This is a genomic window from Haloferax prahovense DSM 18310 (genome assembly GCF_000336815.1).
Classification (GTDB): domain Archaea; phylum Halobacteriota; class Halobacteria; order Halobacteriales; family Haloferacaceae; genus Haloferax; species Haloferax prahovense.
In genome coordinates this window covers 1-57,671 of record NZ_AOLG01000031.1, presented here as the reverse complement: position 1 = coordinate 57,671, position 57,671 = coordinate 1, and the positions used below count along the sequence as shown (strand labels likewise).

Here is a 57,671-nt window from a genome sequence, read left to right as displayed (position 1 = left end):
GCGTCGAGACGAACAGTAACGGAGCGTTCATCTTACACAATCGCTTGGCCACGCTGATGAGTTGGAGACGGTCAAACGGTCTGTGTCGAGTGGTGAGATGAGCCACTAACGGTCGGTCGGTGTCAAGTGAGGCAACGAACCCATCTACATCGAACTCGGATTCGTCGTGCTCTACGACCCACTCGGCGAAATGCTCGTTGAGCGTCTCCGCGCTGACGTACTCGCTCGCGTGTGTTGCGAGCGCCCGCGAGCTACTGACTGTGTTACAGATAGCGAGTGTTGGTGACTCAATCCCCTCCATCACCGTCGCTGCGGCGTTCTCCGGCGAGAGCGGAGAATCAGTAGTTGTGGAATCTGCCGAGGGATGAATAGTATACCGGACCCGTGGATGCGAGTCGATGAACGACATGGGCGATGACGTGGAGAACGCCGAATCGTCGGCCTCCACAAGTGTGAACGGGTCGAGCGTATGCTCGAACAGTTCAAACAGTTTCGGTTGCGTCGCGGTCATCGAGATGACGTGGACATTGTAGCGGTCGGTGAGTACTCGACAGAGCCGACTGACGAGATTCATCCACTCGGGAGGGAGTGCTTGTGGCTCGTCGAGGATGACCACCGCGTTTCGCAACGAGGGAAGTTTGAGTCCCTGTGACTTCCGCGGCCCAGCGAGACTCTCGAAGAGTTGGACGAACGTGGTCAGCGTGAATTGCTGTCGCCACGAATCCCGAATGAGCATCCGGTCGCGCTCGGCGAGTGCGTCCGTCTCAAACGATTCCTCGTCGGGCGACACATCTGCGAGGTAGTGATGCACTGCGAGGTCCAGTGCCCCGGCGTCGGGGAACACTGACGCAAGTTCATCGGCCGTCTGGTCGATAATCGAAGTGAAGGGGAGAGCATACACAACACGGGACGGTTGCCCTGTGCGAGTTGCCTTCCGGTCGGCCAACGTCAGACCGACCTGTGTACTCGTGAGTGTTTTCCCGAAGCCCGTCGGAAGTGTGATGTTCGCCACTTGTGTTTTGGCGTCAAGGAATGACCCGACTCTCCTGAGGGCAATCTCCCGCGCCGTATCACGTATCTCGTTTAGCTCGGCCTCACGAGCGTCTGTTGCGGCGTCGAAGCCCCTAATGTGCCTCTGGACGGCGTCCGGATTGAGGGTCCCACAGGACAGGTCTTCCAAGTCGATGTGCGCCGCCGACGTTGTGTCGGCGAGCGTCAGCGTCGTCCATGTGTCGACGAGGTGAGCGTAGAAGTCACCCTCGTTGTCGTTCACATAGGAAACGACGTGTGACGCATGTTTCGCGAGTTTCGGTAACTCTTCTCGCGCGTTGATTTGCTCCTTGCACTCCGCCCATGAACCCTCACCGGCCGTCGCTCTATTGATGAGTGATTCTGCGACCGCACGAGCGTCTGGGTTCGAGTCGATGTTATCGAGTTTCCGGTCGATGGCGTCGTAGGTCTCGGCGTTGCCACCATGGGGGTCACCGAACTGTTGGGCGAACCCACCAGCCCCACCCTGCATATCGGGAAGCGCACCGTGGTGTTTCAGGACAGCGACCGTCCCCGCCAGCTGGTCGTCAAGGTCAGCATCAAGAGCCGACAGTGCGTAGTTCACGACCGCGCCTCCGATGTGGGAGTGATGCGTTTTGTTCCCGGGAGGAATCTCGTCGCGGATGTACTGCTGGAACCACGTCGTCAGCTTACCGATGTCGTGCAGTCCGGCAATAGCCACGACAAGCGAGTCGTCGAGCGTACCTAAATCCCTCATTCGTCGCTCTACATCTCGAAGATGGGTCTGAAGTGGTGTCGCCGGGCGGAGTCTCCCGTCCGAGAGTTCCTCCGGCGGATGCGACCACAGAGCCGGGTTGATGCCGACCTCACCCATCAGTAGAACGCCACCGTTCGGCCCCCTACGTCGAACCCGCACGCCTCGGTCGCGACCAGTTGCTCGTCGGTGCTGAAGCCGACCGAGACCGTACCGTTCAGGCGGCGTCCGTTCGCCGTACGGGTCATATTGTAGGGATGCTTCTCGACGGTGAAGGGCCCCGACGCAACAGGGTTGACCACGGACAGCGGGAGCGCGGACTCGACTTCTGGCGCGTCGTCGGTGACTGGGTCAATGGGCAACTCTCCGTTATACTCCACACTCGCGAGGCACTCCGCCGTGCCGAGATACGGTGTAAAGACGCTTGTCCCGTTCGAGAGATGTTCAACGAGTTCCTCACGGAAGGAAGAGGCCCGGTCATCGGTGCGGTCGAAGACAACGTCGATGGTGTACGTCGGTCGGCGCACCATGTGGATAACCGGCCGCTGGCGACTCCCGTAAATGGCGTTTGCATTCGGGAGGCCGCCGACGGCCTCCGTGAGTGCCTTCGCCGCCGGGTCATCCGTTCCCGAGAGGGTGAGTTCCTTCTCGTCGCTACTATTCCGCGTCCCGAGATACAGTCGGGACATCGTGTGTGTCCCTTCGTACTCGTCGAGAGTCACCGACACACGCGTTCTGTCGGGGTGAAACACGTCGTAGTACGTGTCTCGACCGCGACCGACGATAGCCGCGAGGAACCCCGCAACTGTCGTTCGCGGGAACATCGTGTAGGTCCGATAGAGCGTCCCCTCGATGTTCCGAAAGTGTGCCCACCGTCCCGAGACGGTCAACGACACCGCTTCGTCGTCGGGGAGCTCACGCGCGGGTAAATCGGTCATGTGATGTGGCCTCGCATAGTGGTCTGGTTCAGTTGTTCAACTCCCGCTCCTCGTATGGGTCCACAACGCGCACACGGTTGTCGCCGAGTTCAGCCTGGAGGCGGTCAGTCAGCGACCCGCCTCCCTCGTAGGTGAGGTACGGACTCTCAACGAGATAGACCGCCTCGATGTGCGATTCGTGAGCAGCGAGTTGCTCGACAAGTCCATCGACGTTGAGCGTTGCATCGGTGATGTCACTGAATGTCGGGTAGGCGTCCTCATCAGCGAGTTCGACACCGAGGTCGAGGTCACCGAGGTGGAACGAGTCAGTACTGTACTCTACGCGCAGGTACAGTCGGGGCTCCTGTCCCACCTTACTCCGGGTGAGCGTCTGGTTCTTCCACGCCCGCCAGACGACCGAGTCTAGGCGCTTGACGTCGCGCTCGCTCAACCCCGTATTCTTGGCTGCGTTCTCGTTGACAACGGCGGTGAACGAGTACACCCCGAAGCGCACGCGGTGGTCATCAGCAAACGTCCCTTGCTCGTTCTCCGTTGAGGAGGAGAGCGTGACTGCCAACTGGTTGGACTCGTCGTTGAGTGCGACCGGGTGGAGCGACTCCCCGTGACCGAACTGGATTGGGCCGATGTACTGGCGCGGGAGACTGGCGCGAATCGCATCGACGGCATCGGACTCCTCATCGGTGAGTTCGGCGTCGTCGTCATTCGCATCCCCTTTGATAGTGACCGTCGCTCCAAAGAGGCGCGTGTCCGTCGACCGTTCGAGGAATCGCTTGGCGATGGTTTCGCTGTCGGCATCAGCAATCTTCTCGGGGTCCATGTCCATGAGCCGAAGGTAGAGTTCCTCACGTGTTGAAACACCCTCGGGGATGAATCGGGGGCTTTCCAGCAGGACGCCAAAACCGTCTTCGGTGAGTTGGTCTCGGACGTACCGCTTGAACCGCGAGTCAGTGACGATACCGATGTCGTTGTCGTCTCGCCGGGGGCGGTCGTCACGGCGTGGGTCGCCGTTCGGGTTCGCATTACGGGCGTCCGTCAACATGAAAATTTCCGAGCGGTTGGAGATGGGTGCGTCGTCAGTGGATGTGTTGCTCATTGTGTTGTAGTGTGTGGTGTGTTAGTCGTCGCCCTGTTCTCTCGCCGCCTCGGAGTCGTCGTCCACGAACGTGTCGGAGGCACCGTAGGTCATCCCAAGCGCGTAATGGTACCGTAGGTCCGAACGGTCGATTCCCCAATCGGTGGGTGCGGACTGTTGGCCGGCGTCCATCAGACGCTCGGGGTATCGACTGTTCATGATACCTTTCCCGTCGCTCTCAGTCTCCGAGTAGACGTTATTGAGTTCCATGACGTCCGCCGCCACGTCGGCGAAACTCCGTTCAGTGAGCGAGGCGACCGGATGCCGACGCATCAGTGTGTTCGATGTACCGTTGCTTCGTTGGAATGCCGACAGGCGACCAACGAGGCCACCCAGGAGGAACGCCGACTGGCGCTCTTCGTCATCCCTTATGGCGGGGTGCGATTCGATGAACGAGTTGAGTCGAGTCTCTCTGTCTGTCATGGTGTAGTCGTAGTCGTGGTTGCGTGGGGCGTACCCGTCGAGGCCGTCGACGGCGGCGACCGCACACGCCTGCAAGTACTGTGTCGCGGCGATTCGGGGAGTGGCGTCCCATCCCTCCTCGAACGCCGTTCGTTGGTAGTCGATGCACTTCTGCGCGAATTGGTCGAACAGTTCGGTCGCACCGATGTCGTCCCCCTCGAACAGTCGGAATGAGAAGTCGAGGTGTGGGAAGTACGTCATCGAGGCGGCATCCGTTCCGGCATCCTTGTCAGGGCGGGTGACTGTCGGTGCGAAGTACCGCTGACGGGCGAGAACGGACAGAACCAAGGGGCCGGTCGTAGCGTAGACCCACCCGGGTTTGTTATCGTCCGCTTCCCAGAACTGTCGATAACGGGCGAAGGGTCCCTGTTCGTCTGCGAACACCCACCCGGCAACCTCTTTCACATGTGCCTCGGACAGTTCTCGCCCGCGCGTCTTGACGATGCGCGGTGCCTCGAACTGTGGGAGGCGGACGGAACTCTGTTCGAAGGTGAGCAGATAGGCATACAGCGACAGATCCTCTTTGTCGGTTACATGAGGGACGAGGTCTACCTCTGTCAGGTCGTCACTGTCGCGGACAGCGTCTAACACAACGTACAAATCTCGAACAGCGTCGACGTCCAACGAGTGGGGATACGGCAACAGATAGAGGTGCTGACCAAGTCCCAACTCGGTTCTGAACTGGTCAAGGATGCCCTGTGCTCCGGAGAGCGAATTGGCCGCATCTCGCGAGAGTGGGCGCGTCCGATGTGCCGACCCTGGGTCCATGTCGTCGAAGAGACCCCACTGCTTGCCGGCCGATGTTGCCATCGGTGTTCCAGAACCACCGTAGACTTCCTGCTCTTCATCAAGGACGAGACAAACTCCCTCACCGTAGGCGTCCATCCCCTTCGTCGCCGACTTGCCTTCTTTGAGTTTTACCGAGCGGTTCCGCGCCATCGCCTCGTTCATCGCTGGTACTTCACCTGGATAGCGGAACGTGTCGTCGCCCCCAGTCCGGATTGCAAGGGTAACGAACATCCCCGCATCGCCGATGATACCGTTACCGGCCTTCGATATCTCTTCATCGGTGGGTTCCTCACCCTCTATCGAGTCTTCGTCAAGTCCGAACAATTCCCATGTGGCCTCGCGGAGTGCCTCGGCCGCCACCTCATCGTCACCGAGGTCACCGAGAGGTCCGAGTACCCCTGCGTACACATCCTCCTCACGCGCTGCAACCGTGCCGTCTTTGTCCGTCCACTTGACCAGCTGGTCGACCAGTGCATCAGTAATCTTCAGCGCGCTCCCTGACTTCTGGAACGTGGCTGAATAGACTGTTGTATGACTTGTTTTTTGGAACGTCGAGTAGCCGAGGCGATACACGTCGTCTGCAGAAAATCGTTCGGCCACGACTGGTTCATCGTCTAACCGGGCCTCGCCGTTTTCGATGACGATGCGAGCAGCGAGCACGTTCGGATTCCCGGCGTGGTCGCCGTCGGCGTCACTCTGCGTGAACACTTCCGTCTTCGCACCGGGTGTCATGTACGGGACGTACGAACGGTCAATCCCCTCAACAGTAGCGGTGCGCGCCAACGTATCGAGCGTCGTGTAGAGGTACGCAATGTCGAACAGTGAGGCCGGTGGCCTGTTGGGCAGTGCAGCCTCAATATCCTCGTCGGAGACGGATGCGAGGTCGGTTTGTGCTTGCCCAATTTCATCAAGCGAGAGGTTCATACTGCTGACCCCTCGCGTTCGATGATGTTGAGGAAGCCAAGTCCGTACCCGTTACGTCCGCCGAGTCCGGTATCAAGTGCGAGGTTCAGGTGTCGCCGGTGGTTGTCGTCGCGCACCTCGTAACTGAACTCCCACTTACTCAGGACGACCGTGAGCGTCGTCCCCGTCGTCACCGTCAACGGGATGGAGAACGTCTTTGTGCAGTTCCATTCGTCGAACAGTGGCGCGGCCACCTCGGCTGGCCCCGGCAGGTAGTCTGGGTGGAACTGATCGTGATCAAGTTGGAGTTGATCCTCGACGTATTTCTGGAACGGCTCTGGTGAGTACTCCGGTCGCCAGTATGTCTCATACTCACCTGTTTCCTCATCTTCGTACTGTGGGGGAAGAACAGCGTAGACGCCGGTTTCTGTTCGCATCTTTCCCGTCGATCCTGGTTCACCGACATCGGGATACAGGTCCTGCATCCCAGTGACTCGATACGGGGTTTCCCCCACATTGAGTTCGTTTGCGTCCAACCACTCTGCAGCGATTGTCGCTAATAGGTCGTCGCGAGGCGAAGAAACCAAAATGTGGCGCTCGTCGCCAGCATTCATCTCCCCCCAGGGGAATGGATTCGAGTAACACAGTCCCGTCCGATCTTCACTATCGTGAAGTGCGATGTGAGAACTGCCCTCAAGTGCGTTCCATATCGCCCCTCGGAGCTTATGGTGATACGCCGTGTCGTAGGCAGCATCTGCTCGTGGCTCAACGTCAAATAGGACCCTCATGTCATTTTGCTACCTCCTTTGCCATGCGCTCCCATCAACGAAGTTAGTAACTATAACTCTAGGGGTATGTTCATACGTAATACATGATGGTGTGAACTGTGACAACAACTATGCACAAGCACACGAACCTATCAATAGCCCCTGGCTGCTCACAGTTTCAGGCGCACCCCATCGGATTGAAATGTTGACGGGAGTGCCCAGGGGAGATCTTACGATGATGAGCCGTAGGCAGAGCAGCCAATTTCTAATCCCAATCCTCAATACCTAACAATTCTGTTCGTCGGTGTCGACCGTAACCTTACATTTATACAACATTATCTCAATCATGGATTGTGTGTAGTTACCATGACACAAAACAATAGAGACGGAGACATACATGATGCCGCTGAGCGGGTGACTGGGGTGATGATGCAGTACTACGAGATGTGCACCCGAGAACTCTGGTTCGTTGCCCACGATATTGATATTGACCGTGGAAATCGGCATGTCATGCGAGGGACGCGTGTCGATAAAACATCCTATGCAGAGAATAGCGAATCCATTCTAATTGATGGGACTATCGCGCCGGACCTGCTCGATGATGGCCGTATCGTAGAGGTGAAACCATCTTCGGACTCGTCAGGTGGGCGGCTTCAACTGTTGTACTACCTCTGGTACTTCAAACACAAGCTTGGGATTGAAACGACAGGAGTTCTGGCTGCCCCACGCGAGCGCACCCGGGAGACTGTCGAACTCACCCCTGATGCTGAGAAGCAAGTGGAAACAGCACTCCATGGCATCCGGGAGATTATCACCCAAGACTCCCCTCCAGCGTTCGAAGAGAAGCCGTACTGTGGGTCGTGCGCATACCGTGACTTTTGCCAGATTTGACCATGGACGAGAACTACCACCTATTCAGCGACGGCACACTCTCTCGTGAACAGAACACTCTCCGATTCGATACAGAGGACAATTCAACCTATCTGCCGGTTGAGACTGTCGACGCACTCTATTGCTACGGTCAAGTCCGGTACAACACGCGGCTATTGGGACTTCTGAACGACCATGACGTGGAACTCCATGTCTTCGGATGGAACGAGCAGTATGTCGGTTCACACATCCCCCGACGGTCACACATCTCCGGCCAGACCATTGTGAAGCAGGTGGAGACATACCTTGATGAAGACCGTCGATTGTCTGTTGCTCGTGAAATGGTTGCAGGTAGCATTCACAATATGCGGAAGAATCTCGTGTATTATCGCTCACGTCGAGACGGGGACCTCCTCGACCATGCAATCACAGAACTCGACGAGACCACAGCGAGGTTGAGCGAAGCCCAGGGCATTGATTCACTGATGGGTTTCGAGGCGACTGCACGGAAAGCGTACTATTCTACGTTTGACGATATTCTCACCGGCCTGCACTTTCGGACACGAACGTATCGCCCACCAGAATCAGACTCGAACGCGCTCATCTCCTTTACGAACTCGCTCGTGTACGCGAATGTTGTCTCCGCGATTAGACGAACAGCACTCGAACCGTCGGTCAGTTTCCTCCACGAACCAGGTGACCGTCGGTACTCCCTGTCACTGGACATTGCTGACGTGTTCAAGCCGCTCTTAGCCGACCGACTCGTATTTCGTCTCGTCAATCGGTCCCAAATCACCCCGGATGACTTCCGTGAGGACGTGAACGGACATCTTCTGACTGAACACGGACGGAAAACGGTTGTAACAGCATTTGAGGAACAGCTTGAGGAAACTATCAAACACCGATCGCTGAATCGCCATGTCAGCTACAAATACCTCCTTCAATTGGAAGCGTACAAACTCAAAAAACACGTACTGGCAGGAGAGCCATACGAATCATTCCGGCGGTGGTGGTGAGTGGTACACTTAATCGTAATATACGATGCTAAAGCAGAGCGAACCCGTCACTATCGTACGTATCTCCGACGACACCTCACTCATCTCCAACAGTCTGTCTTTGAGGGAGACGTCACAGCGGGAACTGCGGACGAGATTAGAGAAACGATGGACGGGTTAGTGTCTGAGTCGGCGTACGATGCGGCCGTTGTTTACGAAGTGTCGTCTCAATCCTACCTCAAGCGCGAAGCTTACGGTGACGATCCAGCAGATGATAAGCACATTCTGTGACTTGTTCAGTCGACCCCCCGGGGTTTGACGGTTATCGAGAGTCGACTGATGGTTGAACTCGCAGTCGGTGGATATATGGCCCATACCCTGGATATTCTGGTGGGTTCGAGACGCACCCTCGTGGGATTGAAAGTAAATGCCAACCAAAGACCAACTGGAAGAACGAATCGTTCGAGACGCACCCTCGTGGGATTGAAAGCACCTATCCAGAGAATCACGGCGTCTCTAGGTGACGAGTTCGAGACGCACCCTCGTGGGATTGAAAGGACCTCTCGACAATCCCCCCGGGAACCTACGCCTGGTTCGAGACGCACCCTCGTGGGATTGAAAGAACTGATGGAGGTAGCCCGTTGCTTGGGGCTCGACAGGTTCGAGACGCACCCTCGTGGGATTGAAAGGACCTGGGCAGGAGACTGGTCGGAGCCGATTGGCCGTTCGAGACGCACCCTCGTGGGATTGAAAGTCGCGAAGGTCTCGAAGGGCTGACTTCGGAACCGCAGTTCGAGACGCACCCTCGTGGGATTGAAAGATCGTCGACGACGGTTCGGACACAGAGACCATATCCGTTCGAGACGCACCCTCGTGGGATTGAAAGCCGATGGTCCTGCTGACCGGGAGGACGAACCGCCCGTTCGAGACGCACCCTCGTGGGATTGAAAGATAAAACTCGGTCAGACCGACTTCGACGGCAACCAAGTTCGAGACGCACCCTCGTGGGATTGAAAGGAGTGTTGGTGATGAGTAGTTCAGTATCTCTCCACCGGTTCGAGACGCACCCTCGTGGGATTGAAAGAACATCGTTGCCGGGCTCGTCCTCCTCGGACTCGCAGTTCGAGACGCACCCTCGTGGGATTGAAAGCACCCGAACAGAGGGGGGTCTGCGCGTGAGCCTCGCGTTCGAGACGCACCCTCGTGGGATTGAAAGCTAGCGCGATGTGAGTCAGCCCCCGCCCGCCCCGTGTTCGAGACGCACCCTCGTGGGATTGAAAGTTGTCCACAGTATTACTGGCATCGTCCTCGGTCCAGTTCGAGACGCACCCTCGTGGGATTGAAAGCGATAATCCCCGCCATCGTCGCGATAAGAATTAACAGTTCGAGACGCACCCTCGTGGGATTGAAAGAACGGTTCGGCCCTTCGGAGGTATCCTAACAATGGGAGTTCGAGACGCACCCTCGTGGGATTGAAAGCGGAGTTAAACATCACGGCGGATAGGTTCAATTTCGGTTCGAGACGCACCCTCGTGGGATTGAAAGTGCCCTCCGACTTTTTTTCATACCAATCTCAGACAGGTTCGAGACGCACCCTCGTGGGATTGAAAGCACGGTACTGGTCGAAGATAGTACGCTAATAACGCTGTTCGAGACGCACCCTCGTGGGATTGAAAGTTGCTGCCGGTGGGAATCGGTGCTGTCAATGGGGACCGTTCGAGACGCACCCTCGTGGGATTGAAAGATTCTGCCGCAGACTACTTGAAATGGTGAATGACAGTTCGAGACGCACCCTCGTGGGATTGAAAGCCAACCATCCACGTGGTAGCCGAAGTCGCGTACAACGTTCGAGACGCACCCTCGTGGGATTGAAAGATGATTCACCTTCGATGTATCTGCAAAGCTGAATCGCGTTCGAGACGCACCCTCGTGGGATTGAAAGGGTCGGCGAATCGAACCGACCATAGAACGGGTGGGAGTTCGAGACGCACCCTCGTGGGATTGAAAGTGCCCGTGGTGTCGTTCAGCTTGTCGTCGCTCTCACGGTTCGAGACGCACCCTCGTGGGATTGAAAGAAAACTACCCCTCACCCGATACGTGTTGCCCCGAGAAGTTCGAGACGCACCCTCGTGGGATTGAAAGAACGACCCGTCGTCTGTCGACGTTCTCGAGTCGTTCGTTCGAGACGCACCCTCGTGGGATTGAAAGCCACGACAGAGTTGGTTCTACGATTTTCTGAGGCTGTTCGAGACGCACCCTCGTGGGATTGAAAGTACCGGATGATGATGGCTCGTCACGAGACATCGCGCTCGTTCGAGACGCACCCTCGTGGGATTGAAAGGACTGCGTCCTCGTTGTCGGCGTTGATGTCGTACTCGTTCGAGACGCACCCTCGTGGGATTGAAAGTTCGAGAGCCCCGAGTCGGGAGTCGTGACATCGACCGTTCGAGACGCACCCTCGTGGGATTGAAANGACGCACCCTCGTGGGATTGAAAGTTCGAGAGCCCCGAGTCGGGAGTCGTGACATCGACCGTTCGAGACGCACCCTCGTGGGATTGAAAGCTCGATGCCGGGAGACCGCTCGCGAGTTAGAGGGGTTCGAGACGCACCCTCGTGGGATTGAAAGCCCCCGTTAGCAACCGCGAAATCAAGCAGTTGACTTAGTTCGAGACGCACCCTCGTGGGATTGAAAGGAGGAGTTCGCCGACAACGTCGCCGCCAAAGAGGGGTTCGAGACGCACCCTCGTGGGATTGAAAGTGGTCGGCCGCTGTCTCGGAGCCGTCGCTGACGAGGTTCGAGACGCACCCTCGTGGGATTGAAAGTGACAGAGTAGAAAGTATTAGAAAATGTCAGGGACTGTTCGAGACGCACCCTCGTGGGATTGAAAGAAGGCGTACGCCGCCGCGAACGACTACGACATCTCGTTCGAGACGCACCCTCGTGGGATTGAAAGAAGACGGCGCGCCAGCACCTGAACCAGCTCGTCCTCCAGTTCGAGACGCACCCTCGTGGGATTGAAAGGACGCGGCCGGTGCCCCGACGACCGAGTCGGAACTCGTTCGAGACGCACCCTCGTGGGATTGAAAGCATTCACGGCGGAAGGCGATGAGACCGCCCCAACGGTTCGAGACGCACCCTCGTGGGATTGAAAGCCCGAGTGAGTGTAGCGGACCATCTCGACGACGTGTTCGAGACGCACCCTCGTGGGATTGAAAGCTCACAAGTCGATCAACATCGTCATCGGGACGCGTGTTCGAGACGCACCCTCGTGGGATTGAAAGTGAAACGTCGCCCGCGGTGAGCGCCGAGAGGATATCCAGTTCGAGACGCACCCTCGTGGGATTGAAAGTCAATCCCCCACCGGTTCCCGTAGTTGCGAACCATCGTTCGAGACGCACCCTCGTGGGATTGAAAGACAGACGACCACGGGCGTGGGATTCGATGGCGAGAGTTCGAGACGCACCCTCGTGGGATTGAAAGCTAATCTCGTCGAGGGCGTCCTGAAACGCTTGGCTGTTCGAGACGCACCCTCGTGGGATTGAAAGTTCGAGAGCCCCGAGTCGGGAGTCGTGACATCGACCGTTCGAGACGCACCCTCGTGGGANGACGCACCCTCGTGGGATTGAAAGTTCGAGAGCCCCGAGTCGGGAGTCGTGACATCGACCGTTCGAGACGCACCCTCGTGGGATTGAAAGGACCTCCCGGCAGACATCGACCTCGGCGGGGCGACCGTTCGAGACGCACCCTCGTGGGATTGAAAGTTAGTCATGCTTCGGTCTCCACGAAGCCCGGTCGGGGTTCGAGACGCACCCTCGTGGGATTGAAAGATCCGACACCATACGACGTTTTCACTTTCATGTCCAGTTCGAGACGCACCCTCGTGGGATTGAAAGGCAGAGTCGAGGGCACTCACTGGGCCCGTGACGGTTCGAGACGCACCCTCGTGGGATTGAAAGGAACTCGAAACAGGTGACATCGTCCGCGAGGGCGCGTTCGAGACGCACCCTCGTGGGATTGAAAGCCCCGTTCGTAGACCTTCTGACAAACGTCGTCGAACGTTCGAGACGCACCCTCGTGGGATTGAAAGCACACATTTCACACATCGTGACTTACCAATGACTTGCGTTCGAGACGCACCCTCGTGGGATTGAAAGTTGCACCGTTTGGCCGACGATGCCCGGCGTGTCCGGTGTTCGAGACGCACCCTCGTGGGATTGAAAGGCGCTCGCCTCGACAAGCAGTACCGTGAGCAGCAGGGTTCGAGACGCACCCTCGTGGGATTGAAAGTTCCTGTTTCTCAGGACCGCGCAGTATCTGGCAGTCGTTCGAGACGCACCCTCGTGGGATTGAAAGACCTCGCCGCTGTCGTCGAGCGGGCCAACCGGTCGTTCGAGACGCACCCTCGTGGGATTGAAAGGACTACGGCGGCGGCCAGCACGCCATCACGCTCAAGTTCGAGACGCACCCTCGTGGGATTGAAAGCTCTCACGGAGGTTGGCCTATGAGTTTCTTTGAAAGCGTTCGAGACGCACCCTCGTGGGATTGAAAGTACCGATCACACACTGTATGGCTGGTGGACGTTTGTTCGAGACGCACCCTCGTGGGATTGAAAGATTTCGACGCCTCCGGCGTGTCTACGAGGACCGTCGTTCGAGACGCACCCTCGTGGGATTGAAAGACCTATCGGCGGCGGCTCTGCGTCGTCGCTGGATGTTCGAGACGCACCCTCGTGGGATTGAAAGATACGAGAACCCGAGACGAGACGCGAAGTTGCCGTGTTCGAGACGCACCCTCGTGGGATTGAAAGGCGGGTATGCAAGTGGCCTAAGCGAGGCGCAAGCCGGTTCGAGACGCACCCTCGTGGGATTGAAAGGCCAAAGCGACTCGATCGCGAGCTACATCGCCTACCCGTTCGAGACGCACCCTCGTGGGATTGAAAGGAAGAAGTCGCCGAGTACCGCGGCATCACCGACACCGTTCGAGACGCACCCTCGTGGGATTGAAAGGACGAACACGGCCTATCCCCGTTCTTCGCCGCCGAGTTCGAGACGCACCCTCGTGGGATTGAAAGTACGAAGGGGCGTACACACTCTCAGCCGTAGTGAAGGTTCGAGACGCACTTCCAGCCGGACCGTAGACGGGTTGAAGCGAATGAGTGAAAACGACACGGTTCAAGTGAGAGAGCTTCCAGCAGGACCGTAGACGGGTCGAAGCTGGGTTCTTGTCAAAGGCCGTGGTCTTGCCCAACCATCTTGCTTCGTACTTGGCCTTCGCCTTGTCGTCGCTATTACCAACTACGAACGAGGAGACTAGGAAGTACGATCACCACAGTGTGAGCAGAGTGGGTTGCACGTTCATTGCGATGACTGCGACTCAGCCGGGAAGTACGATCACCACAGTGTGAGCAGAGTTCTATGACACCTCTAATTCAACCCATGAATCACCAACAACTGCTGGTGCTTCCGAGAATTACCCACAGTCGAAGTAGGACGAGATCACCGGCCTGAAAGATACCCCCTTTGCCTGTAGAATAGCCTCGGGTTGATCGTCAAAAACCACACCCTCACATTTCCACCTAAGCGAGGCTATCAAGGCAATCTACTCGTTTGTACTGTAAACGTGAGGTTTCAATCAGCCTTCCCAGAATGCACGCTGCCTGGCTTCAATCTCGACAAGAGCCATTGAGAGGACATCGCGCCAATCGCTGGGATGCGGTGAATCATCTCCAGGTGTCGGTGCATCTGGACCGGGATGGATGTGGTCGCGAGCGTTGTGCTCCGACGGGTGCCGGTCCCATCGATGATCGAACGTCCCCTCAACGTGATCCTCGTGGTAATGGAGCGAGAAGTCGCCGTTCTCGAACCAGACAATCTCTACTCGAGCATTTTGAACACTCGGGGGGTAAAACCGCGTATCGTACACACAGACCAGCCGCTCAGGGGCGAATTCAGGTCGGTCGACTATCTGCGTGAACCGCTCGTCGGTAGCAAATCTATCTCGAATGACGTCCAAGCGGTCGAAATCAACTGGGGCACCTGAAACTGAATGGGACCCACTACTCTCATCCCACCCTGTCATACCGCCGTTCGCTGATCAGCAGCGTCACCCGACTCGGTTGCTAATGCCCGCTCAAGCAGATCAACCCGGTGGCGAGCGGTCTTCCACGCAGAAACGGCCTCCCAAACATCCTCTATCGATTGATCAGTAGTTGATGCGTGCTTTGAGAGAGAGACCGCTTCCGGCGACGCGACATCGAACTCCTCGGCCAACTCCTCTGCCCGTGCTGCTTCGTCTTTCAAGAAGTCAAGGAGCTCCGCCGTTGAGTATTCATCTTGGAGCGCTTGGACCCGTCGCCAGTTCAAGTATGATTGGTTGCGTACATACGTGGCCGGCGACTCGGTAACCTGCTTCACGATACCCATCTGTTCGAACCACTCAAGGTACTCTCTCGCGGCGTCGACGCCGTGGCCTGCGAGGTCAGCAACTTCGCTGGCGGTCGCTGGTTTGCTGAGCCCAAGCACAGCGTCAAAGAAGTCGTCTCGCGTCCGCTCTCCACGGACAAGTTCCTCTGGCGAGGTCAGGACGTCGAAATCTGGCGCTTTAGTTCGCTCCTCGGCATTGGCCTGTAGTTCAGAGCGCGGTTCTTCCATACTCACACCACGTGATTAACAGGAATAAAGCTTGCTAGCACGGATTATTCCGTCTACATGATTCGAGAGGCTGTATTAACCAACAGGCCGGCTAGATACGCCCAGTTGTTGGTTAACATAGTTGTCGATGTCTCATATCTGGTGTAGTGCTTTATTACAAGTACATCGAAAATGAGACATCTGGACGTTGAGATTGAGTAGCGTTAGTTCGCCACCCAAGACAGGATCTCGCCGCAGGAAGTAGGTTTGGGCAACGAACCATTTGGCACACTCAACCCGACGACTGACGTGTTCATCGAGGTCGAGATTGAAGACCCTCCCCCCCCGTCATCGATGTGTAAAACCGTGAGATGGGAGTGGGGGGAAGAGACGTAATGAGGGTAAACCGAACGTAACAGCCGTATATCCGCACGAGAGGCTGTAACGGTCCAGAAATAACCTCTCTAGAACTTATGACTATTGTCTGACGAAGTTTTATGTATCTACCGAGTTAATCAAACCCGTAGTGGAGCTGAACTAAATGTTGAATAAGAGACACTCTATCTGGCCAAACAAGATCTGCTGGTTTGAATGACCGTTGTTTTGGTCCCTCTCTTCCCTGGTAACACTAGTGTTAGACGTTTTCTTCTTGATTGAGTCCGTTCGCTTTGTCGTCTCTACCCATCGTCTATCGGTGATTTACACATCGATTGCGGGGGGAGGGGGTTGCGTTATTGACTCGAGATAACTCGTCAAAGCCTTCCTCCCTCGTTTGGGCGAGCGATCTTCCTAATCAGTAGACTCTCACGAGAATGGCCTGCAGTATTGGCGACTTGAACTCCTCGTTCAGTAACACTAGACTGCCTTGATAGGTTTCGTACAACCAGTCACTCTGTCGATATCAGTTACACTTCGATGACGGGGGGAGGGGTTGGGAACTTACACATCGACGACGGGGGGTGTGTCTACACTCGTCCTCCACGAAAAGCGTCCACCTCAGCTCTAATGGAAGTCCTTCAGTTGTGCATTGACCACCGTTCGGAGGAGTTCCTCTTGCTCGGCAATACTCTCCAAACGAGTATCCTCCGTGATCCGCTTCATGATACCTGTAGGGTCACCCGTGAAGGTGAACTCCATGTACATCCCGCCACCGCGACCTCGACTCTTCCTTGACGTCGAAATCAATCCATACGTGGAAAGCTCTTTGACGTACTTGACGTACGTTTCCCGAGTCATCTGATCCGCATCGAGTTCATCCGTTACCCACTGATACACTTTGAATCCGACGGGGCTCGGAACGGAACTCCCTGAGCGCTTCGCGTAATGTGCGATGGCAGCAGTAGCATACAAGGAGATCTTTTTCTGTGTCGTGAGTCCCTCGACGAGCTTTAGTGAACGATCCTTGTCGATTTCTTCCTGTGACTCGCGGACATGGTGTTCCTCAACGCTATCGTCACTACGCTCATCGGCGAGGTCGCCAGCGCCACGGAACAGGTCGATGGCCTTCCGAGCATCGCCGTGACTTTGTGCTGCGAAAGCAGCGACGAGTGGAATCACATCATCGGAGAGCGCATCCGGTCGGAAGGCGTCGCGGCGGTTCTGGAGTATCTCGCGCAACTGGTTAGCATCGTAGTCCGGGAAGTATACGTCTCGGGGGTTGAACGAACTCTCGGCTCGGCCATCGATGTCCTCCATGAACTTCGGATCGTTCGTCAGCGCTGCGACGGATACCCGTCCCTCAATCTCGTTCGTGTTGCTGGCTCGCGAGAGCTGGTAGAGCAACTTCGAGTAGGCGGGTTCGTCGTTAGCACGGCGTCCAACTAGGAGGTCGATCTCATCGAGGATGAAGATGACCGAGTCGTAGTGGGTGTTGATAAGTTCGTAGAGACGTCGGTACTTCCGTTTAGTCGACACGCCAGTTTCGGGCACGCCCACTTCTGCGCCGACGTCTTTTGCGACTGTCTGGACGAGTTCGTAGACGGCTTGGTCGAGGGTATTGATCGGCTGGCAGTTGATATCGACAACCCCGAAGCTCTCACCCCTCGATTTGCAGAGATCGACGATCTGCTGCGTCACGGCGCCGATAATAAGTGATTTACCAGTACCGGCAGGGCCGTAGAGAAGCATATTTGGCGGCCGGTTTCCTTGGAGTGTTGGTTTCAAGAACGACACGACGGACTCGAGTTGGTCGTCGCGACCGACGATTCGCTCTTCGTCGATAATGGTGTCGGGCTCAACGAGGTCACGGTTGACGAAGACTGACCCGCCACCATCCTCGTTGAGCATATCTCGGATCGACTGTTGTGTGCTTCTCTCAGCCTCGCCTTCGGAAACTTCGGGGGGCGCGTTGTCGACAGTAGTGTCTTTCTGAGTGACCTTGGACGCGTCTTCTGTCTGTGATTGCGTTCTTTCATCTTCCAACGTAGATTGATCAGTACCACCCTGGTTGCTGCCGGCCATACTTCTGCTGTGTGTCGGAGGTGTTAAAAAGATTGACCTCCGTCGATGTATATATCTCCGCGTTGTTTGAGCTACCCCCCGAATTCGACATTCTGGATTTTATTGGGTGAGTACCGGTTACGAAGTATATTGTAGCGACCCACACCCCGTGTTCGAAGTGTAAAATCAGGCAGTTCGACTGAATTTGGATACTACTATGTTGTTGTCATTCAATTAATTTGTCAGCCACACCCCCCGTCATCGATGTGTAAACCGAACATCTCCTGCAGCCCTCGACTGGTACTCTCCTGCATATACGGCACCCCCCATCATCGATGTGTAAAAGTCGATTCCTGCGTACAGATATACAACAAAGAAAAAGGGTCACTCCGGTCGAACAACGTCATCACACGAGTAGCACTCCGCGAACACGCCGGTTGTACCATCTGCTTCTTCAAACTCAATCAGCAATTGATGCGGCGCAAGCTCGTCACCACAGTCAGGACACCGACCAAGTATCGTTGAATCAGTCGTCATGGGGGGAGTTGTGGAGACGTGTGTGACACAGATTGTCTCCAGTAGTAACCACGTGGTGTCACAGCAAAGATGTTTGGCCAAGTACCAACGTGGTGTCCACCCAAGGCCGTTTACTGAATCACGAGATACTACGTCTCAACAAGTCATCTCAGGTCGTATCCCCACTCACGGAGGACTTCTGCGATTAGCTCGGGGTTCCGCTGGGCAACAACCATCGCAGCCTCTCGGTAGTCTGATTTGTAGACCTTCTCATCCAGTAACTCTTCGAGTGTATCCTGAAGCTCGGCCTCGCCATCAATTACCTCTTCACGAAGAAAGTACGGAACCTGCTCGCGACCCTCATTTACCTTATCACGGCGGAGCTTGTACGGGAGTGAATCCATCGTCGGCCGCTGAGATTCGGATTTGTGGTCTAACTTATCTTTTGACTCCGTCTCGGTCTCTTCGGTGTCGATGGACAGGGGTTCAGTAGTGGTGTCGTCTACTGTTTCGTTGATCCCTTGTTCTTCAGGTTGCTCAACATCACCTTCAGAATCGTCGAGACCAGCATCTCGTGAGCCAGATTTGAGTCCCATCACGCAGTCACCTCGGGAGCTTCAAGCTCGGCTTGTTTCTCGAGATATCGGGCGAGTTCATCGAATTGGTCGAGTGTCTTGAGTTCGTAGTCACGCTTTCGGTCGCGATGTTCCTCCACGTATCTGTATGGGCTACACTGCTGTTTCCAGCACCCTTCCATCAGAGAGCCACGTTCCCCGATCACGACCGGGACAGGGAAGCCACTTTCACGAAGTTCTTCGAGAATCTCCCGCTGGTCACGTGTGTCTTTGTACCCGATAGGGAGGACTGACAGAACACCCACATCGACGTCGATGCTCTGTTCCAACCCGTCGACGAGGTCATCGAGTCCTTCAATCGACTCTTGGCCTTTTGCAGTCGCCTCAAACGGTATCACGACGTTTCTGACAGCAACTAGAGCGTTGTAGAGGATGGGACCTGCCTTACCAGCAGAGTCGACGATGATTACATCGTATTCATCTCGAACGTTCGCTTCACGGAGGACACGATGCAGTTGGTGGTACATACTGTAGGACTCACCGAAGTTCTCGGCCTGCTGTTTCTCGTTGAGGAGGAACTCATGGAGGTCCTCGAGCATGTTGTGCGAGGGAATTAGGTCGATCCCACTCTCGACTTCGATGGTGAGGTCGTGGAAACCACCTTTCGGACGGCCGACAAGATGTCGGACGAGGTTGTCGACTTCTGGGTCACCGCGATCGTAGTCAGGACCGAAGAAGTACGTGAGGCTCCCGTTTTGTGTATCCATATCGATTACGAGGACCTCGTGTCCTGCGCGTGCGTGACTCGCTGCGAGCGTCGCGGCAGTCGTCGTTTTGCCGACGCCGCCAGCCTCCGAGACGGGGGCATAAGTGAGCATTACGAGAGTATTCAGTAGACATGAATATAAATCTAGGTCAGACATTGTAGCGACATCACCCAGCTATATTGTATAGCTATAGTGTATGGCTATACCCATTGGTTTTGCTGACCATTGATGATCCGAACCATACTCTGTGGACTAAATCGGGAATTTCGGCCTTAAGAATACCTGACAGTAGAGATTAGCTGGTCACCTATACACCTATAGTGCCTGACTATACTCCCCATACTTCTTGACTGGGGGTTGACGAGTGGGTAGGCCAGACACCACTTTTGATATAGCTATAGCTCATGACTATACTATTTGGCTATACTGATTTCACAATCAATGCCACCCTGAATGGCGATCATAGACAAGAGCAGTTGCAGACTATAGTTGTATTTCCTACCTATACTCTTCAGTAATAGTCGCTCACTATCCTACAACACTGAGCAGTTCCATGCTCAAATGAGGATCCGGAGAAGATTATCAAGTGTGTGGTCGTGCGAGACCGGCGTCAAGAATAGGCGTACTTTCCAGCAGCACACGTCAATCGGCCAGATTAGAGGCATCAACGGAATAGCTCAGCAGTAGCATGCGAACTACAACTATACTTCATAACTATAGTATATATCTATATTTTAAAGTTATAGTAATAACTCACCTCACTGAGGAGACCTAACCAGAACCAACTCAGTTGTCGTTGACTGGGCCTTTATATTTGGATTTGATTTTGTCACCCTCTCGCCACTGCCAGTAGTAGTAGCGATTGTCGTTGATCTCTTTGATCGTAATCGTCGCCTTCGTGGGGACATCATCTGGAAGGTCGTCGGGCCGCTCTTTGAGTTCCCCTTCCGGTGTATCTTCCTCGAGACGAGCCGCGCGCTCCTTGTGTTCGGCCAACTCTTCGGCATAGCGGGCAACGTCTCGAAGACGGTTCGGTGATGATTCATTGAGGGCATTGACGACTTCGCTGGGGAGATTCGTCGGCGGCGTCGGTGGTTCGTAGGACATCGGCTGTTGACTCGTGTTAACCAACAACCGACGCTAATCAAAAATTTTGTTGGTTAAATTGATGACGCCGACTTCCTGCTTCGAGCTAGGTTACAACGTGATGCGACACATCGTCCAACATTCGGGCGCAAGCATAGACTTCCTCGTGGACAAGTAGCGCCAGTTCGTCACTCTGGGCGGACAACTTCGTCGCATGAATAGCACTCTGCGAACACGCCAGTTGAGCCATCGCTATCCTCAAACTCGATGATCGACTGGTATGCCTCAATCTCTTCGCCACAGTCAGGACATCGACCAAGTATCGTCGAATCACTCGTCATAGGGATTGTGGAGACGCATGTGATACTGTTGTAGATAGAGATGAAGCCACTTCACGAAGGAAGTAGAAAGTTGAGTAGGTTCTTCACCCTTGTGCAGCGACCTCGGTATCATCAGTCCCAACGCCAAGGTCGTACTCTACGTGGATATGGCTGTACCAGACGACCGGCCGCTTTGATCGGCCATCCTGCTCAAATTCGACAAGTCCGAGTTCTGCGAGGTCGTTGATCGCGGTCGAGACGTTCTTGATGTCACGCTCGACGAGCCGCGCGAGCTCGCGGAGACTCTTCGGTTCTTCGCGGGCAGTAGTCCGGATAAGTTCGAGATTTTTTTCGCTCAGAACACGTGCAAGTGCAGCCTCGTCTGGAAGTGAGACGCCAGTGTGGTCATCAGTCAGTTCACCAGCGTCGGCTTTCGCTGCGGCTTCGAGTGCACGGTCGAAGAACTCGTCGTTCGATTCGACGCGGACGGTGAGTGTGTTTTCGGTCATGGTTTGTGGTGGAGATGATTCCTACTGGTATTCCGGTGCGTTTCTACAGGCAGAACAGCCCAACCGTTCTGTGAAATTGAGTTCCGCTGCATCTTGAATCTCCCCGACAAGTTCGCAGGGAACTTTAGGCCAAGAAGTAGGTGTTCCCCCTGACAACGCCTATTGATGCGGATACTGTGCCGTCTCTGGCTTTCAACAGTCTCCTCGCTAGATAACTCGCCACTCTGCGGATACTCTGTCAGACACACCACTCTTGCCAGTAAAAACTAGTATCCCCCAACGACCTCAGATTCGTCGCACTTCTATTGGGAGAACGCGTCGATCGAGACCTTCCAGCGTCCAAAGAGTACTCTGGAACAACTACTCCGGCAAGTCTATTACTCTCCGTTACATTCTGTTACATATGCCCGTTGACTTCGAAAATTACCAGCCATCGGATCTTCCAGGACCGAATACGAATGGGCGGACCATTCTTCGCTTCCTCGCAGCGACTCCAGAAACAGGGTATCGAGCAGGTGAGATTGCTGAGGCGCTCGACATCCCACGAGGAAGTGTTGGGACGACGCTTAGCCGACTCCATAATCAGGGGTTTGTGCGTCATAAGGGCGAGTATTGGGCGATCAATCTCGACGCCTACGATGCACATACTGCGAGCTTGATTGGCTTGGCCGCCGTGAGCGAGCAGTTTGAGGGCGACTACTACGACGAGAATCCGGACTGGGATGCAAATCTCCCTGATCTCGATGAGTATGAAGATGCAGACACTAGTACAGAGTGAACCGCTCGGGGTCAAGTCCCGAGGGACTCGCCTTGTTTCCTCTGTAGAACAAGAATGGGGTGGTGCCGCAGCGAGCGACTGGCCTTCGGTGAGTGGCAAGTTAGTTTCGAGCTTTGGCCCTTCGCCGGAAGTCTTATCACGAATTATGGATAATTCGTAATTGAAATGGCGCAATCACCTCCCCGGTCAGGCCGCCCACCAATTCAGCAGCTTCAGACGGTGGCCGACCTCCTCGACACACCCACACTTGCTCGGCTGTATGCCCATATCTTACAACACGGACCGGTCACCGTGTCCGAGTTGGTCGGCAAACTCGATATTCCACAGGGAACTGCCTACGACTATATGCAGAACCTCGAAACAGCTGGGTTAGTAGAGAAAGTCTGTGAGCAGCGTCCGTACGAATACGATGCCGAGTCGATCGCACTTACGCTCTCGACAGACGGTGAAACCCAAACGATCACACCAGCACTTATCGCCGCTGTTGCCCGCCGCGACCAGGACGAGGACATCGACATCTACATCGAGCGACATGGTTTCGACGGCCTTGCTGTCGCCCTCGAGTACGCTTCCGAGTACGTCGACGGGACGGTCAACCATCGGATTGCGGCCCGGGAACTTGACCTTTCACCGCTTGAAGCCGAGATCATTCTCCAGGCGCTGGAACCAGTTGCCACTGAGTACGCCGATTCCGGTGCATGAAGACGGTGTATATCGCTGATACCGGTGTCTTCGTTCGGTGTGGTGGGCCAGACAAGGACAAGTTTCAACGGCTCCGTCGAGCACTCCAACAGGCTGGTGTCTCATTGCGTGTCCCCCAACGCGTCTACGAAGAACTCGGTGGCGATCCGGCAGCGGACGCGTATCCCTCGGGAAATATTCCCTATCCCGATGGATTCGAGGAGGGCTGGATCGTGGTTGCCGACGAACTTGACTACACCAACCCGCTTGTCTCGACGGTGATGGACGAAGCCCGCCGGTTTATCGCTAACGAGACTGGCCGTGACGAAGATATCACCGAGAAAGCGGACACGGCACTCGTGGGGCTTGCTGCTCAGGTACTCGATACAGAGCAGGCGGATCACGTCGTTCTCTTGACGACCGACAAACCGGCGGGTCGGGCGGCCGAAACACTCCTTCCTCAACATGGCTTCAGTGACCGTATCGAATTCCGATATATCAGCGTTGAGTATCTCGAGACGATCACGGCCAATGAATTTCGATAACACAGCAACGAGGTGAGGACCGATGAACGACGATCATCCTCCCGTTCCAAAACAACTCTCGCCGAAGCTTTGAGCATTACCCTAGAACAGGGGATGACGTCGCGGTGGTGACGACAGGAACTATTGACGCAACCCTCTCATTGGCTGGCGGTTCTCCGAGTGGGCCGCTGGTGACCATACTGATGATGACTAGACGGCAATCGTGTCCGACGACGTTTACCGAGAACTCACCTTCGAGGATCTCAACGCGTGCGTCTTCCCAGAGTACGCCTGCCAGTCAGGTTGGAACCAAGGACTCAAGCAGAATACGATACAAATCTATCTGCCTTCGAGATTCCTTTTGTGAACCTTACATCTGGTTTGGCATGCTCCCACACTTCATATCGGCCAGTAAATATATAATATTACGGAAATCTGATTGACATGTACGCACCGCAAGACAATCGGTGCGGAACGATACCGAACACATGATCTCCCGCTCAGTCACCGTCGAAGACATCGATGAGTTGTTCCTCAGGTGGAACGACCATCTCAACGCATCGGCCCTCTATCGGCAAGCCCTCCGCGACGAGATGCAACTTCGCGACGTTGAGCCGCACAAACTCCGCGCACAACTCTCCGAAGCGCGTGAGTTGGGCTACTCGCTCGATGAGATTGCAACCATGACGAGTCGCTACGCCGACCTCCAAGCGCTCGTGTACGACCACACCGAGTGACCTCATGTCTGACTCACACTCCTCGACTGACGCTCGCTCCGCCGACCAGCAACGGTCCTCCCAATCCATCCTTCGACACGTCGCGATTGGGAGCGTCCTGTTCACGATCGCTGCTGTTCAGCCAGTTGCCGCACAAGACAGCGTGGTCTGCAGCGCTGAGAAATTGCCGGGGATGGTCGAGGGCTTCTTCCAGATCACGACGACGCTCGGCTTCATTGGGTTGGCAGTCATCTGGCAGGCCGATTCCCTCGCTGAGATCTTCACCGCCAGCCCCGAACAGAAAAAGCGACTCAAAGTCCACAAGCGCGCAGCACTCAAATCCGCCCTCATCTTGGCGGTGCTCGGCCCGCTGTATACCGTTGTGGCGTCGATTATGGGCCTCCCACTTGGGGACTGTGTGAACCTCACTCCCTGGTAAGCGCCCCACCAATCCACCTTTGCCCTCCCATGGAGCATCGAGTGCCCTCCGTACTGGTAGCCGCGTTGCTCGTGTCGAGTTCCATTATCGGCCTCGCCACGGCACAGCCCCCGAGACCAGGGACTGAGACAAACGGCCTCACGGAAAGCGAGGCGGCGACGCTCTGGTCTCGTGATAGCGACCGCTACGTCAGCCAACAAGACTACCAGCAGCAGTACGGCGACGACCGAACGGCGCTCCACCAACTCGCCAACGGGACTGACATCACGTTCACGCGCCCGCCGGCAACAGCCGCGACGTGGACGCGCAACGACTTTGCTGATCTCGACGCCGGCGGGCCCGACACGTCGACCTACCCACCCCACGCGTCACTCGAAGATGGGACGTTCATCGATGATGCGCACGCGACGATTTTCGCGGTCACGCCATCGACGCGCGGCCATCTCGATGCAGGTGAGACACCGCTCTATATCGCTCCCAATGGGACGGTTCGCGGCCTCGTCGATTATCGTGTTCGCGTTCCAACCGGGAACGAAACGGGTAATCGGACTACCGACTGGGCACTCGTCTCCCACGAGATTGAGAACATCCGTCTGAAAATCGATGGCATTCCGGTCGCAACTGCGAGCGGCACTCACACGCCAGAATTACAGTATCAGACTACTCACTCGTGGAGCGCGAATCTCACGCTCGAAGCGAACATCTCAGTCCGGCTCAAGAAGACCGTCGAGACAACGGTTGGTGGCGAATCTAAGACGACAGTCAACTACCGGACGGAGACACGAACCGTCTCGGATACACTCGATACCGAAATTTACGACCTCGCAGCGTACCCCTACTACGCGCAGTACCCGAACGGGGATACTGGCGTCGCAATTTTCCAGTCCCGGCCGTGGCAGGGCTATACGCTCACCGATGAGGGAACCTCACGCGTTCGTGGTGTGTGGCGGTTCTACACCGCTCGGAACACGAATTGGGACACCCTCGTCACATCGACCGCGTCAACGACGACCACGGCACAGTCGGATGCGATTCCCGTCCGAGTTCACGCGTATCCCTCACAGATTGGCCCGCGAGCAGAGCCGGTTCGCGATGGCCCGGATATCATCGACATGTGGGGGGCTGACCGGGCGTCTCCCCGTGAGACGATCGGCGAGAACGTGACCGTTGAGGTCGTCAACGAGTCGTACACGCCCACGTACGGATTGGCCGTCCGCGCAGAGACCGTCGACCGGGAGGCGCTTCGGGTAGGCGGGATCGTTCGCGGGGTGAATGCCACGGTTGTCGACCCCCAAGTCGGGTCGGCGCGACAGCTTCGCGAGAGTAACCTCTCTGTTGAGCTCGTTTCGCAGACGACGTCGAACGCGACGCTCCGAGTCGAGTTGCGCGATAATCAGACGGGTGCGCCGATCGCGTCGAATGGGAGTGATCGACAGTACCCGATTGGCGGGTCGTCACACAGCGGCTACATCACCGTTGGTGACCAGCGCGTTGAGACCAACGGGAGTGGCGTCGCAATCGTCACGCTGGACGAGCCGGGGATCTACACCGCCCGCTACCACCCCGGCACGTGGCTTGGCCACGACCCGGCGTATGTGGGTGATACGGCGTCCGTTCGCTGGCACCCACTCGGGACTCTCGAGGGGTGGGTTGCATTCGTGGTCGAAGTCGGCTGGCAGGCGATTCCGTTCGTCGTGACGTTCTACGCCGGTCGCCGGCTCCTCCGCATGTTTGGCCCGACAGATAGCTACTACCGAAACCAATGATTCCAACCGATTCACGGATTGATAGACGTACCGTCCTCCGAACCTTCGGCGGGGCCGCCCTCGCCAGCGTTGCCGGCTGCCTTGATGGTAGCCGTAACTCGGGCACAACGACATCTGACCAGACGTCGGCGGCGACTGAGCGTGCAGGCCCACTTTCACGCATCGCTGTCGAGGGGCAAGCCATTGTTGTTGAGGTTGATGCTGACGCACTCGTCGAACAGGTGAACCTCATCCAACCGAATGGGGAACTGTTCGGGAAACGTGGGCTTGCCGCTGGTGCACGACAGGTTTCGTTCGAAATCGGAACTGCCTACGAGCCCGGTAAGTACCGTGTCGTCGCGCTAGATGGTGAGGGGACCGTTGCTGAGGGTTCACTTTCGATTCAACCGGACCTCAACATCGTCGAGATGGGGATTGGGAGCAATCAGCCAGAGCAGATGTGGAACTCTTCGGGTGACGAAGTTACTGATGAGGCGTTTGTGACTGTTGAGAACCGTGGAACGGGGCCAAACGCAGTCACGAAATTACTCTTCATCGGAGACGTTCCGTATCCCTCCGATGAAGAGGGGACGAACTACGCAGATGCAGATGGCGTGAGCGGTATCTACGGCCCAAAAGCAGATGATGAAATAGATGCTGTAACAGTCGCTCCCGGAGAGAAAATCACCCTGTACAGCTATCGGTCCCCATTCGCGTTCATTCGAGCTGAGGGAATCTCGTGCAAAAATGAACCCCAATCGGGAGAATTTGAAGTCGTTTTAGAAACGCGAGTTGACGCAAAGAAAATCTCTGAGACATACCAAGTCCAGTACTCTGGTTCAGACGAGTTCAACAACTGCGAGATTACGATTAGCGAGGCATAGCGATGGTTGATTTGATTGATATCGCCTTAGAGGGATTCAAGAAGATCGTTGCTTGGGTGACGTCTCTGTTCATGCAGGGCGTAAATCAGGGGTACGAGACGCTTTCTACCGAGATGTTCGGAACCCCGACTCCCGAAACTGATGGTGTGTTCGTTTTCGGGACACCAACGAATGGCGCGTGGCCGGCCATTCGAGATGCCCTTGTCGGTGGGGAGATTATGCTGATCTCGCTACTCCTGTTGTTGATGTGCGTTCAGGGGCGGCACACGGTGCGGATTTTCAATGTCGGGAGTGAATACAAAGCCAGACGCACAAAGAAGACTGCTTGGGTTGGGGCGTGTCTTATTATCTGTTGGTACTGGGTCAGTGCCCTCGGTCTCTACATTGTTGATGGGTTTACAATCGTCCTCCTGCCGAGCTTGAGTTCGCTAGGAGACGTCATGCTCAATTTTCTCCGTGAAACCGTGACCAACCCCGGCCTCAGCTTACTTTTCGCTGTTATGGGTGGTCTTTCGATGTGGGTGCTTGAAGCCCTCTACTACATTCGAGAGGTCTTGGTCCTCGTCTATGTGTACGGAATGCCCATCGCGTTTGCCATCGCCTATGGTAATCTCCCTGTTCTTTCTGACATCGCGATGGGGTTCTGTAAGCGGTTTGTCCCTCTTACAGTTCTCCCTCTCCCAGCAGCAGTCGTGTTCAAGGGATACGATTTGCTCTATTCTGAAGGCGTTCTCACGCCAGACAGCCCATTTCTGAAATATCTTGTAGCAACGTCACTTCCGCTAATCGCGCTCTATCTCACGTGGAAGACGTTCACGTACGCGACGCCCCTCACCGCGAAGGTGATTGGTGGTGCAACGCGAGGCGCAGCCCTAGTCGGCGGCGTCGCAGCCGGCGCGTACGTTGGTGGCGCTGGCGTCGCAACGACGGCCGCTCGTTGGGGGCCGAAAGCCGCCGCCGGCCAAGCACTCGCCCAGCGAGCAGCCGCACGGCGTGACTCGACTGATGACAGCGATGGACTGCCGTCGTACCGGCGGACCGAAAACGAACCTCGAACCCGCTAACCATGTCGACAGACCAAGACACAGCCGCTCGGCGCATCATGGACCAGTTCGGCGAAGCGAGTCGCATCCCCTACCTCAACATCGAAGAGGGTGACGTCGGCATCCTCATCGCTCTCCCCATCTGTGGGTTGCTCCTCGCCGGCCTCACGGGCATCGAATCACTCGCCGTCCCGCTTATCGCAAGCGGCCTCGGGATGGGCGCAGCCATCGTCTACGTCACTCCCGACCATCTGAACGCGTGGACGTGGACGAAAGACGCCTATCGCTACGTCAAACGGCCCCGGGTTACGCTGAGCGCGCCGGAGCACTCGGACAGCCAAGCGAACGAGACCGTGCGCAACGAGGGCGGGCTCGCGAACTACACGCCGTTTACTCCCGACGAGCGAACCCAAGACCTCACGAATATCGAGCGAGCGTGGCCTGGCGCCGGCGCGATTCAGCGGACTGACGGCGCGATGGAGGCGTTCATCGAAATCGACCCGGGGAACATGGACTTCGCGATGGCCGACGACTGGGCCCAACTCCAGGATGCCGGCGCCGAGTTCGCCAACAAAGAACTCGACTCGAAGCTCAAATTCCACGCAACAACCCGGTCATTCCCGGTCGAACAGATCACCGAGACGATCGAGGAGCGACTCACCGACGAAGACGTCACACAGAACCCGATCTTCCGTGAACTCCTCGAGGAGTATCGGGAGACGCGGCCCAAAGAAATGCGTGACCGCGGCATTCAGCAGGTCCGGTACTATATCGGCGTGGAAGTCTCGCCACTCGAAGTCTACGATCGATACCGCGACGAGGGAACGCCGGCTGAAAAGCTGACGCAGTTCCCCGTGATTGGCATTCTTTTCAACCCGTTTGTCACGCGGCGCGCGGACCTCTCCGATGTCGAACGGCGCGCTCAAATGTTCGAGAAGCTGGACGACCGGATCGCAGACGTCCGTTCCGAGTTCATCCAGCAGGCATCCGGCTGGTCTGCCCACCGACTCAGCACGGTCGAGTTGTTCGTCCTGAACATGAACTTCTGGAACGGCGAAGAACACGACTTCGAGACCGAAGCCGACGTGGTCCGCGAACAGCCGATTCTCGGTCGCTCACGCCGGGAGGAGGCGTTCGATGCGTAACCTCCCGTTGCAGGCGAGTCGTGATGTGCTTACCCAACTTTCCCAGTGGGCACAACAGCCGACATCCCCCGAAGGTGCAGCGCTCTATCTGGGGACTATCGTGGTGCTCGGCGTCGGCGGGACAGCCCTCTGGCAACGATATCGTACCGACGACGAGCCGGAAGTCGACTTTTCGGATGTCCTCGACGAAGAGACGCTTGAAGCGGGTGACGCGGAAGGTCAACTCCTCGACGACATCTCGGAGTCACACAAGACGGTGACAGCACCGGCGGCAATCGAATGGGAGACACGAGCTGCCCGTGTCGGTGAGCAATGGACGACGACGCTGTACATCGCTGATTACGCCGACTACCCGAATGACGGCTACTTGAGTGACCTCTTCGAGTTGACCGACGTCGAGTTTGACCTGACGGCGCACATCACGCCGAAGAACCAGCAACGCGCACGAAACGAACTACAGGATATTGCGGACGACCTGCAGGTCGACGCCGATTTAGAACAGAGCGTCCGGAGTGAGTACCTCCAAGAGCGGGCGAACGAGGCGGCGGCAACGTACAAGGCCGTCGAGAGCGGTGCGAGTGTGTTCGACCAAGGGCTGTTCGTCACCGTCCGCGCCGACGGCACGGACGACCTCCGAGATGCCGTCAGAGCAGTCAAAAGCGCGCTCCGTGACGAACCGGCGAACCTCACGCCGAAGACGGCTATCTGCCGGCAGGACCTCGCGCTCCAGTCCGCCGCCCCAATCGGCGACAACGTCTTCGGCCGTGAGTCGATTGCCCTCGGCGGTGCTGTGGGCTCGCTTCTGGCGTCGCCACACAACGCGACGATTCTCGAAGAAGGTGGCGTCGAGTTCGGGATCCACAAGGACAACCAGAGCCCGGTCGTCATCGACCCGTTCGCCCGCGATAACGGCTATGCGATGTTTACTGTCGGCGACACGGGCTCTGGCAAATCGTTCGGTGCGAAAGAGAACTTCATCCGGTCGATCGAACAGAGCAAGGACCGCATCGGCATCATTCTTGAACCGCTCAACAACTGGGCGGGCGTCTCCGAAGCGCTCGACGCCAAGCGCATTACCGTCGGTGGGACGCTCGGGTTGAATCCGCTCGAAATCCGCCAGACGCCCGAACACGTCCAGCGGGCAATGGGTGAGGACGCGAGCCCGTTCAACGAGAAGCTCGACGACGCGATGAGTTTCCTGACGAATTTCTTCGCTCTCCGCGGCATCTCACTTGGCGACCGCCGAACGACGCTCGAACTTGGACTCAGACACGCCTACGAGCGTCATGGCATTACTGATGATATCACGACCCACGGTAACCCTAGCCCGACGATTCGAGAGATGCTGGACGTCTTCGAAGAGATGGTCGACGACCCCGAGTCGTTCGTCGTCCGGTCGGATGCGGAAGCTGAGAAAATCAGCGATGATGCAACATGGTTGACCGACCAACTGCGGCCCTTCGAAGAAGCGGGCCGCTACGCGAATCTCGGGAAGGAATCGGAGTTCGACATCCGTGACGAGAAAGTCATCTATCTCGACCTCGCCCAGCAAGAAGGCAGCGTCGACAGCAGTACGGCGCTGACGATGCAGTTGCTCATCTCGCTCGTCTACGAGCGAGCGAAAGAGACGGACAAAGAGGTCGTGTTTGTCATCGACGAAGCGCGGTACATCATGCAGGACGCCGCGAGTCTGGCGTTCCTCGAAACGGTGTTCCGACACCATCGCCACCACGACCTCTCGATTCGCCTCGTTACCCAGACCGTCGACGAGTTCTTCGAGCACGCTGAAAGTGAGGCTATCCTCGACCAGTGTGCCGTCAAGCAGTTCCATCGCTTGGATGGGATGGACAAGGAATGGGCCGACGAGTTCGGCCTGAATCACGCCCAGATGCGGTATGTACAGGACGCGGTTCCCGGGAATGAAGACGCTGGTTTCTCCGAGGCACTCGTCGGCGTCGACGGCGAGTGGCGTGGTATCAGAGTCGAAGCGATGCCCAAGGAAACGGAGGTCATCGACTTCGACCCGACCGAGCAGCGCCGGGCGTCGCTGCCCGGTGCTGGTGAGACGGCAGTCTCACCCGAGATTGAGACCTTTCGGACGGAGTTAGCGCAGCAAGCAAACGGAGAGTCACAGGACATGCAGACTGATTCAACAGCAACTGACACCGACCAGCTTGGAGGTACCGACGATGCCTGAGCGTGAGTATCTTCGCGTGACGCCGACCTCGGAGGAACTCACGGCTCGTGGTATCCCGCAGACGCTCGAGAGTCTCCACAAACTGATCCCTGACAGTTCGGGGCTGTGGTCGAAACTCAACCCGTTTACATCCGCGACCCCACCGTGCTTCGAGTTCCTTGCGCTTAGCACGGGACAAGATGCGCCGGTTGAGTTCTACTATGGTGCTGACGACTATCTCGGAACACTCGAAGAGCGGCTTCGGTCGATCTATCCGAAGACGTTCGACATCGAGCGTGTCGAGGTGGACGTCGCGTCGAAGTTGATTCATCCGGTCGCATTGTCTCACGAGGAATTTGTCGAGCGGTACCAGCAGGGAGACCTCCAGTACGAGTTCACCGACGATGAACAGTACTTGACTGCAGATGGCAACGCGGACGTGACGCCTGACGGTGGCGGAAGCGCCGTACACGAGTCTGAGGGTTCACCGACGGACGTTGCTGACGACGTGGTCGGCAGAACGGCGGACGGACTGGTGTCGGTCGGAGAGACAGTTGTCGAACTCGAAACGACTGACACTCTCGCTGACGAGGTTTCGCCCACGTCGGTCGAGAAGCCGACGGTGGCCGCAGACGGGACGATTCTCGCCCGCCCCGCGGCCGACGCCGTCTCACCACGGGGCGTGCGGTGGTGTGGGTCGGCAGTTCGAAAGCAAGACTGGATGTCGTCGTTGACTCCGCTGACGGCGACGCCTGACGAGAGCACGCTGCCGGCGGTCGACGAGCCGGGGGCTGTGCTTGCGTCGCTGATCGACCATCTGAACGATGCACGCGAACCGCTCGCGTTCCAAGTCGTGTTTCAGCGCCGGGAGAGCTGGCAAGCGGATGCGGAACTCCGCAAAGAGGACTTGAATGATGGGCGGGATACGCTCTCGCAGAAGATCCTTGGCGACCTGCTTGACCCCGAACTAGAGTATGAGCGGCGGACTCGTGATGAGTTGAGTGACATCGTCGTCAAGCGACTTGATGCGATTGATGCGGTCAATCCCAAGCGCTCGTACACGACGAATATCCGGGCGATTGGCGTACCAACGAGTGAGGCTGGTCGCGATGCCCTTGATGACCGCCTGTCATCACTCGCGCCGGTCTTTGACCCACTCGACGGCCCGTTCTACGAGATCGAAGCGACGCGACTTCGAGATCGTGGCTTCCGACAATCGAAGAAAGAACAAAACGCGCGAGCAGCGCTCCAGCGACTCCTCTCGCGAGAGGTAACGACTGGACGTGGTAAGACCCGGCCGGAGTTGGTTCTCTGTGGCGCTGAGCTTGCGAACTTCGTGGTTGTCTCTTCGTCGGAACGATTGACAATGGAGGGTTCTCGTGGGACGCGTGCTGAGCAACAGAGCCGGAACCCGCTTGCCCGTCCGAATCCGGACCTCATGAGCGAGTTCCGTGAGGGCATGGCAATCGGCTACGCGCTTGATGAGACTGGTGAAGCGGAGAAGCAACCGACTCGAATACCTCCCGGACTGTTACCGACACACTATGGCCGGTTTGGGACGACTGGGGCCGGTAAGTCCAAGGCACAGATCAATGAACTCCTCTCACTCTACGAGACGACGACTGGGCCGTCGATTCTCATCGAACCGAAGGGCGACGGTATGGCGGAGAACTACATGCGTGCGCATGCTGCGCGTTTCGGCTTGGACGACCTCAGAGAGAATGTTATCTACTTCTCTCTCCCAGACGTCCTCCCCGGATTCTCGTTTTTCAATCTCGAGCCGTCGCTTGAAAACGGACTCCGGCGGGAAGACGCTGTCCAGCGCAAGGCCGACCACTACGAGGAAATTCTGAAACTCGTTATGGGGGTTGACCGCTACGAGCGGGCGACAGTCGCACCTGGGTTGATTAAGTCGCTGATCAAAGTGTTGTTCGATGAGACGCATGGTCGCGAAAACGGCCAGTATCGCGAGTCAGCGGACTACTTCGCTCATCGGCAGTTAGAGTATGTGCTTGATCAACTTTGGCAGGCAGGGCCACCCCAGCCAGATCTGAGTGCTGCCCCGCAATCGAGTGACGAGGCTGTCTCGCGGTCACTCCGACGACAGTTACAGGCAGACAAGACGACCTTCTCGAATGTGTTGGGTGGTGTTGGCAATCGTCTTTCAGTTATTTCGGATGACACACACCTGCGTCGAATCTTCAACAACACCGAGCCACGGTTTGATTTCCGCGATGTCATCGACGACGATACGGTGATTCTCTTTGATCTGGGTGATCTCCGTGAGGATGCTGCTCGCGTCATGACCGGTGTGATTCTGACCAACCTCGAGGACGCCCTGAAAGAAGAGAACCAGGATGTCGGTAAGCGGCCGGACGATTACGTGGTTAATCTCCTGATTGATGAGGCAGCGTCGGTTGCTGTTTCGGATGTCATGAATACACTACTCGAGCAAGGGCGGAGTTTCCGGCTGTCAGTCGGGCTCTCGATGCAGTTCCCCGAGCAAATGAAAGCGGAAGGGGGGCGGCGCGCCTATCTCAACGTCCTCAACAATATCGGGAGTCCGATTGTGGGGAAGATCAACGTTGACCGTGAACTCGCTAGGGCGATGGCTCACGAGGAAATGGACCCAACAGCGTTCGCGAACCGAATCCGGTCACTTCCGCGTGGTGAGTGGATTGCGAATCTTCCAAGTCCGATCTTCGGTGAGACTGGGCCGTATCCGTTCAGTCTCGCTCCGCTGCCGATTCCGGATGGGCATCCTGAGAGCGACCGTCCTCTTACCGAGAGTGAAGAGTCTCGGTTTAGTGAGACGCTCAGTCGGATGCAGGGCCGCGTTGACGAGACGTACGGCGTGACCACGACTGAGGCACCGGCGACAGAACTCTCCGACGAACTCAGTACCACGCTTGACATTACTGATGGGGAACTCGACACGGCTCTTGCGAAAGTCGTTCGAGCGGTGCAACTTCGGCTGTCCGAACGTGAGGCAAACGGCTGGGNCATTACTGATGGGGAACTCGACACGGCTCTTGCGAAAGTCGTTCGAGCGGTGCAACTTCGGCTGTCCGAACGTGAGGCAAACGGCTGGGTTTCAGTCGAAACCGTTGATGATGAGCTCCGCCGTCTGTGTGACGAATCTGGTGGTGATGCACCGACGTACGACGAACTATCGACGATTCGCCAGCGCTCTCGCTTCCTTGAAACGACGGTTCACCTCGACCAAGACGAACTCGTGATTCGTCTTACTGAAGCGGGCGAAGCGATTGCTCCCCCCGACACTGGGGCAGTCCAATCTGCTGGTAGTTCGAAGCATGACGCTGCTCTCGCACAAATCGAAGCAGAACTGACGACCCATGACTGTACAGTATCTGTCCTCAGCCAAGACGGGAGCGAGAAACCGGATGGGCGTGCGACGCACCCAGCGTTTGACGCTCTGTTTGCCATCGAGGTCGAGACGACAACGCCAGGGAAGCCTGCGAAAGTCCTCACGAACCTCCGCAAAGCACAGGAGGCGGGGGAAATCCCGATGTTTGTCGTTCGGGCTGGTGAGCCGGAACCCTACTGGGCAGAACGTGTCGAACAGGTGCTGTCGTCACCGCTTCGTGAACTCCAGTCAGGAGACACGCGGTTCTATACGACTGATACAACGATCTCGTTCAATGGTGGTGCGAGCGAGGAGGGGGGTCTGACGGCACTTCGACCCGTGTCGCCTGAGAGCGTACAGACAATCTGGTCACGAGTCGATGGGGATCTTGTTTTGGAAGACGGTGCTGGGGGTGAACTGCTTCGAGTTGAGTCATTAGACGAACTCTCGAAGAGCCGACTGCCTGCGGTTTACAGCTATGATTCGGTGGCCGATGAGTACGTCGTCTACGCGGAGGGCGAGCAGTATGTCTACGACTCGAAAGAGGCGTTTACTGCTGACTGGACTAAGCTCAAGCGGCCATTCGTCCCCGAAGATGAACTGCCGTATCCAGGATTCAGTAGTGAACAGTATCTTATCGTCATTCTTCGGAACGACGGTGACGCAGTAATTTATCGGGACGGCACAGTACGGCCCTTGAGTGACCTCTCGGAGCTGGATCTCGTCGCACAGCCAACCCAATCCAATACCGCAGCGGCCGAAAGAGCCGCAACCCCCACATCAGACGAGTCGGACGAGTCTCTGGTCGACGTATCGGAGCTTGCAGACGACCCTGATGCTGTTGTGGGCCGCTTCGCAGAGGAGTTCCTCCGTGAGACAGCCCACGGATCTGTCTCCTCTGAACGGGTTTACAACTGCTATCAGTCGTGGGTGACTGAACAGGGGCTTTCACCGGACTCAAAGCGGTGGTTCACACGCCGGCTGAGACAGCACGTTGAGTTCGATAGCACGGTCAAGAAAGACGGGAATGCCACAACTCGTCATTACGATGGGATCGCCCTCACTCAGGAGGAATTATCTAATGACTGATACTGGTCTGTCAGCGTTTGTCCCCGGTCAGACGAACAACAGCCGATTCAACAAGAAATCGGCCGAAGGAGTGTTCAGACGGATGGTTACGACAGGTTACGATAGTACCGCCCAGAGTTACGACAGCCGTTACGATAGAATTCGGATAATAGCGGGACTGAACGGCGTATCTTGGACAGATTCGGATTGTCGGTTACGACAGAATCCGACTAGTATAGACAGGGGGGACCCCGTCGGAACTGGGTATTGTCAAAGTGAGCAGACAATGCAGACGTATTTGGACTCTGAAATGACTGCGAGTCAGCGAGGAACAACGAATGTGTGATGAAATTGACCTCGATATAGACCAGCTGCCACCCGAACTTCGCGAGCGTGAGCAGTGGGTTTGCTGGCGGAGTGAGATGCGAGATGACAAAGCGACGAAGGTCCCAGTCAACCCTACGACTGGCGGCTTCGGTTCGGCCACTGATTCCGTGACATGGGCTGATCTCGATACTGCGGTTGCGGCCGTCGAGTCAGACGACGCTGATGGGATTGGGTTTGTGTTCACCGATGACGACCCGTTTGTCGGTGTGGATTTAGACGACTGTCGAGACCCTGAGACGGGTACGATTGACGACGACGCACAGGCGATAATCACACAGCTAGACTCCTACACGGAGGTGTCGCCATCGGGAACGGGTTTCCACATCCTCGTTGCGGGTGAACTTCCTGCAGGACGGAATCGCCGTGGGAGTGTCGAGTGCTACGGTACGGCGCGCTTCTTTACAGTAACCGGTGCCCACGTTGCGGGGACGCCGACAGAGATCACACATCGACAGGATGCACTTGTCGACGTCCATCGTGAATACGTCCAGCCCGATACTGAGTCAACAGCGGAGCCACCGAGTGCAACACCACCCGCAGCCACACGTGATGACGCGAGTGAGCCTGCCCTCAATGACGAGGTTGTGCTGACAAAAGCGAGGGAGGCAGCGAACGGTGGGAAGTTCGATCGACTGTGGCGAGGGCAGACAAGTGGGTATGAGAGCCACTCGGAGGCAGATATGGCACTCTGCTGTCTGCTCGCGTTCTGGACGGGCGGGAACCACCCACAGATGGACCGCCTCTTTCGGGACTCGGGGCTGTACCGCGAGAAATGGGACGAAGTCCACTATGCAGACGGGTCGACATACGGTAAGAAGACACTTGAGCGAGCAGTCCAGCAGACGTCGGAGTTCTACGACCCAGACACGCAGCCTCGTGAGGACCACGAAACTACGACGAAACAGAGTGTGGGACCGCAATCAACGCAGGACAAAGCGTATCTCGCCGAGAAGAACCGGGTGTTGACTGAGCGAGTTGAAACGCTCGAGGCAACCCTCGCGGAAAAACAGGCGTACATCGAGGAGTTGGAAGCGACTGTTGACCGGCTTGAGCAGCGTGTCGAGGCAGTAGCACCGCGTGACCAGGATGAAGATCCTGACACGGAATCTGCGTCAATGTGGGAGCGAACACGATCATGGTTGAAGTGAGACCGTGTCACCGCAACATGGGTTGATAGTGAGATACTTCTGCTGACGACGCGGCCCTGTTGAAACTCTCTCCTTCAGACGAGCAGTCCTGCGAAACAGCCGGCCAGTCAATGTGCGTGTGTACCGACAATTGTGTCTGGACAGGGTTCAGACGATGCAAGTGACAACTAGTGGTCTAGTGTCCACCCGAGACAGCGTGTAGACCGACGATACCGACGACGATCACGCCGATGAAGAGTATTCGGGGGAGAGCGGCTGGTTCATCAAAGAGAATAATTCCAAGCGTAGCTGTTCCAACGGCCCCGATACCTGTCCAGACAGCATATGCTGTCCCGATAGGGAGATCTTTGACGGCTTGTGCCAGGAGTACCATACTGATGATGAGAGCGACAACAGTACCGACTGTTGGCACTGGCTTTGAGAGTCCGTCCGAATATTCGAGCCCAATTGCCCAACCAATCTCAAACAGGCCTGCGAGTATGAGGATATACCACGACATGACGTCTCTGCTTCGCTGTCCAATCTGTCTATAGCTTCTGCTATCCATTGAACGAGACCGATTCAACTAACCTTGGCACGGGCACTGGGCTGTGTACTCGCGGATCCGCATTCCTGATCGTCTTCTTTGTCTGGAAGATATTCCTCACGGTAGGGGTGTCTGGATGAACTCCGTTAGTACGTGAACAATTGCTGTGGCTGTTTTTATCTTCCATTGAGGGGTGGAGGAGTCAGCACCCCATGCAATCTATGTCTTCCGACCAGGAGCAACAGCGATCACGACTCTCTGGCGAGCATACTGAACAACCGAGCGACGAACCGTGGACAGATCTCGAACTGGCGCTCCCTCACAACAGAAGTCCGACTAGCATCGTCTCATTTGTCGAGCGTGTACTCGTCGAACTTACCCACGAAGACGTCGGAGCCGAGTTCGTCTCGACAAGCGTAGCGGGCGTGAAGCGGACGCAGTTCATCGGCGTCGACGACGTCGGGCAGCGGTTCCAGAAGCGGTATTTCGACGACCGTCTCGGCTGGGACGAAACAATAGTCAGCCGTGGAGCAGTTCGTAACGAACTGGTCAGTCGACTCTCGCGGTTATCCCTTGACCGAATTGACGAGACGCCGAATGCTGAGCCAGATACGTTCCGCGTGATGCCTTTTCATCAGTTTTGAGCCCGCTACACTGTTAACCAACACAGATCCGCAGACTTCCGCGATGTTGGTTAACGGCGTGGCAGCGACGCAAACGGAACCCCCATCTCGCGAAGAGTGGTAGTTCGGACGATGTCGATGTGAGCATGAACGAAACGGTTGTCCAAGGTCATTTCTGGGACCCCCAGAGGGGGTCCACAGATGTTTAAGTCACCACAGAGCAATCATCTATCCATGGCCACGGATCTCACTGAACGGGTGCAAGAAATCGCCGAAGCGCGGGGTATCCCCGAATCAGAGATCCTCGAACAGGCGTTGGAACGCGGCGTCGAAGATCTCTGGGTTGACCTCGTCCTCTCGCGATACATCGACGACGACATCGACCGCGAGACCGCAATCAACCTCATCGGCCGAGACCGCGTCAAGCGAGCAGAGCAGGAGGTACAGGTCGTCGAAGACGACGTTCGGTGGGGACTGAATGCGTGATCCTCGCGGTTGCTGATGCGGGCCCCATTATTCATCTCGACGAGATTGACGCGCTTGCATTGCTCTCGGTCGTCGACGAGCTGCTGATTCCACAGACTGTCTACCAAGAACTCGAGGCGGGGATGGTCCCACCTGCGCTCGAAACCATAGAGTACGAACTGGTTGAGAGTGATACAACCGGCCTTGGCGTCGAGTTGGACCCCGGTGAGACAGCTGCACTCGCCGTCGCATCTGAACGCGCTGCCGTCCTCCTGACTGACGACCTTGCAGCACGAGACGCTGCGAACGATCGCGATGTGGAAGTCCATGGCTCGATTGGGATTCTCGTGCTTGCGTCTACACGGGGAGAACTCGAGAAATCAGCGGCGGCTGAGCTGATGCGAGCGCTCCAGACTGAAACGAGTCTCTTCGTTACTGACGCTGTGGTTGAGCACGGTATCTCACTCCTCGATGAGAGCTAATTTGTCGGTTCTCGACTTTCCGAAGGTTGTTCTGTTCATCGACGGCGTTGCCGTCGTCGGCTATCGCAACCTGCAACTGGACTGACTCTCCGACTGGGCTGTTTCTCGTGCACGCCGTGAGACGTGCAGCGCACAATAGGGTGCGCTGCGTGACTCTCCATGCCTAGTCCCGATCCGCACGACGACACGAGTTGCGACTACGAACAGTTCGAGAAAGAACAGCTCACCTAGGACCGCGACGCCATCGGCGTCGACACGGCGGACGTCGACGACGACGAAATGGCCCAACGCCTAGTCAACGACCTCGTCGACGCGGACGTCGTTACACCCGTTCCTGAAGACCGCGTTCTGGTTCACAAGCCGAGCGGCACCACATTCGTCTCGACGACGCAGCTGGCCGTCTTCCATCGTGGCTGGATGGCCGGTCGCGACGCTGACAGGGAGGGCGAGTGATGCAGCAAACCCTCGTCGGCTGTGCGTTCTGCGATGCCCCGCCCGGTACTGAGACTGGCGAGGCCCATATCTGTGGACAGGACGAGCGGGTCACCCACCCGATCTGTGTCGACTGCGCGATTCAGACGGAATCGGATCTCGACGAGCGCGATCACGTCACCTGTGACGGCTGTGGGCTGGTCGTCGACACGCTCGCAGCACTCATCCGGTTCCGGGTCGAACTGGGGCATCTGGAAGGCCCGTTGCAGCTGTGCGCCCGCTGTAGTCCGGGCGGACTCGCGACGTACTGGACGCGCAACCTCGAGGAGCATCTCGTCGCGACGTCGGCGGAGTGACCCAACACTCTTTACTGATTCACTGTAAACTGTAAACAAGAACGCATCGTGTCACGTACCTCAAATCGCGCCGACGGTGACATCGTCCAAGACTTCCTTTCGGTCGCGGATCTCCTTGAGGAGCCACAGCTGGCTCAACTGTACGCGTACCTCGCTCGGGAGGACGAGGCGACCGTCCAGAACGTGATGGAGGACCTCGAACTCGCCCAGGGGACCGCCTACAGCTACGTGAATCGGCTCGTCAACGCTGGCGTCGTCGACGTCACCGACGACGGGCAGCCCCGGCGGTACGCCGCCCGCGAGATCGGTCTGACCGTGATGACGGGCGGGGGCGACCGCAAGTACACGATCACGCCGGCGCTGATCGACGCCGTCGGCCGCCGCGAGACGGACGCCGACATCGACACCTACATCGACCGTCACGGGGTCGCTGGCCTCGCAACGGCGCTCACTTACGCGGTCGCCCGCGAACGCGGCGAGGTGACCCACCGGCTGATGGCGGAGGACTCGACATCTCCCCGCTGGCCGCGGAGATGATCCTCCAGGCACTCCGGCCCGTCGTCCATGAATACTACGACATCGAGGAGTCAGGGGCGGGACTCGACGAGCTGGACATCGACGGCGACGGCGCTGACGACGCGTGAGCCGGCTCCACATTGCCGACACCGGCCTGTTCGTCGCGATGGGACAGCCGTCGAACAGTCGGTATCAGGCCGTTCGGCGGTTCGCTCGCCGAAACGAAATCGCCTTCGTCCTGCCCGAACGGGTGTACGAGGAACTGACCATCGACGACCCGGACGTCGAGGAAGTGCCGATTGACACCGCGATCGACGAGGGCTGGCGACGATTGCGGTGCAGCTGGAGTTCTCAGAGCCTGTCGTCTCGCGGGTGATGGATGGCGTCCAGCGGTACATCGCGAACGCAGACGACCGGCCCGCCGACGAAGTTGAGCGAGCGGACGCCGCCCTCGCTGCGCTAGCTGCCCAGCACCTCAGTGCGGGGACCGCGACTGGCGTGTACATCTACACGACCGATATCGCGGCTGGGGAGGGCGCTGAAACCGTACTCGGGAGAGGGGTACAATGACTCGGTGACGTTCGTGAACGGCTCCCGATTCATCGAGGACTTGGTCGCCGTCAACAGCTAATGCTATTCGGGAGCAAGGTCACGGGCGTCGAGCTCGCCGGCGAGATACTCTCCACCCTCTCGTGTGATGTCGTAGACGCTGTTTCCGAGGCGGACGAGGAGTCCATAGGTAACGAGGGTCTTGCACCGAGCGTTGATGGCGAGAAAAGCGCACACGGTTGCTGTCCACCATTTCCTTCGGGGTGTCGGGGCCGTCGTCAGCAAGATGCTTCAGAATGCGGTCATCGGCGCGAGACACCCAGTCGGCGTCAAAGCGCAGAATCGCTTCTGGTTGCGCCGAGGCGATCCCGAACGCGCTATCCAATGTGGAAACGTATCGCTTCTGTGGGTGACTCCTAACGTTTTAAACGCTAGCCAGCTTCATAGTAAGTGTACAGATGCAATCCCCACCAACAGGCAGTTCAGGTGGATCAAGCGACCTCCTCGTTGAAATCGTCGAGACACTGGAGGCATGTGGACTCGATGACGACGCCTATCAACTCCACGAGTACGTCGACCCCGGTGCGCTCGAACAGTTGATCGCTTCCGCCGATGAGACCATCGCTGTTCAGTTTACTGTCGAGGGGATTCCGCTCGGTGTCTCACCGGACGGTGTTGACGTCATCATTGAGGACGAATCGCAGTCCGTCGGCGAATAACGACTTGCGGTTCCGAGACAGGGATTGTTCCTGAAAGCCCTCGGCCGCTCGACGCCCCGCGACCACGTGAGATTGCGTCTCGCTTGCTCCCGTTCGCTTTGTCGCCGGCGCAGAGCGCCGGCTTCCAGCGGGACCGAAGGTCACGCACGGCTCACGAGGACGCCGCTGCGCGCCTCACCCCTGCGGTGCCCTCCGGCTCCGCCTGAGGACTAGCGAGCGTCGCTCTCACGTCGCTTGCGGACCCCAGCGAGCATTTCGTTCGTGAAACCGTGTCGCAGTAACCGTTGCCCAGCCCGTTCAAACGGTGTTCCCCTACCGATGTGCAAGTTCTGCACATCCGACGAAACCGTTATGGGTCCATGTGCAGAATTTGCACATAGAATGAGCGCGAGTGACAAACCCCGACGGGTCCACTTCCAGTCCCCGGAGTACCTCGTTGAGCGTCTCGACGCGATTGCGGCACTCTTCGACAAGGACCGGACAGACCTCCTCGTCGAAGCGATCCGCGAGTACATCGAAGAGACTGCCGACAGCGAAACGTTCCAAGAACTTGTGGCAACGAAGTACTACGACGACCAGCTTGAGTTCGAGACGGTCAAGCAGTTGGTCGGCGCTGAAACCGCCCAACGGCTCCGCCTGCTCAAGGCAGACCTCGAGGGCGAGCCATTCGATCTCGTTGCGCCCACTGACGTCGACATCTACGGCGACGACGCGACGACGGTCGAGACTGGTGACGGCGACGAGCGATGAGCAGGCTGCGACTGCGGACAGTCGTCGCCGACACGAGTGCGCTGGTCAGTCTCGCCGTCCCACGAGCCGACGCAGCCTACAACACCGACACGGCTCCGGATCCCCTCCAGTATCTGCTCACCTCGTGTGATGTGTTCGTGCCGCCAGAAGTCGTTGCAGAGCTCCGTGACATCACGCAGTATCAGGACATCCACGCCGCGGCTGCCAACAACGTCCTCGCCGCTCGCACCCACTACACGGTCGAGGATCCGTACGAACGCGACGAGACGCCGGACGCCCGGCCAACGTTCGGCCTCGACGACGGCGAAACCGACGGTATCGTTCTCGCGAACGCGCTCGACGTCGACGGGTTTCTCACTGACGAGTTCGGTGGGACGAACTTTCCGCTGATTCACGCCGTGCTGCAGGGCCCGCAGATCGTCCCGACGCCGCGGCTCCTCGTAGATTACGCTCGAAACGGGCATATGTGCCACGAGGAAGCTGGAACGCTGATCACGACGATCAGCCCGCATCGGAGCTGGGAGAACAGCCCCTACGTCACGCAATTGCCCCAACGCCTTGACGTGTAACCGGTCTCCAAGTGGGGACACCGAACACCCAGCGTCGGCGACGTCTCCTGAAAGCCCTCGGCCGTTCACGGGCGGCGTCGCCGCCCGTTAGCTCGGGAGAGCTTTGCTCTCCCGCTGCTCGGCATCCCGCGACCACGCGAGACTGCGCCTCGCTTGCACCCGTTCGCTCCTGAAGACTCACTTCGCTCGTCTTCCGGCTCCCGCTCGCTACACTCGCGGGAACTCCGCCCACGGGAACCCCGCTGCACTCCTCGTGCCTGCGGTACTTGCGGGGCCGGAGGACGTTCACGGCGCGAAGCGCCGTGTGCTCGGGAGACGCAGTCTCCCGGTGACCGAGACGGCCTCGCCCTTTCTGAGTCCGCCAGGATGTCGGCTGGGTTACTGAGCGTCGAGAGTGGTTGAACGGTGTTTCTCTACGGCCCGCCCCGCTCGCCGCTGCCGCCTTCCGGTGAGCAGAGCTCACCGACGTCCCGCTCACTGCGTTCGCGGGCCCCCCGCGTCGCTCGCGACCGACCATTCGTAGAGGGTTCGATGTAATCGCCAAGTTGGCGACAGTTTTTCACAGCCGTGCTGAATACAGAGCGCGAGTCTGTCAGGTGAGGTGACAGAATCAGTAGCGTATAGTGATGGATGAATTGATCGGTCGATTGCGACCGGACGACCTCTCTCGCACTGTACGCCTCAACGGATCGAACCCAGTGAACGAGACTCCTGCGTTACGCCTCGTATCCCTCTTTCTGCGGTCAGCTCCGGTCTCAGCTCATCACGGACGCCGACTCCTCGTCCACACCGTCTTCGGCCGAACTAATTCGGCGGCCGTAGACGAGCAGCCAGAGGATTAGCAACACCTCACCCACGAACGTGAACACAGCGAGTTCGAAGGTGTAGCCAGCGAACAGCACCCGTCCGAAACTATCCACCACGTAGCCGATGCCAGCGAGAGCGAGGAGCATCCCTAACACCTTCGGTACGTAGCCTGAGGGGTATGACTGGACAACCGCAGACTTGTACAGCAGATACCCGACCAACACCAGATGGAGGCCGACCAGAATCAGTGCGCCGTCCCAGATGTTGTAGAACGCCTCGATGCTCAGCAGTGCTTGCGTGGACTGTTGCTCCATGGTGAACCCAGTCCCGGTCGCACCCAGAATCTGCGGGACACTCATGAGCTGACTGATCGCGACGACGAAGATGCCAGCGAAGACGGCTCTGAGCCACCCAGAGAGGAGTGCGATGCCAGCGTGTACCGGCTTGAACACTGTGTACAACGCCCACGCGACGGTTAAATCGAGTATGGCGACCGCGAAGAGGCTCGCGATGCCGAGTCGGAACGTGCCTTCGGCACCCAGAATAGCGGTCGCCGTTCCGGTCGCATTCCCGGGTGTGACGAGCCCGTCTAACACGACGAAATTAGCGAACACAGCGAGGGGAGTCATCAGCAAGAGGGCGAGTCCAGCGATCACGCTCGCTCGCCCGACGGACGTCTCGGTTGTGGACGGTCGCTGATACTCGACGCTCCGCTCCTGATCTGGGGTAACAGCTGCTCCAGCCATTCGTCTTTAGAGGTGTCGAACCAGCATAACGGTGCTCTAGAGCGTCCGTAATTGTCCGTTACCCGAAACGAACCCACGTCACGAGCGGTGTGGACGGCTCACCACGAACGGAGGCGGTGGTGCGATACCCCCCGGCCGGACGCTGCCGTACCGAACAGATGAGAGCGGGGGACACCCCTCGGGCTCAGGTATCGGCCGGAGCCGGCGGAATGCTTAGGATAATCTGCGTCGTACCAACGCGGATGGATTCACGATCGGACGAGCACCTGCTGACGGGATCGGGGCGCTCCACGAGAACCGGCCCGGATGGCTACCCGAACACGATCGAAGACCCGTCGACAGGGGCGTCCATCACGTTCATCGAACGCAGTGTCGACGAACAGGGAGAGTACTTGCTGATGGACGGCGTTCTCCCGCCGGGAACCGACAGCGGGCCCACCCGACTCCACCCACAGTCGGAGGTACGCTCGGAGGTCATAACGGGCCGGGCCGAGATGACGGTTCGTGGTGAGCGTCACACCCTGCTCGCCGGTGAAGCACTGACCATCGCCCCCGGAGCGGCCCACAGCATCCGAAACGACGGTGCCGAAAACCTCGTCGTTCGGACGACGCTCCGCCCACCCGGGGAGTTCGAGACCGCGATTCGTGCGCTCTACGAGGCCGGCGCAGGGGGGCAACCGGATCTGTTCGCGGTGGCGGCAGTTCTTTCTCACTACCGAGCGGACGTGCGTCTCGCAGGACTCCCATGGGTGATTCAGCGACTGCTCCTGCGTGTGTTCGCTGGCCTCGCGACGATGCTCGGTCGGAGTCCACTCTCGTAGCCCCCGCCCGATCACAGGCCATCGCTGGTGGCGCGTGCGCTCACCCACGGTCGACGACGACGGGTACCTCCGCACTACCTCGGGGGCGTCTGGCTGGTGGGGAGGGNATCACAGGCCATCGCTGGTGGCGCGTGCGCTCACCCACGGTCGACGACGACGGGTACCTCCGCACTACCTCGGGGGCGTCTGGCTGGTGGGGAGGGTCGTCCTCGACACGGCTATCTCCTCTGGCGGTAATGTCACTGTGGCAGATAACGTATGGGAGCAACGACCGGTCAAGCAGTAGAGGGAATCGAGCAGTCGCCCACGGCGGGCCGCTGGAACTATCTGACGGTCGGTGGCCTCGCCGCGCTGATTGAGGCGGCCATCTACGTGGTCGGTATCGCCTACTTCCTCGTCGTCCTCGACTTCGCGAGCGTCACCGGGGCGCTCGAACAGGTCGAGTTGTTCGCCGCGAACGAGACGAGTCTGTCCGCGATGTACCTGCTCATCTACGTGATGTTCGGTACCGTACTGGTGGCACTCGTTCTGGCGCTCCACGAGCGCCTCGCCGCCGAGGCTCCGATGTTGATGCGAGCGACGACCGCGTTCGGACTCATCTGGGCCGGCCTCGTCATCGCCAGCGGGATGATCGCCACGCTCGCGACGGGCGTCGTCGTCGACCTCTACAGTGCCGACCCGACGCAGGCGGCGACGGTCTGGCTGGCACTCAGTCCGGTCATCGATGGGCTGGGCGGTGGCAACGAGATTGTCGGCGGCCTCTGGACGCTCCTCGTGAGCGTAGTCGCGCTTCGAACGCGAGCACTCCACAGGCTGGTGAATTACTTCGGGCTCGTGGTTGGGAGTGCAGGTATCCTCTCGGCGATTCCAGTGCTGGGCGAGATCGGCGGTGGCGTCTTCGGCCTGACCCAGATCGTCTGGTTCGTCGCGCTCGGCGTCCTCCTGTTACGCGCAGGTCGCCGGGAGGCGTCCGCGTACCTCCGTGAGGAGTGACTCGACCGACGGCGGTGTGAGACACACACGGACGGGTTGTCGCATACACGTTCCGTGTCCAGGGGGTCTCTACCGATAGAAATCCGGCTGTTCGGCTGGTGTACTCTCACTTTACGCTGTCTGACGTCGTACGTACTCCGCGATGACACCCAGTGTCGAAGAGCAGTCAGTGAAGAGTCGCACGCAGATGCGGGCCGTCGTGGCCAAGACGTACGGGTCGGCGGATGTCCTCCGCGTCGAGGAGGTTGCAACGCCGATACCCGATGACGACGAGGTGCTCGTTCGGATTCATACCACGGTCGTCGGCCCGCCAGACTCGGCCACTCGGGAAGGGCATCCGTTCCTCATTCGGTTCTTCAGCGGTCTTAGACGGCCCACGGCGGTACCGGGTGACGTGTTCGCTGGCGAGGTCGTGGCAGTCGGTCGGAACGTCGTCCAGTTCGCTCCCGGCGACGACGTATTCGGAACCGCCGCTCCTGGGAGCGGCGCACACTCCGAGTATCTGTGTCTCCCCGCAGACGGGGCCATCGCGGTCATGCCGTCGGAGCTCACCTACAGAGAGGCCGCGGCCGTCTGTGACGGTGGGCTGACAGCGATGGCGTTCTTGGAAGACCACGCGCACCTGCAGGCGGACGAGTCCATCTTGGTCAACGGGGCGTCCGGCTCCGTTGGGACGGCTGCTGTGCAGATCGCGAGCGCGGTCGGCGCGACGGTCACCGGCGTGTGCAGTACCGCGAACGTCGACCTGGTGCGGTCGCTCGGCGCCGAGACGGTCATCGACTACACGACCACCGATTTCGCGGCGACCGGCACGACGTACGACGTCATCTTCGATGCCGTGGGCAAGCGACCGTACTCGACGTGCAAGGACTCGCTCGCCCCCGGTGGGCGCTACCTCACGACCGTCCTCTCGGTGCAAATCCTGCTGCAGATGCTGTCGACTCGGCTCGTCGGTGACAAGCGAGCGAGCTTCGCAGCCACCGGGCTGGGGTCTGCAGAGACGAAGCGCGAACACCTCCATACACTCCGCGACCTCGTCGAATCGGGGTCGTTCCGCCCGGTAATCGACCGAGCGTACGCACTAGACGACATCGCCGACGCGCACCGGTACGTCGATACCGGGCACAAGGTGGGGAGCGTACTCGTCACGGTGGAGTAAACCACTCCCTGTAGGCGCTCGTGGCGGACTAAACGACGGTCGAGGCCTGAGAACGGTGTCCCCCCCCTCTGCGTAGGAAGAACACGAGGTAGAGAACGACGGGACGCTACGTCCACCCATTACCTACGGCATAGTCTGAGTCGCACTAATGGTGGTTTAAGGGGACTTCCGAAGAAGCTGTCATGGAAATTGTCGCACGGTGTGGGGGCATAGTGGAAAAAACACTAATCGTATGGTTTCTAATTTGGATTGACATGGAGCTAGCAGCAATCCTCGAATTTGCAAGTAGTGTCGGGATATTTGGGCTATTCGCGTCGTTTTCCATTGCGTACTGGAGATATAACCGTAAACAAGAGGACCAACGAGAAGCAGTCAAGCGGGCAATCTTTACAGAATTGCTATCGACCGACCACTTAGACCGGGCATATGCAACACTTTTCCCCGATGACAAGGAGGATCCTTCGACCGGCGTGGATTATAATCAGAAAGAAGGGATTCCTGCAAATCAGTTTTTACAAACAAATATCGGCGAGTCCTATTCAGACCAGTTTGGATTACTGAAGACCGAAGAGATTGAGGCAGTTACAGCCTACTATACCGAAGCAGAGAATCTGAGAGAAGCAATTCGCGCTAGACGGATGTTTGAATTGAGTTTGAAAGAAAGTCACGATATAGTCGCAGCAGAGATGGGCGATGTCGTTGCGGGAGAAATTCGAGAGGTGAAGGAACGGCGGGACAGAGTACTTAGGATGTGGTGTTCCGAGTTCGATCATACGCTTGACGAACTCATGGAAGAGGACATCTACGTAAAAACAGCTTCGTAATGCATTACTGCTGATTATTGGGAAGATCACGGTATGGTTTTGGGCGAGGGATGTCCCTATTTTCTGTTGGATGCTTCCCGCGAATGGCACGAGCGACTTGGGGATGGTCAGTCTCCAGATCGTCCATTGCTTCTCGCCACTCGAACGCCTCTTCGACTTCTTTCGCTGTTGTCGCTCCGTACTCTTCGACGGCTTTTTTATGCCACTCTGTGGCGTCCTCCCCCCACTCGATTTCCACGTCATCCCCGTGATTCGAGACAAGCCCGTAGATCATGGCTTCACCCGAGTCTCGAACTTCACGAGGTCAACGTCGAAGGCGTTGCCGCTGGTCGCTAACGCCCGAGCTTGATGGAACTCGGAGGCGTTTGTCGTCCCAGTCGGTAATGTCGACGTGATCGTCACGTCAGGATCGCTCGGCGGTGTCGAACCAACCCAGAATCGATCCTCGACCCCTGGCTCATGCTCGATGTACACGTCGTACACTTGACCCGCAGTAGCCGCCTCGATGATGGTGCGGGTTTTGTTTGACCCATCTGCCGTATGAGCGTACACATCACCCCCGTCGATCTGGATACTCGATTGCTGATTGTTAGTGTCGGGAGAAGCGCGCCCAATTCCGACGGCGACCTGTTGAGACACGTCGTCTGCGACGAATATCCCGCGGAAGCTCCACTCGTTATCGAAGGTCAGGACGGTGTCTGGGTACTGAAGGTCCTCGCGGAGTCCCGCGAGACTGTCGGCCTGCGAAATTGTCCGAAGGATCGCTCCCCGTGCGGCTATCAGTTGGTTCCCAGCATTTGCCGAGAACTGGTCCAGGCCGTCGAGAGAACTGAAGTTTTCCCGCTTGACGAACGACTCCGTCCCCAAATCGTCCAGATCGGAGGNATTTGCCGAGAACTGGTCCAGGCCGTCGAGAGAACTGAAGTTTTCCCGCTTGACGAACGACTCCGTCCCCAAATCGTCCAGATCGGAGGTGATGCGTGCGGCCCCTGAATAGAGGGCGCAAGTCGGTCGGACGTGTCAACAATGATTCTTGAGACCCTTATGCTTCAGCACACCCTCTTCGCCGTACAGATGAGCAACACGAAACGTGACTCTCACGGCTACACTCCGATGGACTGCGATGCCGACAGCGAGGCAGACGAGGNGTACCAGCGGTGTCCTATCCGAAGGTACACGACACAGCGTGGTATCTGATGAGTGAAGAGAGCAAGTGGGAGTTGTACGAAGAACTTCCCCACCTAGAGCAGCGACGCCCACTCTGGGAGACGCTGGATAATGAGCTTGCTCCTGAACGCGTGTTGTATCCCGGCTCCTACGTCGATATCTCGCCGAGTTTCGTCTTTCGAGATGTCACCTACGTTGACATGGATCAACGCTGTCCCGCGTTCTTCGCGGACGGAGCGGTGCAACAGCATGTGCCATATTCGTTTCAGTTCATCCATGGCGACTACCGCGAACCACTAGCGGTAGCCCCTGTGGATCTGCTGCTCTCGCAGTATGCAGGTCCGATTTCGCACTACTGCAAGCGGTATGTGCGGCTGGGTGGCTATCTGTTGGTGAATAACAGCCATGCAGACGCAGGTGTGGCGGCTCTGGATCCAGACTGGGAACTCGTGGGTGTGGTACGTGGCTCACGTCTCAGCCGAGGTGTCGAGGGGTATTTCGAACCCAAGCCCGGTCGCGTCGCGGATCGAACGGACATGATCGAGTCCATGAAACCAATCGGATACACCAAGACAGCGTCCAACTATCTGTTTCGACTCGAATCGACAGACAACGCCCACAACGAATGAAAATCGGTTGCTGACTGCATCCTCTATATTTAGCACTCGACATCTGTCAGGTTCTGAGGGTTCCAACAAATCCCCTTTAGTCCGATCTGCTTCGTGGCCGCTGCTGTTTTTCAGGGACCAGAATGGGTGAGCCCCGCCGTAGGCTCGTGATTCGATGACCTCAGACGACGGTCCATTCCACGACTGCGAGTTGGATCCCGAGGCGATCCTCGGGACACACACGTTCGAAGACGTCCTGTTCACTGACGACACAGAAACCTCGGTGAACGTCCTCACCGGCGAGACACCAACACATTCGCAAGCAACCGTCGAGGAAGCGACGGAGTTCGCTGCGAGTATCGACACGGAGACGCCCCAGATCGCGCTACTGGCGTCTGTCGAGACACAGATTGAGGCGCAGAGCAAACCCTACACGTCGGCTGCATTCTTCCACTTCAAGCCGACTGGCTCGCTCAAACGCCATCGTGCCTATCACACCGCCTACGACTCAGACGCGTACACCGTCGACTTCGAGGCCGACTACGAATCGGGCGACTTGACCATTACAGTCGAACGAGCGGGCGAATCCCGAGAATTGACCGCCATGATGTGTGCTGGTAGAAGCATCGACGTACGTCGACGTGTTGGGGTGAACTCTCGACTGCGGAGAGTAACGAGCCGCGAGGCTCGCTTAACCAACAAAGTCGATGTTGATGGCCTTCGTTGTTGGTTAACTCGAGTTGGGTTATGATGTCTCCGTACCACCAATGCCCCACAGGGTTTCCTGCTAACGTCGTCGACACGCTTGACGACTACTCGTTAACTCCCTCAACACGTCGAAATGCACGTAACAGCGGTCACAAATCTCCGTGAGTGAGCGCTACGACCTGCAAAAATAAAGCACACACCGAGACTAACGAAGGTCCAGCAGACCGTCCGGATGATGTCCCGTCGAAATCAATGCTTACCGTGAACGAGATCAACGACCCCCGCTACTACTCGCAATGACGGCATGGTGGCCTCCCCCGATGAAAATATATGGCCCCAGTTGAGTCCGAGATCGTCTTTGCCCGGGCCAGAAGACCGAAACCGAGGTGCTTTACTGGAAATTGTGGTGTGTACTGGTAATACGAGTCTCAATCAAAATCTCCTATCGAGATCTCAGGGATAGACCTGACAGATAAATTATATACCCTCGTGAACGACCAGACTCGTGCTGAGTGCCTCTCACCCACCAGCAGTGGCGTGTCTCAGGGTGCCCGGTCTGATACACGTCAGAAGGTTCCCTCTTCCCCTTTCACTCCGGAGTCGGATCGTAATCAACCCTCAACTGAGACATAGTCTGTCTCGCAGCAACATCCTGAAGAACCCATAACTACTGACTAGTAGTAGTGATCTTATATGAAGGACGCTCAGCCACCACCAATTTCCGCTGATGATTTCTACCAGACACTTGTCGAAAATGCAGCCGAAGGGATGTTAACGATCGACTCGGACAGCAACATCGTGTATGCCAATCCAGCCGTTGAAGACATCCTCGGCTATGCACCCGCTGAATTAATTGGGAGTTCAAAGATGAAAATCATCCCAGAGCGCTTAGAACCAGTCCACGTGGCTGCATTAGCCTCGTATGTGGCGACAGGAGAGCGCAATATCGACTGGGATGGTATCGAGCTCCCGGCGTTGCACAAGGACGGACACGAAGTTCCGACGCTTATCAGCCTTCGTGAACACGAACACAATGGGGAACAGTATTTTACTGGCATCATTCGGGATGTCACCGAGCAGCGACAGCGAGAGTTCCAACTTCAAGAGCAGAAGGACCGGCTGAATGAGTTCGCCGACATCTTAACACATGATATTCGGAACCCACTCTCGATCGCGTACGGGTATACTGAGATTGCCCATGAACAGCACGAGAGTCCTGAATTGGAGCGGGTCTTAGCATCACTCACTCGAATCGATGATCTCGTCAGCGACATTCTTGCCCTCTCAAAAAGAGGCGAAGTCGTTGGTGAGACCGAATCGGTTGATATCCGTGAGTGTCTCCATGCGTCGTGGAGTAGCGTTGAGACACAGCAAGCGACGCTCCAACTAGACGATGATCTCGGAGTGATCGCCGCGGATAAGAGTCGTTTTCAGGAACTACTAGAGAACTTGTTCCGCAATGCCGTTGAACATGCTGGTGCTGGGGCGACTGTGACTGTTGGAAGCCTCCTTGACGATACGGGACTCTATATCGAAGATGATGGCCCCGGAATCGCTGAGCCGATTCGGTCAGAGATATTTACCCATGGATATTCGACAACTGCTGACGGAACTGGCTATGGGCTCTCGATCGTCTCTCAAATTGTCGAGGGCCATGGTTGGGATATTGCCGTTACAACGGGTTCTGAAGGTGGCGCACGATTTGAGATCACGTGGTGAGAGTTGGGCGACGTCTGCTGAGTTAGTTTTTGGAGAGCATCTCTGACGGCCTCGTACTGCTGCGATGTTCGAAGCAAGCGTGAGATACTCCGTTGTTTGTGTTTCATTTGGGATGGAGACGAGGCCCACGTCCTCAACGATCTGGATAGCAAGCTAGCGAGTAGAAACTAGCAATCTCACGTGTTTGGGAGGTGAGTCGTGTCGGTACGTTTGGGGGCGACTGCTCGGGTTGTGCGCGCTCCGGCGGGCAGGCCGTTCCTGCCGGGCCCGGGCGTTTCGCGCTTCCGTTGCGTCTCCGACGGACGGTGCACGGTCACGGGGCCGGGTCGGGCCGCGTGCAGCCACCCGATACCGGTCAGCCCCGAGAGCGGGTCTGCGAGCACTCGACCCGCATCCGGGCCGTGACCGAGACCGGGCTGGCTGCATCTTCACCAGCCGTTGCGTCAGCGCTCCCTCGATGCGGTCGCGCCGCCGGCCGGCTGGCTCAGACGTGGCCGCTTGCGCGGTCCGGGCGGGCTGCTCGCCGTTCGGGCACTTGCCCTCACCCCTCGTTCACCCGGGCTGCCGCGGCTACTGGGGGCTCGCCGTGCTCACCCCCAATATGCCACGGTCCGGGGCTCACTCAGGGCTGGCTGTGCGGCCTGCCGGGCGTGCGCTCAAACTCGACCGCGACGAGCTGTGGGTCCGCGGGCGTCCAGCCCGCACCGGGCTGCCGCACGAGGCGTTTCCGTTGCGTCTGCGACGGACGGGACAGGCTCGTGCGGGTCCGGGCGCGGTGCTGGTCCGGCGGGTCCTCGCTCTCTGCGGCCTCGCTGTGGCCGTATGCGACGCCGTTCACCACCGTATACCCCCCGGCCGTGCCGCCTCGGCGCCGCGGCCGCTGCCGTTGCGTCTGCCGACGGACGGGTGTCGGCGAGGCGCCGACCCGCGGTGACCGGCTGGGTATATGGCGGTGACCGCGCACTCACCTCGAGGTTCACCCCCCGCACTCGTTTGTCGGGGTGCCGTCGGTGCCGCGCCGCGCCGGACAGGGTCCGGCGTGAAGGCGCGGCGCGGGCACCTCGGTGACGGCGTCATCGGTCGACGTCGGTGCCGTGGCTCAACAGGTTGGTTCGTGAGAATCCCGCGAGTGAGGTCGCGGGCGTTGGCGCGTTAGCGCCTTTGAAACTTGGTGAAGTTCCAATGTCTAGTAACAACTCCAGTCGAAAGGTAGTTTCGGTGGCTGAACAGGCGTTCGAACACGCGGACGAGACGACAGTCGACGAAGACGGGTTCGAAGTCGTCGACGAGACGCCGCAGTTCCAGGCGACGGTGCAACAGGAGATCCAAGCAAAGGTTGATGCGAACCACCCAGATGGGATTGCAGACACGAGCGACGAGCGGATTGACGGGGTGACGTTGGCCCAAGAAGAACGCATTCGAGCGCGGGAAGCCGAACTCGAACGGATTAGTGCCCGTGCGGAACTGGGCTCGCAAGAGGGTCGTGAGGCTCGGTCGCGGATGATTGCGGCCGAGCGGAGCGCTGCGCGACGGCGGCAGTTCCAGAAGCGGGCGGCAAGTGTGAACCCGATGGCTGACCCCGACCGGGCGGATCCCCGGACGGAGCTGACCCAAGCACAGTTGGGTGCGGTGAACTCTCAGGCAAAACGATTGGTAGAGAAGCTGGATGGGTGGTCACGAGCGGCGATCAGTCGGCGGCTGAGCGAGGCGGTGTTGGGTGGCAAGGACATGATGTCGGCAACTGTGAGCGTGTTCGAGGAACTCGAAGGCGCACCGGGGACGATGGTGCCGATCGGGAAACTGGAGGGCGTGTCGCGACGCGAAGTGTGCATTGAAGGGACGCTGACGACGGTGTGGGAGTCGGAGTCACCGGCGATTCAGCAAGCGGGGCTCCTCGAAGACGAAAGCGGGCAGGTGAAGTTGACGAGTTGGAAGGCCTCGGACGTGCCGTGGATTCGCGAGGGTGAACGCGTGCGGATTCACGGGGCAGCGCGGAACTGGTACGACGGGCGCGTCTCGATTGCCCTGACGGGGGGGACGACCGTGATGTTCCCCGAGCGCGACGCTTGGTGGGACGCCTAACGGCGCGAGGCAGCCCTCTTTTTTGTTGGTGGCCGGGCCGACCCAGACCCCACCGCCCCACCCTCCGCTCCGTGCTCGCAGACGCTGCGCGCGCAGCCACGACCTCTAGAACTCTTTTTGACGTCACGGTGGGGATTGGTGCCTTCGATATTCACCAATGAAAGTGACTGTTAAACTGGGGTATCACTATCATGACTATTACCCTGTCTCTCCACCGACTAGCATGCTTCGGGGGAACCAACAAGGGCTGAATCGACGACAGGCACTCCGAATTTTCGGGACCTCATTTGCGATTGGAACTGCAGCTCTCCGCGCGGGTCGCCCCGTTGCTGCTCGTGCGTCAACAGAGCCGTCATGGCCAACGTTCCAGTTTGACAATGGGCGGTCCGGATACAACCCGCACGGGAGACGTCCCACAGGCAAACTCACAAAAGTATGGGAAACGACTGACGGATCATTCTCGAGCAGTCCAGCCGTCGCCGGAGAACTGCTGTATCACGGGACAGCCGCGAAAGGCCTCTTCGCCTATGATGCCGAGGACGGGAGTACCGTCTGGAACAGTCCGACCAACGGGCGAATCGGTCCCTCAAGACCAACGGTAGCCAACGGAGTTGTCTATATTGGCGATTGGGAGCATATCTTCTATGCATTCGATAGCACCACTGGCAGTGAACGCTGGCGCTACAATGCTGGTGCGATACTTAATCATGATTCAGTTGTTGCTGATGGGGTGGTGTATTTCAGTGACGCGGATGGAGTTATTCACGCGGTTTCAGCAGCCGATGGGGCTGCTATCTGGAGTCTCGACACCGGCTTTGGAATCACATCACTTGCGATGAGTGATGGGGGTATTTTCTTCGGGGGGTCTAATTCACGGATCTCTCGGCTCGACGCAGCAACTGGCGTGGTCGAGTGGTCTCATCCTGTTCCGTACTCTCCACGACACATTGTCCTCGTCGATGGGATTGTGTATGTTGGTGGCTGGCCGTATCTCGCGACCTACGACGCAGCAGATGGAACAGAACGTTGGCGTGTCTATGTCGGGACAATTACCAACTCACCAGCGATCTCTGATCGACTCATCTATCTCGGGTCTACCAACAACCAACTACTTGCATTTGACCGAGCGACTGGTGAAGAACAATGGGCCTTCAGCGTTGGTGACCACCCGATTCAAGGAATTGTCTCGTCGCCTGCTGTTGTCCAAAACCGTGTGTATTTCGGCGGCTACGACAGGTACGTATACGAACTCCATGCACGGACAGGTAAGCTGATGTGGTCATTCGACACCGGTACTGAGATCACAGGGTCGCCAGCTGTCGTTAACCGGCGTCTCTATATCGGGAGCCGCTTGGGTGGTATGTACGCATTCGGTTGATGAACAACACCGACTCTATACTGGACTCACAGTTCACCACGGGTTTCATCGTGTCGGGTAAAGTCGACGATCTAAGTCTAGTGGGCTCTGTTGAAATCCTAAGCCCCTGATGGTTTGTCGAAGGCGTGCTGAATAGAGGGCGCAAGTCGGTCACGCAACTGTCACACCTTACAGTGGCCCAGACAACTAGCAACCCAGCCATTGATTCCGCTAAATTGGCGAATTGAGGTGGATTTGGCCGTGGTTATATGATTCTTCACAGACAACATACTGACAACGCTCTTCTGTAGGAGATTGTTGATAGATTTCAGCTGTTGCTCTGGAATCGAAGAGGGCAAGGACACCGCGCTAGCGGTGTCCGACACGAATGATTCCGCTCGATGTGTTTGGCTCGGAATCGCTCGCAGCGAACCTGCTCCAACAAGTTCGCTGGCGTGACGGCGTTTCCTGCCCTCGCTGCCGTTCTGACCGGACGGTCAGAAACGGCAGCTATGGGGCGTTTCAACGCTATCTCTGTAAGAATTGCGACCGCACGTTCAACGACAAGACGGGCACGATTTTTGCTCATTCGAAGGTTGCGCTCCGCAAGTGGTTGTTCTCGATCTACGCGTTCTTGCGGTTCAACACGAGTCTCCGCCAACTTCAGCGAGAAATCGGTGTCACCTACAAGACGATGCACCGTCGCGTCGAGCGCTTTACCAGAGCGCTCGACGCACCTCAACTCGACCTCGTTGGACCGGTCGAAATCGACGAAGTGTACGTCTCTGCCGGATTGAAAGGCCGCGAGCGCGACCAAGAGTCGCGCTCGCGTGGCCTGTCCACGCGCGGACGAGGTTCGTATGAGGGAGACAAACCACCTGTCTTCACCATCGTTGACCGTGGAACGGGACAGCGATACGTCGTCCCAGCGAAATCCGCTGATGAATCAACAGTGCGACTCCTCCTCGGTGACCACGAGGAGGAGTCGCTGACAGTCTACACCGACGGATTTCGGGCATACGACCCACTAGAGGACGATGACGAATTCCACCGCGAATACGTCGTCCACGGTGACGGCGAATACGCTGATGGAGACGTTCACGTCAACACCTGCGAGAGCCACGCGTC

The 57,671-nt window shown here is 57.6% G+C and carries 48 protein-coding genes, 6 pseudogenes and 1 CRISPR repeat array (1 of these 55 running past the window's edge); of the genes and pseudogenes, 36 read left to right on the top strand and 18 right to left on the bottom strand.

The window, feature by feature from the left end:
- The 5 genes from C457_RS10480 to C457_RS10460 form a co-directional block, all read right to left on the bottom strand.
- Nucleotides 1-1,885: the 5' portion of a CRISPR-associated endonuclease Cas3'' gene (locus C457_RS10480; RefSeq protein ID WP_083864279.1), read on the bottom strand. 701 nt of this gene lie to the left of the window's left edge; 1,885 of the gene's 2,586 nt are visible here — the first part of the coding sequence; the start codon lies at nt 1,883-1,885; its stop codon lies beyond the left edge, outside the window.
- The gene (gene cas5b / locus C457_RS10475) at nt 1,885-2,661 is read right to left on the bottom strand and encodes a type I-B CRISPR-associated protein Cas5b (protein WP_161611441.1); all 777 of its coding nucleotides are present in this window, start codon (nt 2,659-2,661) and stop codon (nt 1,885-1,887) included. The genes C457_RS10480 and cas5b overlap by 1 nt, the downstream gene beginning before the upstream one ends.
- A gap of 70 nt (nt 2,662-2,731) precedes the next feature.
- Complete coding sequence (cas7b, locus tag C457_RS10470; protein ID WP_008094398.1) at nt 2,732-3,796, bottom strand: type I-B CRISPR-associated protein Cas7/Csh2; 1,065 nt, start codon at nt 3,794-3,796, stop codon at nt 2,732-2,734.
- A 21-nt stretch (nt 3,797-3,817) separates the two neighbouring features.
- The gene (locus C457_RS10465) at nt 3,818-6,010 is read right to left on the bottom strand and encodes a CRISPR-associated protein Csh1 (RefSeq protein ID WP_008094396.1); all 2,193 of its coding nucleotides are present in this window, start codon (nt 6,008-6,010) and stop codon (nt 3,818-3,820) included.
- Nucleotides 6,007-6,603 (bottom strand): CRISPR-associated endoribonuclease Cas6, encoded by a 597-nt coding sequence (locus C457_RS10460; protein WP_008094394.1) that lies wholly within the window; start codon nt 6,601-6,603, stop codon nt 6,007-6,009. The genes C457_RS10465 and C457_RS10460 overlap by 4 nt, the downstream gene beginning before the upstream one ends.
- A gap of 519 nt (nt 6,604-7,122) precedes the next feature.
- Here C457_RS10460 and C457_RS10455 point away from each other — a divergent pair.
- The 4 genes and pseudogenes from C457_RS10455 to C457_RS21160 all read left to right on the top strand — a co-directional run.
- Entirely contained in the window at nt 7,123-7,647 is a 525-nt protein-coding gene (locus C457_RS10455) for a CRISPR-associated protein Cas4 (protein WP_008094392.1), read from the top strand.
- Between the two features lie 2 nt (nt 7,648-7,649).
- A complete protein-coding gene (gene cas1b, locus C457_RS10450; protein ID WP_049913506.1) occupies nt 7,650-8,642 on the top strand; it encodes a type I-B CRISPR-associated endonuclease Cas1b in 993 nt (330 codons plus the stop codon).
- Complete coding sequence (cas2, locus tag C457_RS10445) at nt 8,643-8,912, top strand: CRISPR-associated endonuclease Cas2 (protein ID WP_008094389.1); 270 nt, start codon at nt 8,643-8,645, stop codon at nt 8,910-8,912.
- A gap of 103 nt (nt 8,913-9,015) precedes the next feature.
- A CRISPR array of direct repeats spans nt 9,016-13,694; the repeat unit is 30 nt; unit sequence GTTCGAGACGCACCCTCGTGGGATTGAAAG.
- A gap of 134 nt (nt 13,695-13,828) precedes the next feature.
- Nucleotides 13,829-13,936 (top strand): annotated as a pseudogene (locus tag C457_RS21160) (IS5/IS1182 family transposase); the annotation flags it as partial.
- A gap of 318 nt (nt 13,937-14,254) precedes the next feature.
- On the opposite strand, the gene C457_RS10440 reads toward C457_RS21160, so the two are convergent.
- The 9 genes from C457_RS10440 to C457_RS10410 form a co-directional block, all read right to left on the bottom strand.
- Nucleotides 14,255-14,701: a hypothetical protein gene (locus C457_RS10440; RefSeq protein ID WP_049913505.1), complete on the bottom strand. Its 447-nt coding sequence runs from the start codon at nt 14,699-14,701 to the stop codon at nt 14,255-14,257.
- Entirely contained in the window at nt 14,698-15,273 is a 576-nt protein-coding gene (locus C457_RS10435) for a DUF7342 family protein (RefSeq protein WP_008094385.1), read from the bottom strand. The genes C457_RS10440 and C457_RS10435 overlap by 4 nt, the downstream gene beginning before the upstream one ends.
- Nucleotides 15,274-16,254: 981 nt before the next feature.
- Nucleotides 16,255-17,538: an orc1/cdc6 family replication initiation protein gene (locus tag C457_RS10430; RefSeq protein WP_008094383.1), complete on the bottom strand. Its 1,284-nt coding sequence runs from the start codon at nt 17,536-17,538 to the stop codon at nt 16,255-16,257.
- A 537-nt stretch (nt 17,539-18,075) separates the two neighbouring features.
- Entirely contained in the window at nt 18,076-18,228 is a 153-nt protein-coding gene (locus tag C457_RS21225) for a DUF7837 family putative zinc-binding protein (RefSeq protein ID WP_439650168.1), read from the bottom strand.
- Nucleotides 18,229-18,371: 143 nt separating this feature from the next.
- Nucleotides 18,372-18,803 carry a hypothetical protein gene (locus tag C457_RS10425; RefSeq protein WP_008094382.1) on the bottom strand — a complete coding sequence of 144 codons (432 nt, stop codon included), beginning with the start codon at nt 18,801-18,803 and terminating at the stop codon, nt 18,372-18,374.
- Complete coding sequence (locus C457_RS10420; protein ID WP_008094379.1) at nt 18,803-19,660, bottom strand: ParA family protein; 858 nt, start codon at nt 19,658-19,660, stop codon at nt 18,803-18,805. The genes C457_RS10425 and C457_RS10420 overlap by 1 nt, the downstream gene beginning before the upstream one ends.
- A gap of 675 nt (nt 19,661-20,335) precedes the next feature.
- Nucleotides 20,336-20,656: a hypothetical protein gene (locus tag C457_RS10415; protein WP_008094377.1), complete on the bottom strand. Its 321-nt coding sequence runs from the start codon at nt 20,654-20,656 to the stop codon at nt 20,336-20,338.
- Between the two features lie 167 nt (nt 20,657-20,823).
- Nucleotides 20,824-20,976 (bottom strand): DUF7837 family putative zinc-binding protein, encoded by a 153-nt coding sequence (locus tag C457_RS21220; protein ID WP_449271577.1) that lies wholly within the window; start codon nt 20,974-20,976, stop codon nt 20,824-20,826.
- An 83-nt stretch (nt 20,977-21,059) separates the two neighbouring features.
- Nucleotides 21,060-21,464: an HVO_A0114 family putative DNA-binding protein gene (locus C457_RS10410; RefSeq protein WP_008094376.1), complete on the bottom strand. Its 405-nt coding sequence runs from the start codon at nt 21,462-21,464 to the stop codon at nt 21,060-21,062.
- Nucleotides 21,465-21,867: 403 nt separating this feature from the next.
- Between C457_RS10410 and C457_RS10405 the strand changes: the two genes are divergently transcribed.
- From C457_RS10405 to C457_RS10350, 12 genes are all read left to right on the top strand, one after another.
- Nucleotides 21,868-22,242: a MarR family transcriptional regulator gene (locus C457_RS10405; protein ID WP_049913503.1), complete on the top strand. Its 375-nt coding sequence runs from the start codon at nt 21,868-21,870 to the stop codon at nt 22,240-22,242.
- A gap of 165 nt (nt 22,243-22,407) precedes the next feature.
- Nucleotides 22,408-22,944, top strand: a complete 537-nt coding sequence (locus C457_RS10400; RefSeq protein ID WP_049913502.1) for a DUF7437 domain-containing protein — start codon at nt 22,408-22,410, stop codon at nt 22,942-22,944.
- On the top strand, nt 22,941-23,468 hold the full coding sequence (locus C457_RS20330; RefSeq protein WP_008094373.1) for a hypothetical protein: 528 nt from the start codon (nt 22,941-22,943) through the stop codon (nt 23,466-23,468). Before C457_RS10400 ends, C457_RS20330 begins: the two co-directional genes overlap by 4 nt.
- A 467-nt stretch (nt 23,469-23,935) precedes the next feature.
- Nucleotides 23,936-24,184 carry a hypothetical protein gene (locus C457_RS10390; protein WP_008094372.1) on the top strand — a complete coding sequence of 83 codons (249 nt, stop codon included), beginning with the start codon at nt 23,936-23,938 and terminating at the stop codon, nt 24,182-24,184.
- Nucleotides 24,185-24,188: 4 nt separating this feature from the next.
- Nucleotides 24,189-24,602: a hypothetical protein gene (locus C457_RS10385; protein WP_008094371.1), complete on the top strand. Its 414-nt coding sequence runs from the start codon at nt 24,189-24,191 to the stop codon at nt 24,600-24,602.
- Between the two features lie 29 nt (nt 24,603-24,631).
- A complete protein-coding gene (locus C457_RS10380) occupies nt 24,632-26,368 on the top strand; it encodes a hypothetical protein (protein ID WP_008094370.1) in 1,737 nt (578 codons plus the stop codon).
- Nucleotides 26,365-27,231: a hypothetical protein gene (locus tag C457_RS10375; RefSeq protein ID WP_008094369.1), complete on the top strand. Its 867-nt coding sequence runs from the start codon at nt 26,365-26,367 to the stop codon at nt 27,229-27,231. Before C457_RS10380 ends, C457_RS10375 begins: the two co-directional genes overlap by 4 nt.
- A 2-nt stretch (nt 27,232-27,233) precedes the next feature.
- Nucleotides 27,234-28,295, top strand: a complete 1,062-nt coding sequence (locus C457_RS10370; protein ID WP_008094368.1) for a hypothetical protein — start codon at nt 27,234-27,236, stop codon at nt 28,293-28,295.
- A 2-nt stretch (nt 28,296-28,297) separates the two neighbouring features.
- Nucleotides 28,298-29,419: a hypothetical protein gene (locus C457_RS10365; protein ID WP_008094366.1), complete on the top strand. Its 1,122-nt coding sequence runs from the start codon at nt 28,298-28,300 to the stop codon at nt 29,417-29,419.
- Nucleotides 29,412-31,616, top strand: coding sequence for a VirB4 family type IV secretion system protein (locus tag C457_RS10360; protein ID WP_049913501.1), 2,205 nt, complete (start codon nt 29,412-29,414; stop codon nt 31,614-31,616). The genes C457_RS10365 and C457_RS10360 overlap by 8 nt, the downstream gene beginning before the upstream one ends.
- Entirely contained in the window at nt 31,609-36,051 is a 4,443-nt protein-coding gene (locus C457_RS10355; protein WP_008094362.1) for a type IV secretory system conjugative DNA transfer family protein, read from the top strand. The genes C457_RS10360 and C457_RS10355 overlap by 8 nt, the downstream gene beginning before the upstream one ends.
- A gap of 317 nt (nt 36,052-36,368) precedes the next feature.
- On the top strand, nt 36,369-37,565 hold the full coding sequence (locus C457_RS10350; RefSeq protein ID WP_008094360.1) for a phage NrS-1 polymerase family protein: 1,197 nt from the start codon (nt 36,369-36,371) through the stop codon (nt 37,563-37,565).
- A 175-nt stretch (nt 37,566-37,740) separates the two neighbouring features.
- Here C457_RS10350 and sugE read toward each other — a convergent pair whose 3' ends face one another.
- Complete coding sequence (sugE, locus tag C457_RS19545; RefSeq protein ID WP_008094358.1) at nt 37,741-38,064, bottom strand: quaternary ammonium compound efflux SMR transporter SugE; 324 nt, start codon at nt 38,062-38,064, stop codon at nt 37,741-37,743.
- Between the two features lie 248 nt (nt 38,065-38,312).
- Between sugE and C457_RS10345 the strand changes: the two genes are divergently transcribed.
- From C457_RS10345 to C457_RS10315, 7 genes and pseudogenes are all read left to right on the top strand, one after another.
- Nucleotides 38,313-38,735: a hypothetical protein gene (locus tag C457_RS10345; protein ID WP_049913518.1), complete on the top strand. Its 423-nt coding sequence runs from the start codon at nt 38,313-38,315 to the stop codon at nt 38,733-38,735.
- Between the two features lie 213 nt (nt 38,736-38,948).
- Nucleotides 38,949-39,200 carry a ribbon-helix-helix protein, CopG family gene (locus tag C457_RS10340; protein ID WP_008094355.1) on the top strand — a complete coding sequence of 84 codons (252 nt, stop codon included), beginning with the start codon at nt 38,949-38,951 and terminating at the stop codon, nt 39,198-39,200.
- On the top strand, nt 39,197-39,661 hold the full coding sequence (locus C457_RS10335) for a hypothetical protein (RefSeq protein WP_004971371.1): 465 nt from the start codon (nt 39,197-39,199) through the stop codon (nt 39,659-39,661). Before C457_RS10340 ends, C457_RS10335 begins: the two co-directional genes overlap by 4 nt.
- A gap of 159 nt (nt 39,662-39,820) precedes the next feature.
- Nucleotides 39,821-40,114, top strand: a pseudogene (locus C457_RS10330) (hypothetical protein).
- Entirely contained in the window at nt 40,114-40,449 is a 336-nt protein-coding gene (locus C457_RS10325; protein WP_049913500.1) for a DUF7558 family protein, read from the top strand. Before C457_RS10330 ends, C457_RS10325 begins: the two are co-directional and overlap by 1 nt.
- Before the next feature lie 48 nt (nt 40,450-40,497).
- Nucleotides 40,498-41,093: pseudogene (locus C457_RS10320) on the top strand (DUF7437 domain-containing protein).
- Nucleotides 41,090-41,596: pseudogene (locus C457_RS10315) on the top strand (hypothetical protein). The pseudogenes C457_RS10320 and C457_RS10315 overlap by 4 nt, the downstream one beginning before the upstream one ends.
- A gap of 2 nt (nt 41,597-41,598) precedes the next feature.
- On the opposite strand, the pseudogene C457_RS21155 reads toward C457_RS10315, so the two are convergent.
- Nucleotides 41,599-41,854, bottom strand: a pseudogene (locus tag C457_RS21155) (MarR family transcriptional regulator).
- Nucleotides 41,855-41,972: 118 nt separating this feature from the next.
- On the opposite strand from C457_RS21155, the gene C457_RS10310 reads away from it, so the two are divergent.
- The 3 genes from C457_RS10310 to C457_RS10300 all read left to right on the top strand — a co-directional run bounded on the left by C457_RS10310 (nt 41,973) and on the right by C457_RS10300 (nt 43,552).
- Entirely contained in the window at nt 41,973-42,233 is a 261-nt protein-coding gene (locus C457_RS10310) for a HalOD1 output domain-containing protein (protein ID WP_008094347.1), read from the top strand.
- A 381-nt stretch (nt 42,234-42,614) separates the two neighbouring features.
- On the top strand, nt 42,615-42,983 hold the full coding sequence (locus C457_RS10305; RefSeq protein WP_008094346.1) for a hypothetical protein: 369 nt from the start codon (nt 42,615-42,617) through the stop codon (nt 42,981-42,983).
- Nucleotides 42,980-43,552 (top strand): hypothetical protein, encoded by a 573-nt coding sequence (locus C457_RS10300; protein ID WP_008094345.1) that lies wholly within the window; start codon nt 42,980-42,982, stop codon nt 43,550-43,552. Before C457_RS10305 ends, C457_RS10300 begins: the two co-directional genes overlap by 4 nt.
- Before the next feature lie 755 nt (nt 43,553-44,307).
- Here C457_RS10300 and C457_RS10295 read toward each other — a convergent pair.
- The gene (locus C457_RS10295; protein ID WP_008094344.1) at nt 44,308-45,105 is read right to left on the bottom strand and encodes a DUF4386 domain-containing protein; all 798 of its coding nucleotides are present in this window, start codon (nt 45,103-45,105) and stop codon (nt 44,308-44,310) included.
- 209 nt (nt 45,106-45,314) lie between these two features.
- Here C457_RS10295 and C457_RS10290 point away from each other — a divergent pair, with 209 nt between their 5' ends.
- The 4 genes from C457_RS10290 (at nt 45,315) to C457_RS10275 (ending at nt 48,902) form a co-directional block, all read left to right on the top strand.
- The gene (locus C457_RS10290; RefSeq protein WP_008094343.1) at nt 45,315-45,926 is read left to right on the top strand and encodes a cupin domain-containing protein; all 612 of its coding nucleotides are present in this window, start codon (nt 45,315-45,317) and stop codon (nt 45,924-45,926) included.
- A gap of 258 nt (nt 45,927-46,184) precedes the next feature.
- Nucleotides 46,185-46,919 carry a DUF4386 family protein gene (locus C457_RS10285; RefSeq protein ID WP_008094342.1) on the top strand — a complete coding sequence of 245 codons (735 nt, stop codon included), beginning with the start codon at nt 46,185-46,187 and terminating at the stop codon, nt 46,917-46,919.
- 169 nt (nt 46,920-47,088) lie between these two features.
- Nucleotides 47,089-48,078, top strand: coding sequence for an NAD(P)-dependent alcohol dehydrogenase (locus C457_RS10280; protein WP_008094341.1), 990 nt, complete (start codon nt 47,089-47,091; stop codon nt 48,076-48,078).
- A gap of 254 nt (nt 48,079-48,332) precedes the next feature.
- Entirely contained in the window at nt 48,333-48,902 is a 570-nt protein-coding gene (locus C457_RS10275) for a hypothetical protein (RefSeq protein ID WP_152419989.1), read from the top strand.
- A gap of 4 nt (nt 48,903-48,906) precedes the next feature.
- Here C457_RS10275 and C457_RS10270 read toward each other — a convergent pair whose 3' ends face one another.
- Entirely contained in the window at nt 48,907-49,176 is a 270-nt protein-coding gene (locus tag C457_RS10270; protein ID WP_008094339.1) for a hypothetical protein, read from the bottom strand.
- A gap of 922 nt (nt 49,177-50,098) precedes the next feature.
- Here C457_RS10270 and C457_RS10260 point away from each other — a divergent pair.
- The 6 genes and pseudogenes from C457_RS10260 to C457_RS10240 all read left to right on the top strand — a co-directional run.
- Nucleotides 50,099-50,698, top strand: coding sequence for a hypothetical protein (locus C457_RS10260; protein WP_008094337.1), 600 nt, complete (start codon nt 50,099-50,101; stop codon nt 50,696-50,698).
- Nucleotides 50,699-50,852: 154 nt separating this feature from the next.
- A pseudogene (locus tag C457_RS10255) lies at nt 50,853-51,266 on the top strand (hypothetical protein); the annotation flags it as partial.
- A gap of 812 nt (nt 51,267-52,078) precedes the next feature.
- Nucleotides 52,079-53,104, top strand: a complete 1,026-nt coding sequence (locus C457_RS10250) for a two-component system sensor histidine kinase NtrB (RefSeq protein ID WP_049913497.1) — start codon at nt 52,079-52,081, stop codon at nt 53,102-53,104.
- A gap of 1,182 nt (nt 53,105-54,286) precedes the next feature.
- Complete coding sequence (locus C457_RS10245) at nt 54,287-55,186, top strand: SOSS complex subunit B family protein (protein ID WP_008094330.1); 900 nt, start codon at nt 54,287-54,289, stop codon at nt 55,184-55,186.
- Between the two features lie 223 nt (nt 55,187-55,409).
- A complete protein-coding gene (locus C457_RS19525; RefSeq protein ID WP_008094328.1) occupies nt 55,410-56,564 on the top strand; it encodes an outer membrane protein assembly factor BamB family protein in 1,155 nt (384 codons plus the stop codon).
- Nucleotides 56,565-56,931: 367 nt separating this feature from the next.
- Nucleotides 56,932-57,671, top strand: a 740-nt coding sequence (locus C457_RS10240) for an IS1595 family transposase (RefSeq protein ID WP_008094325.1), incomplete at its 3' end; no start/stop codon positions are given.

What these genes read in the sequence shown, in the direction of transcription:
- C457_RS21220 (WP_449271577.1), bottom strand. Translation starts at nt 20,976, where the DNA reads ATGACGAGTGATTCGACGATACTTGGTCGATGTCCTGACTGTGGCGAA.
- sugE (WP_008094358.1), bottom strand. Translation starts at nt 38,064, where the DNA reads ATGTCGTGGTATATCCTCATACTCGCAGGCCTGTTTGAGATTGGTTGG.
- C457_RS19525 (WP_008094328.1), top strand. Translation starts at nt 55,410, where the DNA reads ATGCTTCGGGGGAACCAACAAGGGCTGAATCGACGACAGGCACTCCGA.
- C457_RS10440 (WP_049913505.1), bottom strand. Translation starts at nt 14,701, where the DNA reads ATGACAGGGTGGGATGAGAGTAGTGGGTCCCATTCAGTTTCAGGTGCC.
- C457_RS10400 (WP_049913502.1), top strand. Translation starts at nt 22,408, where the DNA reads ATGGCGCAATCACCTCCCCGGTCAGGCCGCCCACCAATTCAGCAGCTT.
- C457_RS10300 (WP_008094345.1), top strand. Translation starts at nt 42,980, where the DNA reads ATGAGCAGGCTGCGACTGCGGACAGTCGTCGCCGACACGAGTGCGCTG.
- cas7b (WP_008094398.1), bottom strand. Translation starts at nt 3,796, where the DNA reads ATGAGCAACACATCCACTGACGACGCACCCATCTCCAACCGCTCGGAA.
- C457_RS10415 (WP_008094377.1), bottom strand. Translation starts at nt 20,656, where the DNA reads ATGTCCTACGAACCACCGACGCCGCCGACGAATCTCCCCAGCGAAGTC.
- C457_RS10275 (WP_152419989.1), top strand. Translation starts at nt 48,333, where the DNA reads ATGGAGCTAGCAGCAATCCTCGAATTTGCAAGTAGTGTCGGGATATTT.
- C457_RS10285 (WP_008094342.1), top strand. Translation starts at nt 46,185, where the DNA reads ATGGGAGCAACGACCGGTCAAGCAGTAGAGGGAATCGAGCAGTCGCCC.
- C457_RS10250 (WP_049913497.1), top strand. Translation starts at nt 52,079, where the DNA reads ATGAAGGACGCTCAGCCACCACCAATTTCCGCTGATGATTTCTACCAG.
- C457_RS10305 (WP_008094346.1), top strand. Translation starts at nt 42,615, where the DNA reads ATGAGCGCGAGTGACAAACCCCGACGGGTCCACTTCCAGTCCCCGGAG.
- C457_RS10340 (WP_008094355.1), top strand. Translation starts at nt 38,949, where the DNA reads ATGGCCACGGATCTCACTGAACGGGTGCAAGAAATCGCCGAAGCGCGG.
- C457_RS10325 (WP_049913500.1), top strand. Translation starts at nt 40,114, where the DNA reads ATGCAGCAAACCCTCGTCGGCTGTGCGTTCTGCGATGCCCCGCCCGGT.
- C457_RS10425 (WP_008094382.1), bottom strand. Translation starts at nt 18,803, where the DNA reads ATGGGACTCAAATCTGGCTCACGAGATGCTGGTCTCGACGATTCTGAA.
- C457_RS10295 (WP_008094344.1), bottom strand. Translation starts at nt 45,105, where the DNA reads ATGGCTGGAGCAGCTGTTACCCCAGATCAGGAGCGGAGCGTCGAGTAT.
- C457_RS10360 (WP_049913501.1), top strand. Translation starts at nt 29,412, where the DNA reads ATGCGTAACCTCCCGTTGCAGGCGAGTCGTGATGTGCTTACCCAACTT.
- C457_RS10460 (WP_008094394.1), bottom strand. Translation starts at nt 6,603, where the DNA reads ATGAATGCTGGCGACGAGCGCCACATTTTGGTTTCTTCGCCTCGCGAC.
- cas1b (WP_049913506.1), top strand. Translation starts at nt 7,650, where the DNA reads ATGGACGAGAACTACCACCTATTCAGCGACGGCACACTCTCTCGTGAA.
- C457_RS20330 (WP_008094373.1), top strand. Translation starts at nt 22,941, where the DNA reads ATGAAGACGGTGTATATCGCTGATACCGGTGTCTTCGTTCGGTGTGGT.
- C457_RS10260 (WP_008094337.1), top strand. Translation starts at nt 50,099, where the DNA reads ATGAGTGAAGAGAGCAAGTGGGAGTTGTACGAAGAACTTCCCCACCTA.
- C457_RS10370 (WP_008094368.1), top strand. Translation starts at nt 27,234, where the DNA reads ATGGTTGATTTGATTGATATCGCCTTAGAGGGATTCAAGAAGATCGTT.
- C457_RS10380 (WP_008094370.1), top strand. Translation starts at nt 24,632, where the DNA reads ATGGAGCATCGAGTGCCCTCCGTACTGGTAGCCGCGTTGCTCGTGTCG.
- C457_RS10385 (WP_008094371.1), top strand. Translation starts at nt 24,189, where the DNA reads ATGTCTGACTCACACTCCTCGACTGACGCTCGCTCCGCCGACCAGCAA.
- C457_RS10365 (WP_008094366.1), top strand. Translation starts at nt 28,298, where the DNA reads ATGTCGACAGACCAAGACACAGCCGCTCGGCGCATCATGGACCAGTTC.
- C457_RS10375 (WP_008094369.1), top strand. Translation starts at nt 26,365, where the DNA reads ATGATTCCAACCGATTCACGGATTGATAGACGTACCGTCCTCCGAACC.
- C457_RS10270 (WP_008094339.1), bottom strand. Translation starts at nt 49,176, where the DNA reads ATGATCTACGGGCTTGTCTCGAATCACGGGGATGACGTGGAAATCGAG.
- C457_RS10390 (WP_008094372.1), top strand. Translation starts at nt 23,936, where the DNA reads ATGATCTCCCGCTCAGTCACCGTCGAAGACATCGATGAGTTGTTCCTC.
- C457_RS10465 (WP_008094396.1), bottom strand. Translation starts at nt 6,010, where the DNA reads ATGAACCTCTCGCTTGATGAAATTGGGCAAGCACAAACCGACCTCGCA.
- C457_RS10455 (WP_008094392.1), top strand. Translation starts at nt 7,123, where the DNA reads ATGACACAAAACAATAGAGACGGAGACATACATGATGCCGCTGAGCGG.
- C457_RS10310 (WP_008094347.1), top strand. Translation starts at nt 41,973, where the DNA reads ATGCAATCCCCACCAACAGGCAGTTCAGGTGGATCAAGCGACCTCCTC.
- C457_RS10350 (WP_008094360.1), top strand. Translation starts at nt 36,369, where the DNA reads ATGTGTGATGAAATTGACCTCGATATAGACCAGCTGCCACCCGAACTT.
- C457_RS10430 (WP_008094383.1), bottom strand. Translation starts at nt 17,538, where the DNA reads ATGCTCAACGAGGATGGTGGCGGGTCAGTCTTCGTCAACCGTGACCTC.
- C457_RS10410 (WP_008094376.1), bottom strand. Translation starts at nt 21,464, where the DNA reads ATGACCGAAAACACACTCACCGTCCGCGTCGAATCGAACGACGAGTTC.
- C457_RS10405 (WP_049913503.1), top strand. Translation starts at nt 21,868, where the DNA reads ATGCCCGTTGACTTCGAAAATTACCAGCCATCGGATCTTCCAGGACCG.
- C457_RS10420 (WP_008094379.1), bottom strand. Translation starts at nt 19,660, where the DNA reads ATGCTCACTTATGCCCCCGTCTCGGAGGCTGGCGGCGTCGGCAAAACG.
- C457_RS10290 (WP_008094343.1), top strand. Translation starts at nt 45,315, where the DNA reads ATGCTTAGGATAATCTGCGTCGTACCAACGCGGATGGATTCACGATCG.
- C457_RS21225 (WP_439650168.1), bottom strand. Translation starts at nt 18,228, where the DNA reads ATGACGACTGATTCAACGATACTTGGTCGGTGTCCTGACTGTGGTGAC.
- C457_RS10345 (WP_049913518.1), top strand. Translation starts at nt 38,313, where the DNA reads ATGTCTTCCGACCAGGAGCAACAGCGATCACGACTCTCTGGCGAGCAT.
- C457_RS10435 (WP_008094385.1), bottom strand. Translation starts at nt 15,273, where the DNA reads ATGGAAGAACCGCGCTCTGAACTACAGGCCAATGCCGAGGAGCGAACT.
- C457_RS10245 (WP_008094330.1), top strand. Translation starts at nt 54,287, where the DNA reads ATGTCTAGTAACAACTCCAGTCGAAAGGTAGTTTCGGTGGCTGAACAG.